A 44,612-nucleotide genomic window follows, 5' to 3' on the forward strand; every position below is an offset into this window, starting at 1 on the left:
ATCGCGGGCAGCCTGAATGGCCCGTGCTTTATTCCATTCAGCTCAAGGATTTCCGCGCCCGAGCCCACGAACGTGATACAGGCCGCTGCGCACGCCGCGACCAGGTCTGGGTTCTCCGACAGGAAACCGTAGCCGGGGTAGACGGTGCCGGCCCGCTGCGCGGTTTCAACGATCTCGTCGATGGACCGGTACGCCCGCACCGAATGACCGACCTCGCCGATCTGATAGGACTCGTCAGCCTTGAGGCGATGCTGGGAACTGCGGTCCTCGTAAGCATAGACCGCGACGGTGCCCACCCCAAGTTCGTAAGCCGCGCGGAAAGCACGAATCGCGATTTCACCGAGATTGGCCACCAGCACCTTGGAAATCACCCTTAGACTCCTCACAGCAGCGTCGACCAGTAGTCCCAGCACCGAACCATGATCAATAGAAACACCCCGGCAAACCAAAGCGTGGTGAGCGACCACCGCCATTGATGGAGCAGCCTGGCCGCGGTGCTGTCCCAGCTTTCCAGCACCGGTCGGAACGCAATCGACCCGACCACCACCAGCAGGGTAATCGTCATCGCCCAGACCACCATGCAGTAGGGGCACAGCACGCCGATTCGGTACAGGCTTTCGAAAATCAGCCAGTGCACGAACACCGCACCTACCAGCGTCCCGGCGGTCAGCGCCACCCAAAACCATTGGGGTAAAGGTACTTTCGCTACGGCCAGGACTCCGGAGACCAGCACCACGGTGAACGCCACGATACCCAGCAGCGGATTGGGGAAGCCAAGCAGCGACGCCTGCGGCGTCACCATCACCGAGCCGCACGAGATGATCGGGTTGAGGTTGCAGGACGGCACGTAGGACGGGGTGAGCAGGATGTCGATCTTCTCCACCGTCAAAGTCGCCGACGCGGCCAAACCGACCGCGCCGGCTATCAGCACCCACCAGGCGCTCAGCGGCGACACGGGTGCGCCACGCGTGGCAGCCGGTGCCGGATCTCCGGATGGTTCGGCGGGTTCGTCCGACACCGCAACGCCTACGCGGCCGCGGGGGCTACGGCCGTGTCGATGCCAGGGATGTCACCCACGATCGCCTTGATCTTGGCGACCAGCGCGTCCGGTGTCGACGGGTCGTAGTTCTCGCCGTTGATCTTGATCGTCGGGGTGGCGGTGATGCCCGCCGCCGAGGCTTCGCCGCTGACCTTGGCGAGGTACTTCCCGCTGTTGATGCAGTCGGGCACCTTGCCGACCACGCCGGCCTGGCGTGCGTATTCGATCAGCTTTGCGTTGTCCGGGAAGTTGGGGCCGCGTTCGTCGGGCTGGATGCCGGTGGAGAACAGCGCGGTATGGAATCGCCGGAACGCGTCCATGTTCTCGTCGGCGACACACAGCGCCGCCGCCCCCGCCCGCGACGAGTAGTTCTGGTTCTTGTTGCTGTCCAGGATGGCCGCCATCGCGTAGTCGGCCGCGATGGCACCGGTGTCGATCAGCCTGGACACCGTCGGCCCGAAGGTCCGTTCGAAATTGCCGCAGGCCGGGCACATGAAATCCTCGTAGAACGTGATCACGGCCTTGGGGTTGTTCGTGCCGGGCTGGGTGACCAGCTTGCTGGACGTGACCCGGACCGCGTCACCCCCACCGGAGGCAGCGCCCTTCTTGCCGTGATGCGACGTCACGATGTAGAAGACGAGCGACACCGCGAAGATGACGATGATGGCGGTACCGCCGATCTGGATGAGTCGGCCGGACTTGCCGTCGGAGGCCTTCAGGTCGAATCGGGGGGGACGTTTCGATTTGTCGGCCACGGTTCCGGAGGTCCTTTGCGTGCGTGAGTCGGCTTGCGAGCAGGTCCGTCGGTCGGGACGGCGCTTCTAGGTTACCGACGTGGGGCCGCAAGCGAATCAGGCGGCTCAGGTGCACGCGCAGCGACGAGATCAGATCGCTGGTCGCGGCCACGCTGCCACCGCCGAGCTGGAACAGACTGGCGAAACCGTGTGTCAACGCACCCAGGCAACCGCAGGTCCACCGGCGTCCTGGCGTCCTGCAGGGCCGCCGCGTAGCACTGTCCCTCGTCGCGCAACGGGTCGAACCCGGCGACGGCGATCAGCGCGGGCGCCAGCCCGGACAGCGACTCGGCGTGCGCCGCCGACACGCGCGGGTCCGCCAGGTCGATGCCGGTGCCCTTCAGGTACTGGTCAGCGAACCAGTCGACGTCGCGCTTGGTCAACAAGAAGCCACGGGCGAACAGGCTCAGCGACCGGTTGTACGCGGTGAAGTCGGTCCGCGGATAGAGCAGCCACTGCAGCAGCGGCGCCGGGCCACCCTCGTCGCCGGTCAGCCGACACACCATGGCGACCAGGTTGCCGCCGGCGCTGTCGCCGCCGACCGCGACCCGCCCGGGGGGACCGCGCCGAGTTCGGCGGCATGCTCACACGCACAGCGGAACGCCGCGTAGGCGTCGTCGACGGCGGCCGGCACCGGGTGCTCGGGGGCCAGCCGGTAATCGACGGACAGGACGTGCACCCCGGCGTCGCGGCCAGGTCAGCCGGCCCAGCGCGTCGACGGTATCCAGGTCGCCCAGGGCCCAGCCACCACCGTGGTAGAAGACCAGCAGGTCGGTGGCCGTGCCGCTGGCGGGACTGTAGTGCCGCGCCGGAATCGGGCCGGCGGGTCCGGGCAGCGTCAGGTCTTCGACCATGACGTGGATCTGCGGGCCGGGCAACAACTGCAGCGACTGGCGCATCTGCGCCCGCGACGCCACCGGGTCGCCGTTGACGACCAACCCGTCGATGCCGCCGAGTCGCAGCCCGGACAGCATCAGTTGCAGGGTGGGGTCCAGGGTGTTGACATCGATGATGATGGACCGGCCGGCGAACATGACCCGCCTTGCCGGGGGTTGGTATCCACGGAATCGACTTGACGCCGACGGTGGTGACGACGTCTTGCAGCCGGTCGGTACAGCGGGTCGATCCGCGTCGAGCTGACAAACCCACCTCCGGTGCGCCTGTCAGACTCTGTGTCATGTCCGGTCCCCTCGAACAAAACTCTGCGAAACACCCTGCCAAAAACGTAGTCACGCTCAACGACGGTCGTGCGATTCCCACCGTAGAGCTCGGCGTCTTTTAGGTTCCTCCGGGGGAGACCAGGGTTACGACAGCACGCTGGCCGCGTTCACGCCAGCATGGACCGGCTGGGGCTGGACTATCTCTACCTTATACCTCATCCATTGGCATACCTCATCCATTGGCCGCTTCCCGCTCTGGGAAAGTTCGTCGAGACGTTCAAGGTTTTCGCTCATCTGCGCGATCAGGACCGCATCTGTTCGATCGGAGTCAGCAACTTCGAGCCCGAGCACCTGATGGTGCTCATCGGTGCCGCCGGCATCGTCCCCGCGGTCAATCAGGTGGAGTTGCACTCGCGGTTCGCCCAGGCGGAATTGCGGAAAGTGCATACACAGAACGGAATTGCGACCGAGGCGTGGGCCCCACTGTGCCAGGGAGCGTTGCTGACGCACCCCCACGTCACCGCCGGTCGCCGACGGATGCGGGCGAACACCCGCCGTTGATTAGGTGGCATATCCAGCTCGGTAATATCGTGATCCCCAAGTCGGTAAACCCTGCACGGATTGCGAGTAACTTCGACGTGTTCGATTTCGAACTCAACGCCGATGAAATGGCGGCGATTTCCTCGCTCGACGACGGAACCCGGCTTGGCCCGGATCCGAAAACCTCCAGTTTCACAGGTAGGTGAGTGACGTTGGGCGACTCGAGCGCCGCCGTACCCTCGATTGCTCTCAATGACGAAAACACGATGCCGGTGCTCGGCCTCGGCGTCGCGGATCTGTCAAAGGACGAGACCGAGCGCGCCGTGACCGCGGCGCTAGAGGTCGGTTGCCGACTGATCGACACCGCCGCGGCGTACGGCAACGAGGCCGCCGTCGGCCGCGCCATCGCCGCCTCCGGGATCCCGCGCGCGGAGATCTTCGTGACCAGCAAGCTGGCCACCGCCGACCAAGGCTTCAAGGGTGCCGAGGACGCCTGCGTGGCCAGCGCGGAGCGGCTGGACCTGGACTACATCGACCTCTACCTGGTCCACTGGCCGGCCCCGGCGCTGGGCAAGTACGTGGATTCCTTCGGCGGGTTGTTGCAGGCCCGCGGTAAGGGACACACCCGCTCGATCGGTGTCTCCAACTTCACCCAGGAGTACCTGGAGATGGTCATCGACCTGGTCTTCACCACGCCGGCGGTCAACCAGATCGAGCTGCACCCCCTGCTCAACCAGGCCGACCTGCGCAAGGCGAACGCCCAACACAACGTCGTGACCCAGTCCTACACGCCGCTGGCGCTGGGCAAGCTGATGGACAATCCGACCATCACCTCAGTGGCCGGTGAATACGGCAAGACACCCGCTCAGGTGCTGCTGCGGTGGAACGTGCAGCTGGGCAACGCGGTCGTCTTCCGGTCCGCCTCGGCCGAGCACATTGCCAGCAACCTGGACGTGTTCGACTTCCAGTTGGCCGAGGAGCACATGGACGCGATCAACGCGCTCAACGACGGCACGCGGTTGCGCCCGGACCCGGACACCTACGAGGGTACTTGATCCGATCCGCGGGCCGTCACGAACCCGTCGGGCAGGTGGCCGCCGCCCCGCGCAACACGTCCGCCGACGCCTGGTCGACGGGTAGCTGGTAGCCGCGCAGCACCGCGATGAACTGCATCGCTTATTGGCAGGCGAACGCCTTGTTCGGCGGCATCCACAGCGCCGGCGGCTCGTCGCCACTGTCCTGATTGGCCTAGCCCTGGACCGCCGGCAGATTGGCTGGGTCGTTGCCGAAGCGCCGCCGCTGGGCATCGGGCCAGGCCGAACGCGCCAATGTCCCAGGCGTAGGCGAGCGGGACGATGTGGTCGATCTACACCGATTCGCCGACCTTGGCGCCACGCCGGAATGCGATAGTGGTGTTGGTGTACGGGTCGTGCAGGGTGCCGGTGGCCACGGCGGTGGGACACCGCTTGATCGACACGTAGGTCTTGTCGACCAGCTCGCGGTCGAGAATGTCGTCGCGGGTGTCGCAGCCGTTGTGTCCGCCCGGAGCGTCGGTGTCGTCGTCCCAGGCGTCGCCGAACGCCGCCTGGTGGTAGTCGTAGCGGTACGTGCGTTGCGGCAGCACGGCAATGCCGGCCAGCACGTCGACGCCCGGCGCCACTGTGGGGACGTCGGCGCGGGCGGTGACTTAGGCGTGCTTGGCCGAGGCGGAATCCAGCGTCTGATACGCGACCAGCACCGACAGCACGGCGGCCAGCGACAACCACAGCAGAACCTTGCGATTCACCAGCGCGGTTCTCCCTCGCCAGCGGGTGGTGCCCCCACCTCGTCGCTACGCACTGCATCGTCGCAGGCGGTCACGACTTGTCCAAATATTCAATGCGGTCGGTACCGGTGAATTGCGCTGCCAGCAAAGCTAATCCGGGCCGGTCACTGTCCTCTTGATAGGCCTGGGTGCAGTACTCGCGCGCCGCTTCTATGTAGGCCAGGTGGTCGGCCAGCGACAGCAGACGCAGCGCGATCGCCCGACCGGACTGGTTGCGGCCCAACACATCTCCCTCGCGGCGCTCCTTGAGGTCCAGCTCGGAGAGGGCGAAGCCGTCCAGGGTCTCGGCGACGGCGCGCAGTCGCCGCCCGGCGGGCGAGCCCGGCGAGCGCCAGGTCGTCAGCAGGCACAGGCTCGGATGCGCACCACGGCCGATACGGCCGCGGAGCTGATGCAGTTGGCTGATCCCGAACCGGTCGGCGTCCATCACCAGCATCACGGTGGCGTTGGGAACGTCGACGCCGACCTCGATGACAGTGGTGCACACCAGCACGTCGATCTCACCGGCCCGGAAAGCCGCCATCGCGGCGTCCTTCTCCTCGGCGGGCAGCCGGCCATGCATCAGCCCCAGTCGCAGCGCCGCCAGCTCGCCGGAGCGCAGCCGCGCGAACAGACCCTCGGCGGTTTCCGTCGGGCGCGCGTCGTCGCCGTTTTTCTTATCCTTGTCGTCGGACTCGTCGATGCGGGGCGCCACCACGTAGGCCTGCCGGCCGGCGGCGACCTCCTCGCGGATGCGCTGCCAGGCCCGGTCCAGCCAGGCGGGTTTCTCTTTGACGAAGATGACGTTACTGGTGATCGGCTGGCGCCCGAGCGGTAGTTCGCGCAGCGTCGAGGTTTCCAGATCGCCGTAGACGGTCAGTGCGACGGTGCGCGGGATCGGCGTCGCCGTCATCACCAGCAGGTGTGGTGTGATGCCGGCAGGAGCCTTGGCGCGTAACTGATCTCGCTGCTCCACCCCGAAGCGGTGCTGTTCGTCGACCACCACCATGCCGAGGTTGTGAAACTGCACCACGTCCTGCAGCAGCGTGTGCGTGCCGATGACAATACCGACCTCGCCGCTCGCGATCTGCCTGCGCACCTGATTCTTCTGCGCCGTCGACATCGACCCAGTCAGCAGTGCGGCGCGGGTGGCCACCCCGCCCTCGCTATCGGCGCCGCTCATCTGCCCGGCCATCGCCAACGGGCCGAGCACGTCGTTGATCGACCGCAGATGTTGCGCGGCAAGGACTTCGGTGGGGGCCAGCAGCGCGCACTGGTAGCCGGCATCGACCATCTGCAGCATCGCCAGCACCGCGATGATCGTCTTGCCGGACCCGACCTCGCCCTGCAACAGCCGGTTCATCGGCCGGGTCGCCGCGAGCCCTTCGGACAGCACCCCGAGCGTTTCGCGCTGCCCCGCTGTCAGCTCAAAGTGCAAGCGGCGCAACAGCTCTGCGACCAAGCCGTCCGGCCGGGGCGACGCCGACGGCCCCGATTGCGACAACTCGCCTTGCCGGCGCGCGACCAACGCCCACTGCAGGCCGACGGCCTCGTCGAAGGTCAGCCGTTCCCGCGCGCGGCGCCGGTCCCCTTCGTCCTCAGCCAGATGGATGGCGCGCAGCGCTTCGTCCTCGGAGATCAGGCCGTGCGCGGCGAGCAGCTCGGCGGGCAGCGGATCCTCGACGGGGTCGAGCACGTCGAGCACCTGGCGCACGCAGGCAAAGATGTTCCAGCTCTGCAGTTTGGTGCTGGCCGGATAGATCGGGAAGAAACGGCGTTCGAACTCCGACATCAACACCTCGCCGCCCACGGCCTGCGAGGCGTCGGCGATGGATTTGAGCGCCTTGCTGCCGCGGTTGCGCCGGCCCGGCGAGTCGAGGAGCAGAAAGTCCGGGTGCGTCAGCTGCATGACGTTTCGGAAATACCCGACCTCGCCGGAGAGCATCACCTTGGCGCCCTTGGTGAGGTCCGTGCTGAGGTAGTCCGCGTTGAAGAACGTCGCGGTCACCTTGTGGCGGCCGGAGCCCAGGGTGATGCGCAGGCATTTGCGCTTCGGGTTCTTCTTCATCGGGAACGTGTGGGTGTCGCTGATCGTGTCGACGAGGGTGATGTGCTGGCCCGTTTCGGGCCGTTCGTCGTCGCTGTCCCACCGGGCGGCGCCCTCGGAGTAGCTGCGCGGGTAATGGCGCAGCAGGTCGTCCACGGTGCGGATGCCGAACACTTCGTCGAGCGGGTCCGCGGCCTTGGCGCCCAGCACGTAGTCCAGCCGATTAGTCAGCGACACCACCGCTACTCGACCTCAATCAGTAGGGTGTCGCCGCGATGCCCGATGCGGTAGGTCAACAGCTCGGTGCCGGGGTGGTGATCGTGCACGTGCTGCTGCAGCACGTGCACGATCACCACCGCACCGCTCGAATTCGGCATGCCGGCACCGACCAGCACGGTCACCAGGTCACCACCCGAGGCCAACAGCAGGTCGAGCAGGCCGATCGCGGCCGCGGTCACGTCGTCCGCGACGATCAGCACCTCGTCGCCGGCGATGCCCAGGCCGTCACCGGGGTGGCAGTGGCCCACCCAGGTCAGCGCGCTCTCGGTGGCGACCCGCACCGAGCCGCAGCGGGCACCGCCGGCGGCCCGGGCCATCGTGTAGCCGTCGTCGACGGCCTGGCGGTCCGTTTCGTGCACGGCCAGCGCGGCGAGCCCCTGCACCATCGATCCCGTCGGTATCGGGACCACATCGATGCCCCAGCCGATGGCCGCGGTGCAGACGGCGACCAGCTCCTCGGCCGCGACATACCCGTTGGGCAGGACCCTCACATGCGCGGCCCCGGTGTCGACCACTGCCCGCATCAACTGGTGGGCGCTGGCGCTCGCCGCGTCCTGGTCGGTCGGCGACCGATCCCGTCGCAGCACGTGGGCGCCCTCGCCAGCGAACAGCGCGGCCGCACGGTCCCCGTCGACGACGGCCACCACCGCCCGCTCCCGGGTCCAGCTGCCCGCCGGCAGTCCGACCGCCCCGGAACTCAGCACGGAGATCACGATCCGGCTCAGCTGCCCAGCGGCCGACCCCGCTTCCACCGCGGTGTCGGCGTCGTCGATGTGCACGTGCACGGAGTAGCTGGACGAATCCGTGCCGATCGCCACCGATTCGCCCAGGTCCTCGAGTCGACGCCGCAGCCGGTCGGCGGCGCGCGCATCGCAGCCGGCCAGCGCGTACATCACCTCAACCTGCGGCGCGGGCCGTTCGGTGCCGGTGGGTGCCGGTTGCGCGCGCGGCGACAGCTCATAGACGGTGCGGACGGGCGCCAGCCCGGTGACCATCGAGCGCAACGCGCCCAGCAGCACCACCAAGCCCCGCCCACCGGCGTCCACCGCGCCCGTGTCGGCCAGCACTTCGAGCTGCTCGGGGGTCTTTTCCAGCGCGACCGCCGCGTCGCCGGCCGCGGTGACTGCCGCGGCCAACCCGTCGTTGGCGCAGTCGTCGACGGCCTGGGCGGCGGCCCGCAGCACCGTCACAATGGTACCAGGCACCTCCTGGCCACCCATCGAGGCGATCACCAACTCCACCCCGCGCTGCAACGCCGCGCCGAGCAGCGCCGCGTCCAGGTGCGGCAGTTCACCGCCGGCCTCGGCCGCCGCGGTCGCCGTGACCTCGGCGATGCCGCGCAGGATCTGCGACAAAATCACCCCGGAGTTGCCGCGGGCACCGTTGAGCGCGCCCACCGACAAGGCGGACCCGGTCCGGGCGACGCAGCCGGGGCCGCCGTCGGCGCCGATCCCCGCGTTCGCCTCGGCCAGCGCGGAACGCATCGTGAACAGCATGTTCGCCCCGGTGTCGGAGTTGGCGACCGGGAACACATTGAGACGGTTGATCTCGTCGATGTGCGTGATCAGGTCGCTGACGGCGGTGTGAGCCCAGTCCCGCAGCGCCGGCGCGTCGAGCAGACGATCCGGATTGCCCACGTGACCCACCTCCTGGCGCGATTCGAGCAGGCCGACCGATCTATTGAGCCTAGCCAGCGGCCGCGACAGTATAAGGGGTACAGCCGACGGTCGGTTGTACAACGTTTTGGCGGTTGCCCACCACTGTCGCTATTCTGGACCGGCCCGGGTAGCCTGGGCCGTTCCGGCTCGCGAAGCTGACAGTGCCGGATCCCCGAACATTTGAGGAGCTAAAACGATGGCCGCTGTGTGCGATATCTGCGGGAAAGGCCCCGGCTTCGGCAAGTCGGTGTCGCACTCCCACCGGCGCACCAGCCGGCGCTGGGACCCCAACGTTCAGGCCGTCCACGTGACCACTCGCCCGGGCGGCAACAAGAAGCACCTCAACGCGTGCACGTCGTGCATAAAGGCCGGCAAGGTCACCCGCGGCTAGCCTGAGCCGGCCGTCGCGCAGTCCCCTCCCCTACATCGCGATGTGCCCGGCATCGGCGAAGGCCACCAGCCGCCCGGCCGTGTCGTAGTCGCAGGCCAGTGCCGAACGCCCGGCCAGCACCGGGCCGCCGCGCAGGTCAGAACCGGCCGCTCACCCCGACGAAGCAGCCCGGCGGCACCGGCTCGCTGATACACGGTGGGCACCGCACCTTCGTCGATGTCGTTGGCGAACCGATCGGCCAACCACCTTGACGCCCCGGTGGGCCAGTGACAGCAGCGGTGTCTGCCCGATGTTCGACAGGTTCGAGGCCACCCACCCCAGGTGGGTGAGTTGACTGACGGTAGCCGACCCGCCCGCCCGCAGCCGGCGCGATCCAGTGCGAGCCCCCCACAACATGACCGCCAGCTTCGAGGACGCGTAGCTGCTCAGCCGGGTCCACTTGGTGCGGCGCAGGTGCATGTCGTCGAGGTGCAGGCTGGCCGACTTGTGCGCGTCGGAGCCGACGATGATGATCTGCGCGCGAACCCTCGGCAGCAGCAGATTGGTCAGCGCGAACGGCCCGAGCAGGTTCGTGCCCAGGGTCGTCTCGAAGCCGTCGACGGTCTCGGTGCGCCGGTCCGTGAGCGTGCCCGCATTGTTGAAACGCCCCCACCGACGCCAGATCCGAGAGGTCGAACTTGATCACCGAGGTGGGGCCGCGCATCTCGGCCGCGCACTGCTTACCTCTGTCGGCGTTGCGCACGGCCAGGATCACGTGTGCTCCGGCGGCGGCCAGCGCCCGGGCGGTGCCCAGCCCGACACCACTGGTCGTCCCCGTCACGACGATCTGTGTCCCGGTCAAGTTGCCGAGCCTGCTCGGCGTCCAAGGTAACGTCACGGCGACTAGGAGTAATAGTAGGTTCTATGTAAGTCGGGCCGGTTCTGCCAACATGGTTTGCGGCAGAGCGGACGAGTTCATCGGGGACGGCTTGGCATGAGTGACAGTGCACGCGAAATCACCAACCTGATCTACTCCTATACCGAGCTCCTCGACGGCGGCGACCTGGACGCGGTGGCCGCGCTTTTCACCCACGGGCCGCATCTGCGGCGTGGCGGACGGTCCGCCGGAAACGGTGTTCGAGGGGCCCGCCCGAGTGCGGCAGATGTACGAGATGGCCGTCCGGTTCTACGTACGACGGCACCCCAAGACCCTACACCACACCACCAATGTGCAACTGTTCCTCGACGATTACGCGGGCACCGCACGTAGCACATCGTATTATTGTGTCCCGCAAGCAACCCCGGACCTGCCCCTGCAGGTGATAGTCACCGGGCGCTACCGGGACACCTTCCACCGGGTGGGCGGCGCCTGGTGGTTCGACAGCCGCACCATGTTCATCGATCAGGTCGGCGACGTCAGCCCAGCACCTGAAGTTCTGACCGCCTGGCACCATCGAAAAGGTTGGGCCCAGAAGAATTCAGGATTACGGCAATCGCCAGTCGATCGGCTCGGCCCCCATCCCAGTGAGCAGTTCGTTAGCGCGGCTGAACGGACGCGAGCCGAAGAACCCGCGCGAGGCGGACAGCGGCGACGGGTGTGGCGACTCAATCACCACGCAATTCCGCTCGGCCAGAATAGGTTTGAGCGTCGACGCGTCGCGACCCCACAGGATCGCCACCAGGGGCCGCGACCGCGCCACCAGCGCGCGGATGGCGCACTCGGTGACCGCCTCCCACCCCTTGCCGCGATGCGACGCGGGATTGCTCGGCCGCACGGTGAGGACCCTGTTCAACAGCAGCACGCCGCGCTGCGCCCACGGCGTCAAATCGCCACACCCGGGTCGCGGGTGGCCCAGGTCGGTCGAGTACTCGTCGAAGATGTTGGCCAGGCTGCGCGGCAGCGGATGCACGTCGGGAGCCACCGAGAAGCTGAGACCCACCGCATGCCCCGGCGTCGGGTAGGGGTCCTGACCGACGATCAACACGCGCACCTGATCGAACGGAAAGGTGAAGGCGCGCAGCACGTTCGGTCCTGCGGGCAGGTACCGGCGGCCGGCCGCGATTTCCTCTCGCAGAAACTGCCCCATCCGAGTCACCTGCTCGGCGACCGGTTCTAACGCTTGCGCCCATCCTGGTTCCACGAGTTCGTTCAGCGGACGCGGAGTCATCGCAGCACCGGGACAGCGATCGCATAGACGGTCACGTTGCTATTAAAAGGCACCCTAATCCTGGAACGACTGCCAGCCCGGGTATCCCCGCCACTGGAAGCCGTCGACCAGCACCCGCGCCGGGCCGTCGAGCACGTGCCCGATGACGCGCCACCCGGGTGGCGGCGGGCCCGCGAAACACGCGGCCAGCGCGTGGTCTTCGCCGCCGCCGAGCACCCATCCGTGCGGATCCTCGTTCAGCACGGCCGCGGCCGCACCGAGCGCATCGCAGTCGGGGGTCAGTGCCGCGGTGGACAGGTCGATCCCCACCCCGGACGCCTCCGCGACGTGCCGGAGGTCGGCGACCAGGCCGTCGGAGACGTCGATCATCGCCTGCGCACCGTGGGCCGCAGCCACCGCGCCCTGACCGTAGGGCGGTTCGGGCACCAGGTGCCGGTACCGCATTTCGTCGAATCCGCTGATGCCCTTGTGCCACAACGCATATCCGGCGGCCGACCGGCCTAGCTCGCCGGCGACCGCGAGCACCGCCCCGGGCCGGGCACCGGATCGCAACACCGGGTACCGGCCGTTCAGGTCGCCGAGTACCGCGACCGAGACCACCCAATGCGGGGAACTGACCAGATCACCGCCGGCGATACCGGCACCGACCCGTGCCGCCTCGTCCCACATGCCGTCGACCATCGCTTCGACCTGCGCCGTCGGCGTCTCGGTGGGGGCGCCGAAGCCCACCACGAATGCCGTGGTGCGCCCGCCCATCGCCTCGATGTCGGCGGCGTTCTGCGCGATGGCCTTGCGGCCGACGTCGCGCGGGGTCGACCAGTCCAGCCGGAAATGCCGACCGGCCACCAGCATGTCGGTCGACACCAGCGTGCGGCCATCGCTCGCGGTCAGCACCGCCGCGTCGTCGCCGGGTCCGACCAGAACGGCTTCGGGTTGGCGGCGACCGCGCACCAGCCGATCGATGATGGCGAACTCACCGAGCCGCCCCAGCGTGGACGATCCATCCACGGCGTCGTCGGGCATGTCCACCTCCTCCACCGCGTTCGGTGCCATCAGCCCCTCGTCCAGCGGTCCGACCTGCGGTAAGTTTGGTCCCTGCCCGCGCGAGCGGACCGCGCCAGTGTAGAGCGCTGTGCCGATGCGGGCCGCGTGCGGCCCACCGAAATACGGATGCAACGACAAGCCAGTGAAATAGCGGAGATGGGAGGTGCCCGGTTTGCGACGCGCTGCCATCAGCGACCGGGCTGTGATGGCGACTTCGGACAACAACGCAGCGGACAACGACGTGGCGGCCACCGACGACCCGGGCGGACCGTCGCGGTCCCTACTGATTGCCGCGGTGGCGGTGGCGGTGGTGGCGGTCGGCGTCGTCCTGGGAATCGCGGCCACCCGCCAGGCGCCACCACAGCCGGTTGCCCTTCCCGCCGTGCCGGCGCCGCAGGCCGGCAGTCCCGCATGCCGGACGCTGGCGGCTGCGTTACCGGACCGGCTCGGGGACTTCCAACGGGCGCCGCTGGCGCAGCCGGCCCCCGAGGGCGCGACGGCCTGGCGCGCCAAACCCGACACCGAACCCGTGGTACTGCGCTGCGGGCTAGAGCGGCCGCTCGGGTTTGTGGTGGGGTCGGCGATCCAGGTCGTCGATCAGGTCCAGTGGTTCGAGGTGGCCGGGGAGCGTCAATCCACCGGTGACGCAGGCAGATCCACCTGGTATACTGTCGACCGGCCGGTCTATCTGGCGCTCACGCTGCCAATGGGGTCCGGGCCGACGCCGATTCAGCAGCTCTCCGAGGTGGTCGCGCGCACCATCACCGCCGTGCCCATCGAGCCCGGCCCCCCGGGCCAGCCTTAACGCAGCCCCACACCCCGCGCCAGCGCGGTCTGGACCATCGTCGCCAGCAGTGTGGGATAGTCCATGCCGCTGGCCGCCCACATCCGTGGAAACATCGAGATCGTGGTGAACCCGGGCATCGTGTTGACCTCATTGATCAACGGACCGTCGTCGGTCAAAAAGAAATCCACCCGGGCCAGACCCCGGCAATCGATGGCGTTGAACGCCTGGATCGCCAATTGCCCTACGGCATCAGCGATGTCGTCGTCGACTTTGGCCGGCACATCCAACTCAGCTGCGTCGTCAAGGTATTTCGTCGCGAAGTCGTAGAAGCCGTCCTCCCGTCCGCGCACCCCGGCCACCCGGATCTCGCCAACCGTACTGGCTTCGATTGTGCCGTCCGGCATTTCGAGCACACCGCATTCCAGCTCGCGTCCGTTGATCGCGGCCTCGACGATCACCTTCGGGTCATGCCGGCGGGCGTCGGCGATCGCGGCCGCCAGCTCTTCCCACTCGGTCACGCGGTTGACGCCGATCGAGGAACCACCGCGCGCGGGTTTGACGAACACGGGCAAGCCGAGCCGCTCACACTCCTCGGACGCCAAGGTCTGTTGCGACGGCCGCAGCACCGCGTGCGCCCCGACCGGAAGTACCGCCGCGGCAAGCAGCTTCTTGGTGAACTCCTTGTCCATCCCCACCGCGCTGGACAGCACCCCGGCACCGACGTAGGGCACGCCGGCGAGCTCGAGCAGTCCCTGGATGGTGCCGTCCTCGCCGTACGGGCCGTGCAGCACCGGGAACACCACGTCGACCGAACTCAGCACCTCACCGGCGCCGGTCGACAGGGACACCAACTGGCCGCTGCGTCGCGGATCGGCCAGCAACGCCAACTCGGTGCCCGACTCGACGGTCACCCCGGGCAGTTGCCGGTTGGTGATCGCCAACGCTTCCGGGTCGCCGTCGGTGAGCACCCACGAGCCCTCCGGAGTGATGCCGATCGCGACCACCTCGAATCGCCGCGGATCGAGGTTGCGCAGAATGCTTCCCGCGGACACACACGAGATCGCGTGCTCGTTGCTGCGTCCACCAAAGACGATCGCCACACGCACCCGCTCGGAGGGCACCGGGGACCCGCTCGTCCCATCGCTGGCGTTCACAACCTAAAGAGGCTACCGGTTGGCTCGCCGACGGGCCGGGGCCGCTGGTCGCCGGGCGGTGTTTCACCTGCGGCATCATTCCGGCCTGGTGGTGCGCCCCAACAGCAGCGCGATCGCCTCGTCGACCGAAAGGCCCTTGTAACAGACCCGGTGCACCGCGTCGGTCAACGGCATCTCGACGTCGTAGCTGGACGCCAGGGCGAGCACCGATTCCGATGACGTCACGCCCTCGACAACGTGTCCGTCCTTACCCTCGAACGCCGACTCCATTGTGGCGCCCCGGCCCAGTCGCTCCCCCAGCGAGCGGTTGCGCGAATGCGGCGACGAGCAGGTGGCCACCAGGTCACCCACCCCTGCCAGGCCGGCCAGGGTGGCGCCCTTGGCGCCCAGCGCGATGCCCAGCCGCATGATCTCCGCCAGACCGCGGGTGATGATCGCCGCGACCGTGTTCTCGCCCAGGCCGACGCCGACCGCCATGCCACACGCCAGCGCGATGACGTTCTTGCAGGCCCCGCCGATCTCGGTGCCGATGACGTCGCTGTTGGTGTACGGGCGGAAGTAGCCGGTGTTCAGCATTCGCTGCAAGGCGACGGCGCGGCCGGAGTCACTGCACGCCACGACGGTGGCGGCGGGATGGCCCTCGGCGATCCCGCTGGCCAGGTTCGGCCCAGAGATCACCGCGACCTGCGACGGCTCGACGCCGGTCACCGAGACGATGACCTGACTCATCCGCATCAGCGTGTTCAGCTCGATGCCCTTGGCGAGGCTGACCAGCGTCGCACCGTCGGCGATCAGTGGGGCCCACCGCTCGAGATTGCCGCGCAACATCTGCGCGGGCACGCCCAGCAGCACGGTCGTCACGCCGTCCAGCGCCTCAGCCGCATCGACGGTGGCGCGGATGCTCGGCGGCAGCAGGGTGCCGGGCAGATAGGCGGGGTTGTAGTGGGTGGTGTTGATCTGCTCCGCCAGATCGGAACGCCGGGCCCACAACCTGATCTCGGCGCCCGGCACTCTGGTCCCGTCGGGAGTCGCTTCGAGGACTTCGGCGAGCACCTTGGCCAGCGCCGTTCCCCATGCTCCGGCGCCCATCACCGCAACGGCGCCCATTGTGCTGGCCATGTCTCCCTCCCGATCTGTCCGTTACGCCGCATCTGTGGCCGCTACACCCTAGAACAAACAAGCCGCATGCCACCACGATTCTCGCGGCGGGGATGCTGGCGGCGGGTCCCCGGCCGCGGCGCTGGCAGGATTGACGCCATGAGCGGCACACAGGCCGACGGTGCCGGCGATATCGCGTTGATCATCGCCGTCAAGCGGCTAACCGCCGCCAAGACCAGACTGGCTCCGGTGTTCTCGGCGCGGACCCGGGAGACGGTGGTGCTGGCTATGCTGGTGGACACCGTGACGGCCGCGGCGCGGGTCGGGTCGGTGGGCTTGATCACTGTCATCACGCCGGACGAGGCGGCGGCTGCCGCGGTGGCAAAGCTCGGCGCGCGGGTGCTCGCCGACCCGGCACCCGAAGGCCATCCCGATCCGCTCAACCATGCGATCGCCGCCGCCGAGCGCTCTGTCGCCGAATCATTCGCCAATGTTATTGCGTTGCAGGGAGATTTGCCCGCGTTGCAGAGTCAGGAGCTGGACGAGGCGATCGCCGCAGCACGCCAGCATCAACGCAGCTTCGTCGCCGACCGGCTGGCGACCGGGACCGCCGCGCTGTGTGCATTTGGCACCGTGCTGGATCCACAGTTCGGCGCGGATTCCGCGGCGCGCCATCGTCGTTCGGGCGCCATCGAACTGACCGGGCCATGGCCGGGGCTGCGCTGCGACGTCGACACTCCCGCCGACCTCGCCGCCGCCCGCCGACTCGGCGTCGGATCGGCAACCGCACGCGCCATCGCGCACCACTGAGAGCGACGGTGTAGCAAACCTGTCCGGTCGATGAACGCAGCACCAACGACGGATGGATGTCTACCATGCGCTAGCAGCATCGGCGGGTGATGCGCCATGATTTCAGGGTGACCGAAACCGAAACGCAAGCACGTCTCGACGAAACCGTGTGGCAACCTTCCGATAGCGCCGTGGGAGCACCCCCCGCGACGACCCAGGCCACCATCGACGACGCACTGCCGGAGGATCGGTACCTCAACCGCGAGCTGAGCTGGCTGGACTTCAACGCACGAGTGCTGTCCCTAGCCGCTGACACGTCGTTGCCGTTGCTGGAACGAACAAAGTTTCTGGCCATCTTTGCGTCCAACCTCGACGAGTTCTACATGGTTCGGGTGGCGGGCCTCAAGCGCCGCGACGAAATGGGGCTGTCGGTCCGCTCGGCCGACGGCCTGACGCCGCGCGAACAACTGGCCCGCATCGGCGAGCAGACGCAGCGCATCGCGACGCGGCATGCCCGGGTGTTCCTCGACGAGGTGCGACCCGCACTGGCGCAAGAGGGCATTTATATAGTCACGTGGGCGGATTTGGATCAGGTTGAACGAGAACAACTCTCGGTCTACTTCAACGAGCAGGTCTTTCCGGTATTGACCCCACTGGCCGTCGACCCGGCGCACCCGTTCCCGTTCGTGAGTGGGTTGAGCCTCAACCTGGCGGTCACCGTCAAGGACGACGATGGCCAGCACTTCGCCCGGATCAAGGTGCCCGACAACGTCGATCGTTTCGTCGAACTCGGCAGGCGCGGTGACGCAGACGGCAGTGACGGACATGTCGTCATCCGTTACCTGCCGATGGAAGAGCTGATAGCCGCGTTCCTTCCAGTGCTGTTCCCGGGCATGGAAATCGTGGAGCACCATGCGTTCCGCATCACCCGTAATGCCGACTACGAGGTGGAAGAGGACCGCGACGAGGACTTGCTGCAGGCACTCGAGCGGGAACTGGCCCGCCGGCGCTTCGGTTCACCGGTCCGGCTGGAGATCGCCGACGACATGACCGAGGGCATGCTGGAGCTGCTGCTGCGGGAGCTCGACGTGAATCCCGGTGACGTCATTGAGGTTCCCGGCCTGCTTGATCTCTCGTCGCTGTGGCAGATCTACGGCGTCGACCGGCCCGCACTGAAAGACCGCACCTGGGTCCCGGCCACCAGCCCCGCCTTCGCGGATCGGGAGACACCGAAGAGCATCTTCGCGACGCTGCGGGAAGGCGATGTGCTGCTTCATCATCCGTATGAGTCGTTCTTCACGAGCGTGCAGCGTTTTATTGAGCAGGCTGCCGCCGACCCGAATGTGCTCGCCATCAAGCAGACGCTGTACCGCACCTCCGGTGACTCGCCGATCGTGCGGGCGCTGATCGCCGCGGCCGAGGCCGGCAAGCAAGTGGTGGCGCTCGTGGAGATCAAGGCGCGGTTCGACGAGCAGGCCAATATCCGCTGGGCGCGAACGCTGGAGCAGGCGGGCGTACACGTCGTTTACGGATACGTCGGGCTCAAGACGCACTGCAAGACCTGTCTGGTGGTGCGGCGCGAGGGTGCCACGATCCGGCGCTACTGCCACATCGGAACCGGCAATTACAACGGGAAGACGGCGCGGCTCTACGAGGACGTCGGCCTGCTCACCGCTGCACCGGACATAGGCGCCGACCTGACGGATCTGTTCAATTCGCTCACCGGATATTCGCGCAAGGTGTCCTATCGCAATCTCCTGGTGGCGCCGCACGGCATTCGGACCGGCATCATCGAACGGGTCAACCGCGAGATCGAGCTGCACAACGCCCGCGGTGGCGGCCGCATCCGGATGAAGATGAACGCGTTGGTCGACGAACAGGTCATCGACGCGCTATATCGCGCGTCGCGGGCCGGAGTGGGGGTAGAGGTCGTGGTGCGCGGCATCTGTGCGTTGCGGCCGGGCGTGGCAGGCTTCTCGGAGAACATTTCCGTGCGCTCGATTCTCGGCCGATTCCTCGAGCACTCGCGCATCATGCATTTCGGTGGCATCAACGAGTTCTGGATCGGCAGCGCGGACATGATGCACCGCAACCTCGACCGGCGCGTCGAGGTGCTGGTTCAGGCCAAGGACCCGAAGCTGACCGCCTACCTGAACGATCTGTTCGAGTCGGCGCTAGACCCGGCGACCCGGTGCTGGGAACTCGAGTCCAGCGGGCAGTGGATCGCGGCGCCCCGGGATGGCCACACCGTTCGCGATCACCAGGAGTCACTCATGGAGCGGCACCGCAGCGCCTGACGTCATGTGGTAATTGAGGTGTCGGACCAGAACTCGTCAACAGGCCAGCGCCCTGGCAAACGTATCGTCTACGCCGCGGGTGCGGTACTGTGGCGGCAGGCCTGTCACGATTCGGCCAACCGAGAGTTGGAGGTTGCCGTCATCCACCGTCCCCGCTACGACGATTGGTCGCTGCCGAAGGGCAAAGTCGACCCGGGCGAGACGGCACCCGTGGCCGCGGTCCGCGAGGTGTTCGAGGAGACCGGACACCGCTGCATCCTCGGCCGGCGGCTCAACAAGGTGAGCTACCCGATCGATCAGGGCGTCAAGAAAGTGTACTACTGGGCGGCCCGCAGCACCGGCGGTGAATTCACACCCGGGAAAGAGGTCAACGAACTGCTGTGGCTGCCAGTTGCCAAAGCGATGCAGAAACTCGACTACGCCCAAGATCTAAATGTGTTGCAGAGCTTCACAAAACACCCCGCAGACACGCATACGGTGTTGGTGGTCCGGCATGGCACGGCGGGCCGGAAGGCGCGCTTCTCCGGCGACGACACGAAGCGCCCGCTAGACAAGAGGGGCCGCGCCCAGGCGGAAGCGCTCGTCCCACAGCTGCTGGCGTTCGGCGCCACCGAGGTACATGCCGCCGACCGGGTGCGCTGCCACCAGACCGTGCAACCGCTCGCGGAGGAGCTGGGTGTCACGATCGAGAACGAGCCCAGCCTCACCGAAGAGTCGTATGCCAAGAATCCCAAACGCGGCCGGCATAGGCTGCTGCGTATCGCCGAACACCAGGGCAACCCGGTGATCTGCTCTCAGGGCAAGGTGATTCCGGATCTGGTCGGGTGGTGGTGCGACCGCGACGGGGTGCGCCCCGACAAATCCCGTAACCACAAAGGGAGCACCTGGGTGCTATCGCTGTGCGACGGCCGACTGGTGGGCGCCGACTACATCGGCGGTGCGCTGGCCGCGAACGTACGGGCCTGACACACGAATACCCTTCGGGGGCAGCGATGCCACCCGAAGTGTATTCGTGTCTGAACTTGTTTTACTTGCGACTACGCTTGGCGGCGGTCTTCTTGGCGGGCGCTTTTTTGGCGGTCGCCTTCTTGGCCGGAGCCTTGGTTGCGGCCTTCTTCACCGGCGCTTTTTTGGCGGTCGCCTTCTTGGCCGGAGCCTTGGTTGCGGCCTTCTTCACCGGCGCTTTTTTGGCGGTCGCCTTCTTGGCCGGAGCCTTGGTTGCAGCCTTCTTGGCTGCAGTCTTCTTGGCTGCAGTCTTCTTGGCTACAGTCTTCTTGGCTACAGTCTTCTTGGCTGCGCCTCCTACAACACCACGTTTCACGGCCGGTCCTTCCGACGGGAGGCGCTGTGCGCCAGCGACAACCGCTTTGAATTGGGCGCCCGGGCGGAATGCCGGGACAGACGTCGGCTTCACCTTCACCGTCTCACCGGTACGCGGGTTGCGGGCGACACGCGCTGCGCGGCGTCGTTGTTCAAACACACCGAACCCGGTGATCGTCACGCTGTCGCCCTTGTGCACTGCGCGCACAATGGTGTCGACAACATTCTCAACGGCGGCGGTCGCCTGCCGACGGTCCGATCCCAATTTCTGTGTGAGCACATCTATGAGCTCTGCTTTGTTCATCCAAACCCTCCGAAGCCAGTGGTTCCATTTTTGGCAACCGACTGCGAACACGGTAAACCCTCACCCAGCAAATTTCCAAGCGCCACGCGCAATTTCACGGACACTCGACAGGAAATTTTGGAATCCGGTTGCCGCCCTTGGGCGGTGACGCCGGCGAAAAATAAGTCTTTCTAGCTAAGCCGATCGGAGCGAAATCTCAGCCCGATCGGGGATTAACGGGGCGGGCAGCGTGCGCGGTTTCCAGTCCGGACGGGACGCCTCGAAGGACTCGACCTGGTCGAGTTTCCGCAGCGTAAGGCCTATGTCGTCGAGTCCTTCAAGCAGTCGCCAGGCGGTGTGGTCGTCAATCCTGAACGGCAGCACCGTCGTTCCAGCTGTGATATTTCGATCTTGAAGATTGGCAGTGATTTCCAGGCCCGGGCTCTGCTCGATGAGCTTCCAAAGCAGTTCGACACCGTCTTGGTCGACTTCGGCGGCCAGCAGCCCCGCCTTGCCCGCATTGCCCCGAAAAATGTCACCGAACCGAGACGAGATGACCACCCGGAACCCGTAGTCCATCAGTGCCCAGACGGCATGTTCGCGTGACGATCCGGTTCCGAAGTCAGGGCCGGCCACCAACACCGAGCCTCGGTCAAAGGGGCTGAGGTTGAGCACGAATGAAGGATCGGATCGCCATGAGGCGAACAAGCTGTCCTCAAATCCGGTTCGGGTGACACGCTTCAGATAGACAGCGGGAATGATCTGATCGGTGTCGACATTGGACCGGCGCAGCGGCACGCCAATCCCGGTGTGGGTCTGAAAGGGTTCCATCTTCGTCCTCGATTTCGTTTTCATTTCAAGTCGGCCGGAGCGGACAAGGTGCCACGGACCGCGGTTGCCGCGGCGACCGCCGGCGATACCAAATGCGTACGGCCGCCTTTACCCTGCCGCCCTTCGAAGTTGCGGTTAGACGTCGCAGCGCACCGCTCGCCGGATGCGAGCTGATCGGGGTTCATGCCCAGGCACATCGAGCAGCCCGCCTGGCGCCATTCGGCGCCGGCGGCGGTGAAAACCTCGCCCAATCCTTCGGCTTCGGCCTGCGCGCGCACCCGCATCGAGCCGGGTACCACCAACATCCGGACGCCCGGGGCCACCTTTCGACCGCGCAACACGTCGGCCACTACCCGCAGATCTTCGATACGACCGTTGGTACAAGAGCCGACGAACACCCTGTCGACGGAGATCTCCCGCATCGGCATACCCGGCCGAAGGTCCATATACGCCAACGCTTTCTCGGCCGACTGCCGTTCGGCGTCGTTGGTCATCAACTCGGGATCGGGCACCGCCGACCCCAGCGGCATCCCTTGGCCCGGGTTGGTTCCCCAGGTGACGAACGGAGTCAGCGACTGCGCATCCAGGTACACCTCGGTGTCGAAGACGGCGCCCTCATCGGTGCGCAGCTGTTGCCAGTACTGCACCGCGGCATCCCATTGCGCGCCCGTCGGCGCGTGCGGCCGGCCACGCAGGAATTCGAACGTGGTCTCGTCCGGTGCGACCATTCCGGCCCGGGCGCCGGCCTCGATGCTCATGTTGCAGACCGTCATGCGGCCCTCCATGGACAGCGATTCGATGGCGCTGCCCCGGTATTCGATGACGTGGCCCTGGCCGCCGCCGGTGCCGATCTTGGCGATCAGCGCGAGAATGATGTCCTTGGCCGTCACGCCGGCCGGCAACTCCCCGTCGACATTCACCGACATCGTCTTGAACGGCCGCAGCGGCAACGTCTGGGTGGCCAGCACATGCGCGACCTCCGAAGTGCCGATCCCCATTGCCAATGCGCCGAATGCGCCGTGCGTGGACGTGTGACTGTCCCCACAGACGATCGTCATGCCGGGCTGGGTGAGCCCCAATTGCGGCCCGACGACGTGCACGATGCCCTGCTCGATATCGCCCATGGGGTGCAGGCGCACACCGAATTCGGCGCAGTTTGCCCGCAAAGTCGCGACCTGGGTACGCGATACCGGGTCGGCGATCGGCTTGTCGATGTCGACGGTGGGCACGTTGTGGTCCTCGGTGGCCAACGTCAGGTCGGGCCGGCGCACGCCGCGACCGGCCAGGCGCAGAACGTCGAACGCCTGCGGGCTGGTAACCTCATGAACCAAATGCAGATCGGCGTAGATCAAGTCGGGCGCGCCGGCCCCCTCGGCTGAGGAGCCGGATACCACAACGTGGTCCTCCCAAACCTTTTCGGCCAAGGTGCGCCGCCGGCCGCCACCCGGCCGCTGGATTTCGCTTCCCACCATGAATCTCGCCTCGATTCGCCTCGTCTGCGGCTCGCCGATCAGCTGGGCTGTGATCTCATAATACGAGACGCTAATATCTCTTTATGAGACAGCATAGCGGCATCGGCGTCCTGGATAAAGCCGTGTATGTGCTGCACACGATCGCGGAATCGCCCTGCGGGTTGGCCGAACTGTGTGAGCGGACCAGGCTTCCGCGGGCCACAGCCTATCGGCTGGCGGCCGCGCTGGAGGTGCATCGCCTGGTTGCACGCGATGACGATGGGCGTTGGCAGCTCGGTCCCGCGCTGACCGAACTTGCGGCGCACGTTGATGATCCGTTGCTAGCAGCGGGCGCGGCGGTCCTGCCCCAATTGCGGGAGATGACCGGCGAGAGCGTGCAGCTGTATCGCCTCGAGGGCAACTCGCGGGTCTGCGTCGCGGCCCTAGAACCGGCTGCGGGTCTTCGCGATACGGTCCTGGTCGGCGCCCGGCTGCCGATGACGGCTGGTTCGGGAGCCAAAGTTCTGTTAGCCCACAGCGACGCCGCCACGCAGAAGGCAGTGCTGCCTACCGCGATGTTCACCGAACGGACGCTGGCTGAAGTGCGCCGGCGGGGTTGGGCGCAAAGCGTTGCCGAGCGTGAGCCGGGAGTCGCGAGCGTCTCGGCGCCGGTGCGCGACGGCCGCGGCACAGTCGTCGCGACCATCTCGGTATCGGGGCCGATCGACCGGATCGGGCGCCGCCCAGGTGTGCGCTGGGCGGCCGACCTGCTGGCCGCGGCCGAGGCGATGACGCGCCTGCTCTAAGTGGGCCCGCCTTCGAACGTGCGGCCGCGGCTTTGGGCGTGTAACTACGGCTTTGGGCGTGTAACTACGGCTTTGGGCGTGTAACTACGGCTTTGGGCGTGTAACCACGGCTTCGAGCGTGCAACCGCGGCGGGGTCGTCCGGCGTGTCGCCGCCGTGGCGGCACACCCACAGCAACCCCCCGTACGGTCGACACCGGGCGCCTGACAGACTGACCGCCATGGGAACCAACCAACGCGCGAGCATCGTCATGTCGAACGAGGAGATCGCCGATTTCGTCGAAAAGAGCCGCACCGGAACACTGGCCACCGTCGGTCCCGACGGCCAGCCGCACCTGACCGCCATGTGGTACGCCGTCGTCGACGGCGAAATCTGGCTGGAGACAAAAGCCAAGTCACAAAAGGCGGTGAACCTGACCCGGGATCAGCGAGTGAGCTTCCTGATCGAGGACGGCCACACCTACGACACGCTGCGCGGCGTCTCGTTCGAGGGTGTTGCGGAGATCGTCGACGATCCGGATGTCGCACACCGGGTCGGAGTCAGCGTCTGGGAGCGCTACACCGGGCCCTACACCGACGAGATGAAGCCGTTCGTCGAGCAGATGATGAACAAGCGGGTGTGCGTGCGCATCGTCGCCCGGCGGGCGCGCTCATGGGATCACCTCAAACTCGGCTTGGCTCCGATACCTGTGGGCGGTTCCACCGCACCGGCCGTGCCGGGGAGCGGCCAGTAACTGCGATCGCAGTGTTGTAGCCCCGATGGGATTCGAACCCACGCTACCGCCGTGAGAGGGCGGCGTCCTAGGCCGCTAGACGACGGGGCCAGAACCGATCCGAGCTGCCAGCATAGCTCACCCGACGGGGGCGACCTATTCGTTGGGCAACGGTGTGCAGCTTAACGGATTTGGCTGGGGTACCAGGATTCGAACCTAGAATGGCTGAACCAGAATCAGCTGTGTTGCCAATTACACCATACCCCATTGGCTGCCTAAACATGCTGTTCAGAGCGGTTTCTGCGAGCTAGTGCCCACCAGGAAAGGCCGCCGCTGCCAACCGTTGTCGGCCTTTGCAAACCGCAGTGCAGACTACCAAAGACTCACCGGTCCTTCCGAATGCAAGGTCGGCTTGCGCTTACGGCGCGGCGATCTGCGCGCGGGTGCCCGCAGGCGCGCCAGGCTGCGGTCACGACCGAGCAGCTCCAGCGACTCGAACAGTGGCGGGCTGATCGTCGTTCCGGTGGCCGCGACCCGGATGGGGCCGAACGCCTTGCGCGGTTTGAGGGCCAGACCGTCGATCAGCGCGGACTTGAGCGCCTCCTCGATATGGTCCGCGGTCCAGTCCGTCAGGCCGTCCAGCGCCGTCAGGGCGGCCTCCAGCACGGCGGCCCCGTCGGGTCCCAGCTTCTTGGCGGCGGCTTTGGGGTCGATCGCGTAGTCGTCGTTGAGGAACTTCAGCAGCTCCCATGCGTCGCCCAGCACCACGATGCGGGTCTGCACCAGCTCGGCCGCGGTCGCGAACGCCACCGCGTCCAGCGGCAGGTGATGCCCATGCACCTCGAAATAGTCACGCAATTGGGCGGTGAAGTCGTCGACGTCGAGCATCCGGATATGTTCGGCGTTGATTGCGTCGGCCTTCTTCTGGTCAAATCGAGCCGGGTTGGAATTGACATTGACCACGTCGAACGCGGCCACCATCTCGTCGAGGCTGAACACGTCGTGATCGTCGGCGATCGCCCAGCCCAGCAGCGCAAGGTAATTCAGCAGCCCTTCGGGGATGAATCCACGGTCGCGGTGGGCGAACAAGTTGGACTGCGGGTCACGCTTGGACAGCTTTTTGGTGCCCTCCCCAAAAACCGTTGGTAGGTGAGCGAATTGCGGCACACGCTCAGCCACCCCGATGCGGATCAACGCCTGGTACAACGCTAGCTGGCGCGGCGTGGAGGGCAGTATGTCCTCGCCGCGCAGCACGTGGGTGATCTTCATCAGCGCGTCGTCGCACGGGTTGACCAAAGTGTACAACGGATCTCCGCTGGCGCGGGTCAACGCGAAATCGGGTACTGAACCCGCCGCGAAGGTGGTGGTGCCGCGCACCAGGTCATCCCAGCTAAGGTCCTCGTCGGGCATCCGCAGGCGCACCACCGGTTTACGGCCTTCGGCCAGAAACGCGGCACGCTGGGCGTCGGTCAATTGGCGGTCGAAGTTGTCGTAACCCAGCTTCGGGTTGCGGCCGGCCGCGAGATGGCGAGCCTCAACCTCTTCCGGAGTGGAGAACGCGTAGTACGCCTCACCCGCCGCGAGCAGCTTGTCCACCACGTCGCGGTAGATGTCACGGCGCTGCGACTGCCGGTAGGGGGCGTAGGGTCCACCGACTTCCGGTCCCTCGTCCCAATCGAGGCCGAGCCAGCGCAACGCGTCGAGCAGAGCCGAATAGCTTTCCTCGCTGTCGCGCTCGGCGTCGGTGTCCTCGATCCGAAAGACGAAAGTGCCGCCGGTGTGCCGGGCGTAGGCCCAGTTGAACAGCGCGGTGCGGACCATCCCGACGTGCGGCGTGCCCGTCGGTGATGGACAGAACCGGACTCGCACCCCGCTCGATGCGGTCACGACTTCCCTTTTCGGACCACGGGATTGGACAAGGTCCCGATGCCCTCGATGGTGATGGCGACGGTGTCACCGTCCTCGATGGGGCCGACACCGGCTGGTGTCCCGGTCAGGATGAGGTCGCCGGGCAGCAAGGTCATGACCGCGGTGATCCACTCCACGATCGCGCCGACGTCGTGAATCAGCAACGAGGTGCGGCTGTCCTGTTTGACCTCGCCGTTGACTTCAGTGCGCAGCGCGAAGTCGGCCGGGTCGACATCGGTGACCATCCACGGGCCGACCGGGCAGAAGGTGTTGCGGGCCTTCGCGTGGGTCCACTGCCCGTCTGCCTTTGGTTGATCGCGCGCCGACACGTCGTTTGCGATGGTGTAACCGAGGATGCTCTCGGCGGCCTGGGCCGCGGGGGCGTCCTTGCACGGACGACCGATCACGATCGCCAGCTCGCCCTCGAAGTGCACGGGTGATGCGTTGGCCGGCAACCGAATCGGCACGTTCGGCCCTATGATGGCGGTGCTCTGCTTGAGGAAGATGATCGGATCTTCCGCGGCGAACCCGGTGGCGAATTTCTCCATCTCAGCAATGTGGTCGGCGTAGTTCTTGCCGATGCAGACCACCTTGCCCGCCAGCATCGAGGTTAGCAGGCGAACGTCTGCGACCGACCACGAGCGGCCGGTGAACGTCGGGGTGCCGAAGGGATGCTCGGCGATCTCACGGGCAACCATCGCAGCGGGATCCTCCAGCGGACCCTCGATGCTGACAAAGGAAACACCCTCCGGACTGGCGATTCGACCAAGGCGCATTTCGTCGAGCCTAGTGGCGGTCGCGAGACCGGCGGCAGCCGGGCGACGCGGGCCGTGAACAGAGGAACAGCGGCGCTCGAATCATGATGCGACACGCCGCATTGCCCGCGACCAGCGCTCACCCGATTCGAACAAACTTGTGGAAGCATGAACAAAACAAATAGCGAAGGAGCGGACCGTCTCGGAACCGGCGAACACCCACTCGCTGGTGTGGCTCGGCGTTTTCTGTTCCTCGGCGGGATGACCGCGGGCGGTTGCAACGCGACCGGCGGCCGGCTCGTCTTCGGGCTGGTTCCCGCCGCAGCAACGCGGCCTTGCGATGGGGATTCGCCAAACTGCGCAACTGTTGGGTATTGCCTTGGGCGCCTTGGTAATATCCGAGTTGGATGAGCACAGCCCGCACGCGGGCCTGATGTTTCCCGCGTTCGCGTGCACGCTGGCCGCCCTGGTCAGCCTGGCCAGCGTCACAACCCGCCGCGCAAATCCCGCGAATCGGCCACCAACGCGGAGCTGGCGAGCCCCTATCGCGGGTCGTGGGTGCTGTGGCGAATCCACGCGGCATCGGCCCTGCTGATGATGCCGCAGACGGTGACCGTCACGTTCATGTTGGTCTGGCTGATTCGCAACGACAGTTGGTCGATCGCATCCGCCGGCGCGGCGGTGACCGTCTCGCAACTGCTTGGCGCGCTGGGCCGCATCCTGGTGGGGCTATGGTCAGACCGAATCGGCTCGCGGATGCGGCCCGTCGCCCTGATCGCCGCCGCCGCGGCCGTCACCCTGTTCGCGCTGGCATACGCCGACGGCCGGACATCGCGTTACGAGGTACCGCTGATGATCTTCATCTCGGTACCCGCGGTGCTCGACAACGGATTGGAGGCGACCGCGATCACCGAATTCGCCGGGCCGTTCTAGACCGGGCGGGAGCTGGGCATCCAGAACACCACCCAGCGGCTGGTGGCCGGCCGCGGGTCCCTCGCTTTTCGGCGCCTTAATCAGCGCGGCACGGTATCCGGCGGCGTGGGCGTTGTGCGGGCTGTTCCCGCTGCTCGCGATCCCGCTGGTGCCAATCCGTTTGCTGCCACCGGGTTTGGAGACTACAGCGCGGACGCAATCCGTTCGCCGACTTCGCTGGTGGCGAGCTGCTCGTTGCCCCGCGACGCCAGATAGCTCTCGACGGCCCGCTCCACCCGACTAGCAGCCTCGACCTCACCCACGTGGGCGAGCAGCAACCCGACCGAGATGATCGCCGCGGTCGGATCTGCAACGCCCTTGCCGGCGGTATCGGGCGCGCTGCCGTGCACCGGCTCGAACATCGACGGATTGGTCCGGGTGGCATCAATGTTTCCACTGGCGGCCAACCCGATTCCGCCCGAGACCGCGGCGGCCAGGTCGGTGATGATGTCGCCGAACAGGTTGTCGGTGACGATCACGTCGAACTGCCCCGGGTCTGTCACCAGGAAGATGGTGGCGGCGTCGACATGCTGATAAGCCACCTCGACATCCGGATACTCCGCGGCGACCTCGTTGAACACTCGCGACCACAAGTTCCCGGCGAATGCCAGCACATTCGTCTTGTGCACCAACGTCACATGCTTGCGACGCTGTCGGGCCCGCTCGAACGCGTCCTTGACGACGCGGCGCACTCCGAACGCGGTGTTGACGCTGACCTCGGTGGCCACTTCGTTCGCGGTGCCCTTCCTGATCGCCCCGCCGTTGCCGGTGTAGGGACCTTCGGTTCCCTCGCGCACCACCACGAAATCGACGTCGGGGTTTCCCACGAGCGGGCTGTTCACGCCCTTGTAGAGCCGGGCCGGCCGCAGATTGACGTGATGGTCGAGCTCAAAGCGCAAGCGCAGCAACAGACCTCGCTCCAGCACACCGCTGGGCACCGACGGGTCACCGATCGCCCCAAGCAGAATCGCGTCGTGCTCGCGCAGCTCGGCCAGCGCCGACCCCGGCAGCAACTCGCCGGTGGCGTGGTACCGCCGCGCGCCCAGGTCGTACTCGGTCTTCTGCACGCCCGGCTTGACCGTATCGAGGACTTTGACCGCCTCAGCGACCACCTCCGGGCCGATACCGTCACCGCCAATGATCGCCAATTTCATGACAAGTCAACCACTTCCAGTTTGTTCGCGCCGACGGCGGCAGAGATCGCCGATCGGACATCGGTGGGCACATCCCGATCGAGCCGAAGCAGGATCGTCGCGCTCGGACCCTCGGCATCCTCGGACAGCTGCGCTGCGTGAATATTCACGCCAGCCTCGCCCAGGATAGTGCCGATCTTGCCGAGCGCGCCGGGTGCATCGGCGTAGTTGATCACCAGGTTGGTGCCCTGGGCGCGCAGGTCGAAGTTGCGGCCGTTGACCTGAACGATCTTCTCGACCAGCTGCGGCCCGGACAATGTGCCGGCGACATTGACGGTGGAGCCGTCGTGGCCCACCGCGCGCACATCGAGAACGCTGCGGTGGTTGGGACTTTCGGTGGCCGTGCTGATTTCGGCGGTCACGCCGCGTTCGTCGGCCAGCGCGGGCGCGTTGACGAACGTCACGGGATCTTCGATGACCGCCGAGAACAGTCCACGTAACGCCGAAAGTTTCAGCACCTCAACGTCTTCGGATGCCAGTTCGCCGCGCATCTGAACCGACAGCGAGACCGGCAAGCCGTCGGACAACGCGGCGGCCAGCACGCCGAGTTTGCGCGACAGATCCAGCCACGGCACCACCTCTTCGTTGACCACGCCGCCGCCGACGTTGACCGCGTCCGGCACGAATTCGCCGGCCAGCGCCAGCCGTACGCTCTCGGCAACATCGGTACCGGCGCGATCCTGTGCCTCGGCGGTCGACGCCCCCAGGTGTGGCGTCACCACTACTTGCGGCAAATCGAAAAGCGGGCTGTCCGTGCACGGCTCGGTGGAGAACACGTCGAGCCCGGCCGCGCGGACATGGCCACTGGTGATCGATTCAGCCAACGCCGCCTCGTCGACCAGGCCGCCGCGCGCCGCGTTGACGATGATGACGCCGGGCTTGGTCTTGGCCAGCGCCTCCTTGTCGATCAGGCCGGCCGTCTCCGGCGTCTTGGGCAGATGCACCGAGATGAAATCCGCACGCGCCAGCAGGTCGTCGAGTGGCAGCAGTTCGATGCCGAGCTGCGCGGCGCGCGCCGCCGAGACGTAGGGGTCATAGGCGATGATGTGGGCGCCGAACGCCGCGAGCCGCGCCGCGACCAATTGCCCGATCCGGCCCAGCCCGACGATGCCGACGGTCTTGTCGAAAAGCTCGGTGCCCGAGAACGACGAACGTTTCCAGGTGCGTTCGCGCAGCGTGGCGTCGGCCGCCGCGATCTGCCGAGACGCGGCGAGCAACAACGCGATCGCGTGCTCCGCGGCGCTGTGGATGTTCGAGGTGGGCGCGTTGACCACCAAGACACCACGCTCGGTGGCAGCGTCGACGTCGACGTTGTCCAGTCCGACGCCGGCGCGCGCCACGATCTTGAGCTTGGGCGCGGCCGCCAGCACTTCGGCGTCGACGGTGGTCGCCGACCGCACCAGCAGCGCGTCGGCCTCGGGCACCGCCGCCAACAGCTTCTGCCGGTCGGGACCGTCTACCCAGCGCACTTCGACCTGGTCGCCCAGGGCGGCGACGGTTGATGGAGCGAGTTTGTCGGCGATTAACACAACAGGCAAGTTCACCCGACCAGGCTATAGGGCCGGCGTCTGCGCTGTAATGGACCGGTGGACGTCACCGTCGTCGGCAGCGGACCCAACGGCTTGGCCACGGCCGTCATATGCGCCCGCGCAGGACTCAAAGTGCAGGTCATCGAGGCGCAGCCGACACCGGGCGGCGGGGCTCGCACAGCGGCCGACCCAGAATTCTCCGGAGTCGAACACGACATCTGCTCGGCGGTGCACCCGCTGGCGCTGGCGTCGCCGTTCTTCGCCGAGTTCGACCTGGCCGCGCGCGATGTGCGGCTGGGGGTGCCGGACATCGCCTACGCCAATCCGCTGCCGGGCCGGTCCGCGGCGATCGCTTACCGCGACCTCGACCGCACCTGCGCCGAACTGTCCGACGGTGCATCCTGGCGGCGGCTGCTCGGCCCACTGGTGACGGACTGGGCGTCGGTGGTGGACGTGCTGCTGGGCGACAAGCGTTCGTTGCCGGCGACGCTGCCCACGGCGCTGCGCCTCGGGATACGGATGGCAGCCCAGGGCACGCCGGCCTGGGGATCGCCGGCCGGCCTACTCAACGGCGCTGACGGCCGCGCCTTGTTCACCGGTGTTGCCGCCCATGTGCTTTCAAGGATGCCGTCGCTCGCCGCGGCCGGAGCCGGGTTGCTGCTGGCCGTGCTCGGACACGCGGTGGGCTGGCCGATTCCGGTGGGCGGCAGCCAGGTCATCACCGACGCGTTACTGGCCGACCTGCGCGCACACGGTGCCGAAGTGGCCGTCGGTGTCGAAATCACCGAGCCACCAACCGGAGTCGTGGCGTTCGACATGGCACCGACCACGCTGCTGCGGATCTACGGCCCGGCACTGCCGGATCGCTACGCGAAAGCGTTGCGCCGCTACCGCTTTGGGCCCGGCGTGGCCAAGGTCGATTTCGTTCTCAGTGACGAGATTCCGTGGTCGGATCCGCGCCTGCGGGCCGCCCCCACGCTGCATCTGGGCGGCACCCGCGAACAGATGGCGTTCGCCGAGAAGGAGATCGCGGCCGGCCGTCACGCGCAGTGGCCGATGGTGTTGGCCGCCGCGCCGCACGTCGTCGATCCGGGCCGCATCGACGCCGGGGGCCGTCGGCCGTTCTGGACGTATGCCCACGTCCCGGCGGGTTCCACCCTCGACGCGACCGAGGCCGTCACCGCGACCATCGAACGATTCGCCCCCGGCTTCCGCGACATCGTGCTCGCCGCCCGCGCGGTCCCCGCCGCGCACCTGGCCGACCACAACGCCAACTACGTCGGCGGCGACATCGGCGTGGGCGCAAACTCCGCGTGGCGCGCAATCGCAGGCCCCACACCGCGACTCGACCCCTGGCGCACGCCGATTCCGCGGGCGTATCTGTGTTCGGCGGCCACCCCGCCCGGCGGCGGCGTGCACGGCATGTCCGGGTATTACGCCGCGCGGAGCCTGCTGCGCCGCGAATTCGGTATCCGTCAGATGCCGGAGCTCGGGCCTACGCTGACCGTGTGACCAAACTTTCAGTCACCTAACTACTCGGCCACCGGCCATGGCACCACGATGGCCAAGCGCGTAGCCGCAGCGGCCGAGGCCGCTAGCGCCGAGGTTCGGGTGCGCCCCTTGGCCGAGACGCGGGACCCGACGTCCTTCGCACAGAACCCGGCCTGGACGGCGAACTACAACGCCACCAATGACCTGCCCGCCGCCACGGGTAAAGACATCGTGTGGGCCGACGCCGTCGTCTTCGGCTCCCTTACCCGCTTCGGCTCACCGGCGCCGCTCAGCTGCGCGACTTTCTCGACTCGCTGGGTGGGCTGCTGGCCTACAAGGTGTACGCCGGGTTCACGTAGTCGAACACCCTGGACGGCGGCCAAGAGGCCACGCTCGTCTCGCTCTACCTGACGCTGATGCACTTCGGCGGCATCCTCGTCCCGCTGGTACACCGATGCAGGCAAGTTCGTCGACGGCAACCCCTACGGCGCCGGCTTGGTCAGCACGCGCGACAACATCGAGGCCATCGGGGACGTCACCGCGACCGCGCTCGAGCACCTGGCGCGCCGGGTCGTGGCGATCGACCGCCTCGCGTCCTGACCATCCGCCGCGCCGAGCGTCGCGCTGGGGTGACGCTCGGCGACGGACGGATGAAAACTAGGCCGTCTCGGTGATCGGCCGGTCCACCCAGCTCATCAGGTCGCGCAGCTTCTTGCCGGTGACCTCGATCGGGTGCTCGGCGTTCTCCTTGCGCAGCGCCTCGAGCTGCTTGTTGCCGACCTCGACGTTGGCGACGAGTTTCTTGGTGAATTCGCCGCTTTGAATGTCGCGCAGGATCTCGCGCATCCGCTCCTTGGTGCCGGCATCGATGACACGCGGACCGGACAGGTAGCCGCCGAACTCCGCGGTGTCGGACACCGAGTAGTTCATCCGGGCGATGCCGCCCTCATACATCAGGTCGACGATCAGCTTCAGCTCGTGCAGCACCTCGAAGTAGGCCATCTCCGGCGGGTAGCCCGCCTCGACCATCACATCGAAGCCGATCTTCACCAATTCCTCTGTGCCACCGCACAAAACGGCCTGCTCACCGAACAGATCGGTTTCGGTTTCGTCTTTGAAGGTGGTCTTGATGACCCCGGCCCGGGTGCTGCCGATGGCCTTGGCGTAGGACAGCGCCAGCGCCTGACCGTTGCCGGTCGGGTCCTGGTCGATGGCGATTAGTGCGGGCACACCCTTGCCGTCGACGAACTGCCGGCGCACCAGGTGCCCCGGCCCCTTGGGGGCAACCATCGTGACGGTGACGTCGCCGGGTGGCTTGATCAGGCCGAAGTGGATGTTGAGCCCGTGACCGAAGAACAAGGCGTCGCCGGCCTGGAGGTTCGGCTCGATGTCGTTCTTGAAGATCTCGGCCTGGGCGGTGTCGGGGGCCAGCAGCATGATGACGTCGGCCCACTTGGCGACCTCGGCCGGGGTGTCGACCTCGAGGCCCTGCTCTTCGACCTTGGGCCGCGACTTCGAACCTTCCTTGAGCCCGACCCGTACCTGTACACCGGAGTCACGCAGGCTCAGCGAGTGCGCGTGCCCCTGGCTGCCGTATCCGATGATGCCGACCTTGCGGCCCTGGATGATCGACAGATCCGCATCGTCGTCATAAAACATCTCTAATGCCTCTGGCACGGTTAATTTCTCCTTCCCATTTGCTTTCTCTAAAGCCTTCTCGGGCAGCCTTTTCGGGTGCGCGGCGTTTACTTGGCGGTGCCGATGCCGCGTGAGCCGCGGGATAGCGACACCACACCCGATTGGACGATCTCGCGGATACCGAACGGTTCGAGCACGCGCAGCAGCGCCTCGAGCTTACCGCGAGTACCGGTCGCCTCCACGGTCAACGATTCGGGGGAGACATCGATGACCTTGGCACGGAACAAGTTTGCTGCCTCGACTACCTGCGCCCGGGTGGCCGCATCGGCGCGCACCTTGATGAGCGCCAATTCTCTTGCCACCGAATTATCCTCGTCCTGCTCGACGATCTTGATGACGTTGATAAGCTTGTTTAGCTGTTTGGTGACTTGTTCAAGCGCAGTCTCCTCGGCGGAAACGACGATTGTCATCCGCGACATGTCCTTTTGTTCGGTGGCACCCACCGCGAGGGACTCGATGTTGAAGCTACGCCTCGAGAACAGCGCCGCGACGCGCGCGAGCACACCGGGTGTGTCTTCCACCAACACCGACAGGGTGTGCGTCTTTGTGTACATCAGGCGTGTCCTTCGGATTCGTCGTCGAACAGCGGCCGGATGCCGCGGGCGTGCTGGATCTCGTCGTTGCTGGTGCCGGCGGCCACCATCGGCCACACCTGCGCGTCGGCGCCGACGATGAAGTCGATCACCACCGGGCAGTCGTTGATCGCGCGTGCCTGGTTTATCACGTCGACGACGTCTTCCTCACGCTCGCAACGCAGTCCGACGCAACCCAACGCCTCGGCCAGTTTCACGAAGTCCGGGATGCGGCGTGAATGCGTGGCCAGATCGGTCTGGGAGTAGCGCTCCTCGTAGAACAGGTTCTGCCACTGCCGCACCATGCCGAGGTTGCCGTTGTTGATCAACGCCACCTTGATCGGAATGCCCTCGACCGCACAGGTGGCCAGCTCCTGGTTGGTCATCTGGAAGCATCCGTCGCCGTCGATCGCCCAGACCTCCGCCTCGGGCCGAGCGACCTTGGCGCCCATCGCCGCCGGGATCGCGAAGCCCATCGTGCCCAAGCCGCCGGAGTTGAGCCAGGTGCGCGGATTCTCGTAAGAGATGAACTGTGCCGCCCACATCTGGTGTTGACCGACGCCGGCGACGTACACCGCGTCGGGCCCGGCGATCTTGCCGAGTTGCTCGATCACGTACTCCGGGCTCAGGCTGCCGCCGCTTTGCGGACCGTAGCTCAGCGGATAGGTGGATTGAACATCGTTCAGATAGGTCCACCAAGCGTCCATGTCGATCTTGCCTGGAGTCTCGTACTGGCGCAGCATCGCGATCAGGTCGCTGATGACGGCCTTGACGTCACCTACGATCGGCACGTCGGCCGCCCGGTTCTTGCCGATCTCGGCCGGGTCGATGTCGGCGTGGATCACCTTGGCTTCGGGAGCAAAGGAATCGAGCTTTCCCGTCACCCGGTCGTCGAAGCGGGTGCCCAGCGCGATCAACAGGTCGCTGCGCTGCAGGGCCGCCACCGCGGCGACCGTGCCGTGCATGCCCGGCATGCCCAGGTTCTGCCGGTTGCTGTCCGGGAACGCACCCCGCGCCATCAACGTGGTGACCACCGGAATCCCGGTCAGCTCTGCCAGATCCCGCAACTGCTCGGTCGCTTCGCCGCGGATGACGCCGCCACCGACGTACAGCACCGGTTTGTGCGACCGCGTGATCAGCTTGGCGGCCTCCCGGATCTGCCGGTTGTGCGGTTTGGTGTTCGGCTTGTAGCCCGGCAGGTCCATCCGCGGCGGCCAGCTGAACGTGCACTGGCCCTGTAGCACGTCCTTGGGGATGTCGACGAGCACCGCGCCCGGGCGTCCCGACGACGCGATGTGAAATGCCTCGGCCAGCACCCGGGGAATGTCATCGCCGGCGCGAACCAGGAAGTTGTGCTTGGTGATCGGCATGGTGATGCCCGAGATGTCGGCTTCCTGGAAGGCGTCGGTGCCGATCAGGCCGCGTCCGACCTGCCCGGTGACCGCGACGACGGGGATCGAGTCCATCTGCGCATCCGCCAGCGGGGTCACCAAATTGGTGGCGCCCGGGCCCGAGGTGGCCATCATGACGCCGACCTTGCCGGTGGCGTGCGCATAACCGCTCGCCGCGTGACCGGCGCCCTGCTCGTGGCGAACCAGCACGTGCCGCAACTTCTTCGAGTCGAACAGCGGGTCGTAGACGGGCAGCACCGCGCCGCCCGGGATCCCGAAAATGACCTCTACGCCGAGTTCCTCCAATGACCGGACCACCGACTGGGCACCAGTAAGTTGTTGCGGTGCAATATGTTTGGTTTGCGTGGCCCGGGGTTTTGCACCGGCGCCGGCAGCGTCGATTGCCCAGTCGTCGTTCGACCCGGCGCTCTGATGCCTGGTGGGTGCGCTCACTCTGGTCCTATCTCGTTGGTCTGGCTGTGGAAGTTTTGTTGATACGCAACAAAAAACCCCCGTCAGCTCTCGCTGATCGAGGGTTGCGCGTTGGTCTGGATCGCTTCACATGCTGAAGGAACTAGTCAGGCACCAACGCGCCGACTAATTACTACGAGCATCCCGGGCTTTCCGGCGGTATCCATAGCCCTCGACGGTAACCTTCGCACTGCTCAACAGTCAAATCCGCCCTCCCGGCACCCGATCGGCGCCGGGAGACGGTCAACTGGAGCCGGGGTGAAATGATGCTCGGGTGGCCTCCGGTTCTGCTCCCCGACTCCCGCGCCCCGCCGTCCTCCGGATTTCGCCGATGGCGCATCTGGCCGTGGGTTTTCTGACGCTCGGGCTGTTGATCCCGGTTTTGTACTGGCCGCTGTCGCTCCCGCTGCTCGGCCTGCCGGTGCTGTTGTCGGCGATGATCATTCGGCTGCGCACGGTGGCCGACACGCACGGTGTGACCGTGCGCAACCTACTGAACAACCATACCGTGGGGTGGGACGACATCGACGGGCTGCGCTTCCACCGCGGGTCGTGGGCCCGCGCCCAGCTCAAAAACGGGGCGGAGCTGCGCCTGCCGGCCGTCACGTTCGCGACGCTGCCGCAGCTGACGGCCGCCAGTTCGGGCCGAGTGCCCAACCCGTACCGCTGAGGCGAGTTCAGGCCACCGGGTTGACGCCGTTGAGCAGCACCCACACCGCGATTCCGGCGGCGATGCCAGCGAGCAGGGCCACAAACGACCCGATGAACGGCCGGTGCGCCCACCCGCGGTTGGTGTCCAGGCTGTAGCGGCCGGGTCCGGCCAGAATGATCGCGACCGCTAACACGATCAGCGAGATCTGGTATTCGTGGCCGTCTGGCAGGAAGTACGCGAACGTATGCGGGCGCGCCGCCGAGACGGCGGCCAGCATGCCGTTGATCAGGAAGGCCAGGGCACCCGCGGCGGCCAACGGGGTGAACAGACCCAGCACCAGCAGCGCCCCCGCGACGATCTCACCGCCGGCGCTCACGTAGGACAGGATGTCGGCGTGCTGGTAGCCGACGTCGGACAGCGAGTTCCGGAAACTGGCCATGCCGCCTCCACCCCACCAGCCGAACAACTTCTGCAGGCCGTGCGCGCCTAGAACCACCCCGAGGCCGACCCGCAACACCAGCAGGCCGAGATGCTGGGTGCCGCGCCGGCCGATGGCGTGCTGCCGCTCGTAGTCTTCGCTCGGGTCGATCTCGGTGGGTTCGGCGGCCAGATGCCGCGGCGACGCCGCCGCCACCGGCTGGGCTGGCGGCTGCGGCTGCACGTACGGCAGCGGCTCCTGCTGGTCAAGTACATGGTAGGTCGGCGCCGCGGGCGCCACAACCTGATTCGGGTCTTGGTAGGGGATGACGGTGGTGGTACCGAAGTCGCCCGTATACCCGACCGGGGTCAGGTCATCTTCGGGGTCGACCAAGCGCGCTGCGGCGGGGCGTACCGGGGCCGGCTCCGGTGCGTCGCCGGGCCGCTGCCAAGGTGCGTCATTAGATTGACCGGTCACGGGTGTCAGGGTAAGGGCATCGACGCCCGAATTGGGGATTTGAGCGGCGCTTTCGCCGGTTTATTAACGCATATGCCGCTAAATGGGCCCGGATTGACTCGAAATCGGCTCGACGGTGTTTCGAAACGGTAAACACGGGCCGCTCGCGCCGGGCCGGCAGTGCGCGCCCGCCCACGCCTGTGGCGCCGGTGCCGGCACTGTCCGTAGCCTGTCGGTCATGCATTTGAGGTGTTCGGTGCGGTGCGGGCTCGCCGCGCTTTGCGCGGTGATGTTGGTGACGACGGGTTGCACCCGATTCAACGATGCGGCATCTGCGCCGTTCACCACCGCCCCCGAACTCAAGCCGCAGCCGAGCTCGACGCCTCCCCCGCCGCCGCTGCTGCCCACGCCGTTTCCCAAGGCCTGCCCGGCCCCGGGGGTGATGCAGGGCTGCCTGGAGAGCACCAGCGGCCTGATCATGGGCCCCGACAGCAAGACGGCGCTGGTCGCCGAGCGCACCACCGGCGCGGTCAAGGAGATCTCCGTCAGCGCCGAGCCGAAGGTCAAGCTGGTCGTTCCGGTCGACCCGTCCGGCGACGGCGGCCTGATGGACATCGTGCTGTCGCCCACCTACACCCAGGACCGGCTGATGTACGCCTACATCAGCACGCCGACCGACAACCGGGTCATCCGGATCGCCGACGGTGACATACCCAAGGACATCCTGACCGGAATCCCCAAGGGCGCCATCGGAAACACCGGCGCGCTGCTGTTCAGCAGCCCCACCACGTTGCTGGTGCTGACCGGCGATGCCGGCAACCCTGCTTTGGCTGCCGACCCGAAATCGTTGGCCGGCAAGGTGTTACGCATCGAGCAGCCGACGACCGTCGGACAGGCGACGCCGACGACCGCGCTGTCCGGCGTCGGTTCGGGCGGCGGCATGTGCATCGACCCGGTGGACGGCTTGCTGTATGTGGCCGACCGCACCCCCACCGCGGACCGGTTGCAGCGCATCACCAAGGCCTCGGAGGTTTCCACGGTGTGGACCTGGCCAGACAAGCCGGGCGTGGCCGGCTGCGCGGCGATGGACGGGACCGTGATGATCAACCTGGTCAACACCAAAATGACGGTGGCGGTGCGGCTAGCGCCGAACACCGGCGCGGTGACCGGCGAACCCGATGTGGTCCGCAAGGACGCGCACGCTCACGCGTGGGCGTTGCGCTTGTCGCCGGACGGAAACGTATGGGGCGCGACCATCAACAAGACCGCCGGTGCCGCCGAGAAGCTGGACGACGTGGTGTTCCCGCTGTTCCCGCAGGGTGGCGGCTTCCCGCGCAACAACGACGACAAGGCCTGACGCGGGCGGTCGAGCGGCGTTAAGCCTGTCCGCAGGCGGCCAGCACCAGTTCGCGCACCCACGCCGCGTCGGCTTGCCCGCGGGTGGCCTTCATCACCGCGCCGACGATGACCCCGGCGGCTTGCACCTTTCCGCCGCGAATCTTCTCCGCCACATCGGGATTGGCGGCCAGCGCTTCGTCGACGGCGGCCTGGGTGACCGAGTGGCAGCGCACCAGCGCCAAACCGCGGGCGGTCATCACCTCTTCGGGCTCGCCCCCACCTGCCAGCACACCCTCCACGACCTGACGGGCCAGCTTGTTGGACAGCTTGCCCTCGTCGACCAGCGCGATGACCGCGGCGACCTGGGCGGGCGTGATGGGCAGCTCGTCCAGCTCGACGCCCGCCTCCTTGGCCTTCTGCACCAAAAAGTTTCCCCACCAGGCACGGGCCTGCTCGGCCGACGCCCCGTGTTCGATGGTCGCGGTTACCAATTCCACCGCCCCGGCGTTGACGAGGTCGCGCATCACCTTGTCGGAAACACCCCAGTCCTGCTGAATCCGCTTGCGGCTCAACCACGGAATCTCGGGGAGAGTCTGGCGTAGCTGCTCGACGAGTTCCCGGCTGGGCGCGACGGGTTCCAGGTCAGGCTCGGGGAAATAGCGGTAATCCTCCGCGGTTTCCTTGGTGCGTCCCGGGCTGGTGTATCCAGCCTCGTGAAAGTGCCTGGTTTCCTGCGTGATTCGGCCACCGGCCAGCAGAACCGCAGCCTGGCGCTGCATTTCGTAACGCACCGCGACCTCAACGGTTTTCAGCGAGTTGACGTTCTTGGTCTCGGTCCGGGTGCCGAACTCGGCGGAGCCGACCGGCTTCAGCGACACGTTGGAATCGCAACGCATCGAGCCCTGATCCATCCGGACGTCGGATACGTCCAACGCGCGCAACAGGTCTCGCAACGCCATCACGTATGCGCGGGCGATCTGCGGGGCCCGCGCCCCAGCGCCCACGATGGGCTTGGTGACGATTTCGATCAGCGGCACCCCGGCACGGTTGTAGTCGATCAGCGACGTCGTCGCGCCGTGGATGCGGCCCGTCTCACTGCCCAGATGGGTCAGCTTGCCGGTGTCCTCCTCCATATGGGCCCGTTCGATCTCGACACGCCACGTGGTGCCGTCGTCCAGCGGTGCGTCCAGGTAGCCGTTGACGGCGATCGGCTCGTCGTACTGGGAGATCTGGTAGTTCTTCGGCATGTCCGGGTAAAAGTAGTTCTTCCGGGCGAAGCGGCACCACGGCACGATGTCGCAGTTCAGCGCCAGCCCGATGCGGATCGCCGACTCCACCGCGGCCTGGTTGAGCACGGGCAGCGAGCCGGGCAGGCCCAGGCACACCGGGCACACCTGCGTGTTGGGCTCGGCGCCGAAAGCGGTGGAGCAGCCGCAGAACATCTTGGTGACGGTGGACAGCTCAACGTGAACCTCGAGGCCGAGCACCGGCTCGTAACGCGCGAGGACCTCGTCGTAATCCAGCAGATCGGCCCCGGACGTAACAGTCATGGGAAGATCCTAATGGGGACGCCGCGGGCCACCGGGCCGGGCGCGGCGGGCCGCGATCAGGGCATGCGGGCCGGCAGCGGCGGCCGGCGATCAGGGAGTGCGGGCCGTGCCGGGCGTCCGGCGGCCAGGTCGGCCAGCGCTGCCGCCAGCTCCAGGTAGCCGCGCCGGCTCTGCCTGCTCAACCGGTCCACGCCGAGCTCCCGGCCGTCGTGGACATGCCGATCGAAAGGCAGCACCACGCCAGCGCCGACGCGAGCGGCCATCGACTCGAACGCCTTGCTGACGACGCCGTCCGGCGTGGCCGGCTCGGTGTGGTTCATCACCAGCGCGGTTGAGCCCATCAGATGCCGATATCCGTACCTGCACAACCACTCCAGTGTGGTGTTGGTTTTGCGCACCGCGTCGATGGATGTACCGGTGACCACCACCAGGGCCCGCGCCTCGGACAGCACGGCTTCCATCACGGCAGAGTTGATCGCCTTGACGCAATCCACCAACACCACCGAATAGTAATTCCGCAGAATCGAAAACGCCTTGGCGAAGTCGCTGCACTCCAGCCGACAGCCGGTATGAGCGTAATCGGGCAGCCCGAGCACCTCCAGGCCGAAGCTGTTCATGTGGGTGTGCGACCGGATCGCGGAGTACTGCGTGACCGCGCTGCGCGCGACGAGATCCGCCAGGGTGAGCGGGTTGCGACAACCGTGACGTTCGGCCAGGTCGCCGGTGTCGATGTCGACGGCGATGACCTGGTCACCGCGCGCCTCGGCGAAGGTCGAGCCGAGCGCTTCGACCACCGCCGTATTGTCGACACCGTCTTTGAAGTTAAGCACCGCGATCGGGAACCCGCCGGCCAGCGGCACCGCGATCCGCTCCCGCAAGTCTTGCTCGTACAGCGCGTCCTTGCCGGGCCCCAAATCGATTCCGGTCACGCGATGGATCATCTGCCGCCAACCGAACGACCGGGCAGGGCTCCCCTGGTCGGCGTGGCCCCGGCCGTCCAGCGCGGTGCCGCCCAGCGTCAGATCGGGACGGTAGGTCACCGCACGCCCGGCCCGGGCTAGCCGATAGCGCCGTTCCGGCACCGTCGCCGCCGTCGGGTCTTCCCTGCGCCAGGAGTGCGGCCGGACTCCGCGAACGCCACCGGGGTTGCTCCTACCCGGGTATAACCGTTCCGACCTGGCAGTTAAACCCGAAAATATGAAATAATTCACTCTCTTGCGGGCGGGTCGGCAAAGTCGACGGCGACCGGGCTGCGACTCGCCGTTCGACTAATCTACCGGCCCGGCCATACCCACCCACAACGTCGCAACCGCGCCGGGGTGTTCGCCGGACAAGGCCCGGAAAGGGTGCTGTCAGCCGAAGAACGCGGCGGCCTCGTCGTAGCGGGTATCGGGCACCAGCTTGAGCTGGCGGGTCGCGTCGGCCAGCGACACCCGGCCGATGTCCTGCCCGCGCAGCGACACCATCTGGCCGTACTCACCGGCGTGCGCGGCGTCGGCGGCGTGCACCCCGAACCGGGTGGCCAGCACCCGGTCGTAGGCCGTCGGCGTACCGCCCCGTTGCACGTGGCCCAGCACCGTCACCCGGACGTCCTTGTTGATCCGCTTTTCCACCGCGACGGCCAGCTGCTGAGCCACGCCGGTGAAACGCTCGTGCCCGAAATCGTCGATCCCGCCCTCGCGCAACGGGATCGAACCAGGAATCGGCTTGGCGCCCTCGGCCACCACGCAGATGAAATGCGAATCCCCGCGCTGAAAGCGCCGTTTGACAAGACGGCACACGTCCCCGATATCGAAGGGCTGCTCGGGGATCAGCGTCATGTGGGCCCCGGACGCCAGGCCCGCGTTGAGCGCGATCCAGCCGGCGTGGCGCCCCATCACCTCGACCAGCATCACCCGCTGATGGGATTCGGCCGTGCTGTGCAGCCGGTCGATCGCGTCGGTGGCCACGGTCAGCGCAGTGTCGTGTCCGAAAGTCACGTCGGTGCAATCGATGTCGTTGTCGATCGTCTTGGGCACCCCCACCACGGGAACGTTCTCCTCCGACAGCCAGTGCGCCGCGGTCAAGGTGCCCTCCCCGCCGATCGGGATCAGCACGTCGATGCCGTTGTCGTCCAGGGTCTGCTTGATCCGGTCTAGGCCGGCTCGCAGCTTGTCAGGGTGCACCCGGGCGGTGCCCAGCACCGTTCCGCCCTTGGCCAGCAGCCGGTCGTTGCGATCGTCGTTCTGCAACTGGATGCGCCGGTTTTCCAGCAAACCGCGCCAGCCGTCCTGAAACCCGACCACCGACGAGCCGTACCGGGCGTCGCAGGTGCGCACCACCGCCCGAATGACAGCGTTGAGGCCGGGACAGTCGCCCCCTCCGGTGAGTACTCCGATACGCATGTTCTTATCTTGCCCGCACCGGCGGCCCGACGGGCAAGTCCACGGCTAAATGGTCGGCGCCGCGGGCAGCGGGCCGCGCGCGGCCTCGTAGGCGGCGCCCACCCGGTAGAGGCGATCGTCGGCCAGCGCGGGAGCCATGATCTGCAAGCCCACCGGCAACTGGTCGTCCGGGGACAACCCCGACGGCACCGACATGCCGCAGTGCCCGGCCAGGTTCAGCGGCAGCGTGCACAGGTCGAACAGATACATCGCCAGCGGATCGTCGATCTTCTCCCCCAAACCGAACGCCGTCGTCGGGGTCGCCGGCGAGATCAGCGCGTCGACGGATTGGTAGGCCGCGTCCAGATCGCGGGCGATCAGGGTACGGACCTTCTGCGCCTGGTTGTAGTAGGCGTCGTAATAGCCCGCGGACAGCGCGTAGGTACCAATCATGATGCGGCGCTTGACTTCCGGGCCGAATCCCGCGGCCCGCGTCATCGCCATCACTTCCTCGGCGCTGTGGTTGCCGTCGTCACCGACCCGCAGGCCGTAACGCATCGCATCGAAGCGCGCCAGGTTGCTCGACACCTCCGACGGCAGGATCAGGTAGTAGGCCGCCAACGCGTTATTGAAGTGCGGGCAATCGACCTCGCTGACCTCGGCGCCTAGCTCGGTCAGCTGCTCTACCGCCGCCTCGAACGACGCCAGCACACCCGGCTGGTAGCCCTCGCCACGCAACTGCTTGACCACACCGATCCGCACACCCTTGAGGTCGCCGTCCGCGCCGGCACGGGCGCCGGCGACCACGTCGGGCACTGCGACGTCCAGGGAGGTGGAATCCAGCGCGTCATGCCCGGCGATCACTTGGTGCAGCAGCGCGGTGTCCAGCACGGTGCGGCCGCACGGCCCGCCCTGATCCAGCGACGAGGCGCAGGCCACCAGGCCGTACCGGGACACCGTGCCGTAGGTGGGTTTGACCCCGACGGTCGCGGTCAGCGCGGCGGGCTGACGGATCGACCCGCCGGTGTCGGTCCCGATCGCCAGCGGCGCCTGGAAGGCGGCCAACGCCGCGGCGCTGCCACCGCCCGAGCCTCCGGGCACCCGGTCGAGGTCCCACGGGTTGCGGGTCGGGCCGTAGGCCGAGTTCTCCGTCGACGAGCCCATCGCGAACTCGTCCATGTTGGTCTTGCCCAGGATCGGGATGCCGGCGGCGCGCAACCGGGCGGTGACGGTGGCGTCGTACGGGGAACGCCAAGCCTCGAGGATTTTGGATCCGCAGGTGGTCGGCATGTCGACGGTGGTGAACACGTCCTTAAGGGCCAGCGGGACACCGGCCAGCGCCGAGGGCAGCTGATCCCCCGCCGACACCGCCGCATCGACCGCGGCCGCCGCCACCAGCGCCTCGTCGGCAGCGACATGCAGGAA

At 66.9% G+C, this 44,612-nt stretch carries 34 protein-coding genes, 2 tRNA genes and 8 pseudogenes; 15 read left to right on the forward strand and 29 right to left on the reverse strand.

Annotated elements, in window-relative coordinates:
• The 4 genes and pseudogenes from FQ389_RS11765 to FQ389_RS11780 all read right to left on the reverse strand — a co-directional run.
• Positions 1 to 371: pseudogene (locus FQ389_RS11765) on the reverse strand (biotin carboxylase N-terminal domain-containing protein); the annotation flags it as partial.
• A gap of 11 nt (positions 372 to 382) precedes the next feature.
• Entirely contained in the window at positions 383 to 1,018 is a 636-nt protein-coding gene (locus FQ389_RS11770) for a vitamin K epoxide reductase family protein (protein WP_144207843.1), read from the reverse strand.
• Positions 1,019 to 1,026: 8 nt separating this feature from the next.
• Positions 1,027 to 1,794 carry a DsbA family protein gene (locus FQ389_RS11775; protein ID WP_144207847.1) on the reverse strand — a complete coding sequence of 256 codons (768 nt, stop codon included), beginning with the start codon at positions 1,792 to 1,794 and terminating at the stop codon, positions 1,027 to 1,029.
• A gap of 97 nt (positions 1,795 to 1,891) precedes the next feature.
• Positions 1,892 to 3,012: pseudogene (locus FQ389_RS11780) on the reverse strand (alpha/beta hydrolase); the annotation flags it as partial.
• A 117-nt stretch (positions 3,013 to 3,129) separates the two neighbouring features.
• Between FQ389_RS11780 and FQ389_RS11785 the strand changes: the two are divergent.
• A pseudogene (locus FQ389_RS11785) lies at positions 3,130 to 3,739 on the forward strand (aldo/keto reductase); the annotation flags it as partial.
• Between the two features lie 60 nt (positions 3,740 to 3,799).
• Entirely contained in the window at positions 3,800 to 4,588 is a 789-nt protein-coding gene (locus FQ389_RS11790) for an aldo/keto reductase (protein ID WP_144207850.1), read from the forward strand.
• A gap of 16 nt (positions 4,589 to 4,604) precedes the next feature.
• Here FQ389_RS11790 and FQ389_RS11795 read toward each other — a convergent pair.
• The 3 genes and pseudogenes from FQ389_RS11795 to FQ389_RS11805 all read right to left on the reverse strand — a co-directional run bounded on the left by FQ389_RS11795 (position 4,605) and on the right by FQ389_RS11805 (position 9,300).
• A pseudogene (locus FQ389_RS11795) lies at positions 4,605 to 5,319 on the reverse strand (HNH endonuclease family protein).
• 70 nt (positions 5,320 to 5,389) lie between these two features.
• Positions 5,390 to 7,624, reverse strand: coding sequence for an ATP-dependent DNA helicase RecG (gene recG, locus FQ389_RS11800; protein WP_144207852.1), 2,235 nt, complete (start codon positions 7,622 to 7,624; stop codon positions 5,390 to 5,392).
• Between the two features lie 2 nt (positions 7,625 to 7,626).
• The gene (locus tag FQ389_RS11805; RefSeq protein WP_144207855.1) at positions 7,627 to 9,300 is read right to left on the reverse strand and encodes a DAK2 domain-containing protein; all 1,674 of its coding nucleotides are present in this window, start codon (positions 9,298 to 9,300) and stop codon (positions 7,627 to 7,629) included.
• A 217-nt stretch (positions 9,301 to 9,517) separates the two neighbouring features.
• Here FQ389_RS11805 and rpmB point away from each other — a divergent pair, with 217 nt between their 5' ends.
• Positions 9,518 to 9,712 (forward strand): 50S ribosomal protein L28, encoded by a 195-nt coding sequence (gene rpmB, locus FQ389_RS11810; protein ID WP_144207858.1) that lies wholly within the window; start codon positions 9,518 to 9,520, stop codon positions 9,710 to 9,712.
• 30 nt (positions 9,713 to 9,742) lie between these two features.
• Here the strand turns inward: rpmB and FQ389_RS11815 are convergent.
• Positions 9,743 to 10,589 (reverse strand): annotated as a pseudogene (locus tag FQ389_RS11815) (SDR family NAD(P)-dependent oxidoreductase).
• A 96-nt stretch (positions 10,590 to 10,685) separates the two neighbouring features.
• On the opposite strand from FQ389_RS11815, the pseudogene FQ389_RS11820 reads away from it, so the two are divergent.
• A pseudogene (locus tag FQ389_RS11820) lies at positions 10,686 to 11,131 on the forward strand (nuclear transport factor 2 family protein).
• A gap of 44 nt (positions 11,132 to 11,175) precedes the next feature.
• Here FQ389_RS11820 and FQ389_RS11825 read toward each other — a convergent pair.
• Positions 11,176 to 11,859: a uracil-DNA glycosylase gene (locus FQ389_RS11825; protein WP_144207861.1), complete on the reverse strand. Its 684-nt coding sequence runs from the start codon at positions 11,857 to 11,859 to the stop codon at positions 11,176 to 11,178.
• Between the two features lie 54 nt (positions 11,860 to 11,913).
• Positions 11,914 to 12,882, reverse strand: coding sequence for a thiamine-phosphate kinase (locus FQ389_RS11830; RefSeq protein WP_144207934.1), 969 nt, complete (start codon positions 12,880 to 12,882; stop codon positions 11,914 to 11,916).
• 226 nt (positions 12,883 to 13,108) lie between these two features.
• Here FQ389_RS11830 and FQ389_RS11835 point away from each other — a divergent pair, with 226 nt between their 5' ends.
• Positions 13,109 to 13,708: a DUF3515 domain-containing protein gene (locus FQ389_RS11835; RefSeq protein WP_144207865.1), complete on the forward strand. Its 600-nt coding sequence runs from the start codon at positions 13,109 to 13,111 to the stop codon at positions 13,706 to 13,708.
• Here the strand turns inward: FQ389_RS11835 and FQ389_RS11840 are convergent.
• On the reverse strand, positions 13,705 to 14,811 hold the full coding sequence (locus FQ389_RS11840; RefSeq protein WP_144207938.1) for a D-alanine--D-alanine ligase family protein: 1,107 nt from the start codon (positions 14,809 to 14,811) through the stop codon (positions 13,705 to 13,707). The two genes, FQ389_RS11835 and FQ389_RS11840, sit on opposite strands and share 4 nt — an antisense overlap.
• Before the next feature lie 108 nt (positions 14,812 to 14,919).
• Entirely contained in the window at positions 14,920 to 15,963 is a 1,044-nt protein-coding gene (locus FQ389_RS11845; protein WP_144207867.1) for an NAD(P)H-dependent glycerol-3-phosphate dehydrogenase, read from the reverse strand.
• Positions 15,964 to 16,101: 138 nt separating this feature from the next.
• Between FQ389_RS11845 and cofC the strand changes: the two genes are divergently transcribed.
• From cofC to mutT1, 3 genes are all read left to right on the forward strand, one after another.
• Complete coding sequence (gene cofC, locus FQ389_RS11850; protein WP_144207870.1) at positions 16,102 to 16,752, forward strand: 2-phospho-L-lactate guanylyltransferase; 651 nt, start codon at positions 16,102 to 16,104, stop codon at positions 16,750 to 16,752.
• An 89-nt stretch (positions 16,753 to 16,841) separates the two neighbouring features.
• Positions 16,842 to 19,028 carry an RNA degradosome polyphosphate kinase gene (locus FQ389_RS11855; protein WP_407662863.1) on the forward strand — a complete coding sequence of 729 codons (2,187 nt, stop codon included), beginning with the start codon at positions 16,842 to 16,844 and terminating at the stop codon, positions 19,026 to 19,028.
• An 18-nt stretch (positions 19,029 to 19,046) separates the two neighbouring features.
• Entirely contained in the window at positions 19,047 to 19,994 is a 948-nt protein-coding gene (mutT1, locus tag FQ389_RS11860; protein ID WP_144207875.1) for an 8-oxo-(d)GTP phosphatase MutT1, read from the forward strand.
• Between the two features lie 61 nt (positions 19,995 to 20,055).
• Here the strand turns inward: mutT1 and FQ389_RS11865 are convergent, their stop codons facing one another.
• From FQ389_RS11865 to leuC, 3 genes are all read right to left on the reverse strand, one after another.
• Positions 20,056 to 20,652 (reverse strand): HU family DNA-binding protein, encoded by a 597-nt coding sequence (locus FQ389_RS11865; RefSeq protein ID WP_144207878.1) that lies wholly within the window; start codon positions 20,650 to 20,652, stop codon positions 20,056 to 20,058.
• A gap of 174 nt (positions 20,653 to 20,826) precedes the next feature.
• On the reverse strand, positions 20,827 to 21,462 hold the full coding sequence (gene leuD, locus FQ389_RS11870; RefSeq protein WP_144207881.1) for a 3-isopropylmalate dehydratase small subunit: 636 nt from the start codon (positions 21,460 to 21,462) through the stop codon (positions 20,827 to 20,829).
• A 20-nt stretch (positions 21,463 to 21,482) separates the two neighbouring features.
• The gene (gene leuC / locus FQ389_RS11875; RefSeq protein WP_144207884.1) at positions 21,483 to 22,934 is read right to left on the reverse strand and encodes a 3-isopropylmalate dehydratase large subunit; all 1,452 of its coding nucleotides are present in this window, start codon (positions 22,932 to 22,934) and stop codon (positions 21,483 to 21,485) included.
• 83 nt (positions 22,935 to 23,017) lie between these two features.
• Between leuC and FQ389_RS11880 the strand changes: the two genes are divergently transcribed.
• On the forward strand, positions 23,018 to 23,719 hold the full coding sequence (locus FQ389_RS11880) for an IclR family transcriptional regulator (protein WP_144207887.1): 702 nt from the start codon (positions 23,018 to 23,020) through the stop codon (positions 23,717 to 23,719).
• A 219-nt stretch (positions 23,720 to 23,938) separates the two neighbouring features.
• Entirely contained in the window at positions 23,939 to 24,451 is a 513-nt protein-coding gene (locus FQ389_RS11885) for a pyridoxamine 5'-phosphate oxidase family protein (RefSeq protein ID WP_144207890.1), read from the forward strand.
• Positions 24,452 to 24,468: 17 nt separating this feature from the next.
• Here FQ389_RS11885 and FQ389_RS11890 read toward each other — a convergent pair.
• From FQ389_RS11890 to FQ389_RS11905, 4 genes are all read right to left on the reverse strand, one after another.
• Positions 24,469 to 24,541, reverse strand: a tRNA-Glu gene (locus FQ389_RS11890).
• An 81-nt stretch (positions 24,542 to 24,622) separates the two neighbouring features.
• Positions 24,623 to 24,697, reverse strand: a tRNA-Gln gene (locus FQ389_RS11895).
• A gap of 105 nt (positions 24,698 to 24,802) precedes the next feature.
• The gene (gene gltX, locus FQ389_RS11900; protein WP_144207893.1) at positions 24,803 to 26,317 is read right to left on the reverse strand and encodes a glutamate--tRNA ligase; all 1,515 of its coding nucleotides are present in this window, start codon (positions 26,315 to 26,317) and stop codon (positions 24,803 to 24,805) included.
• Positions 26,314 to 27,114 carry a fumarylacetoacetate hydrolase family protein gene (locus tag FQ389_RS11905; protein ID WP_144207897.1) on the reverse strand — a complete coding sequence of 267 codons (801 nt, stop codon included), beginning with the start codon at positions 27,112 to 27,114 and terminating at the stop codon, positions 26,314 to 26,316. The genes gltX and FQ389_RS11905 overlap by 4 nt, the downstream gene beginning before the upstream one ends.
• A 190-nt stretch (positions 27,115 to 27,304) precedes the next feature.
• On the opposite strand from FQ389_RS11905, the pseudogene FQ389_RS11910 reads away from it, so the two are divergent.
• Positions 27,305 to 28,309 (forward strand): annotated as a pseudogene (locus FQ389_RS11910) (MFS transporter); the annotation flags it as partial.
• Here FQ389_RS11910 and FQ389_RS11915 read toward each other — a convergent pair.
• Positions 28,209 to 29,219, reverse strand: coding sequence for a 3-isopropylmalate dehydrogenase (locus tag FQ389_RS11915; protein ID WP_144207900.1), 1,011 nt, complete (start codon positions 29,217 to 29,219; stop codon positions 28,209 to 28,211). The pseudogene FQ389_RS11910 and the gene FQ389_RS11915 sit on opposite strands and share 101 nt — an antisense overlap.
• On the reverse strand, positions 29,216 to 30,802 hold the full coding sequence (serA, locus tag FQ389_RS11920; RefSeq protein ID WP_144207903.1) for a phosphoglycerate dehydrogenase: 1,587 nt from the start codon (positions 30,800 to 30,802) through the stop codon (positions 29,216 to 29,218). Before serA ends, FQ389_RS11915 begins: the two co-directional genes overlap by 4 nt.
• A gap of 42 nt (positions 30,803 to 30,844) precedes the next feature.
• Between serA and FQ389_RS11925 the strand changes: the two genes are divergently transcribed.
• Positions 30,845 to 32,299: a phytoene desaturase family protein gene (locus FQ389_RS11925; protein WP_144207906.1), complete on the forward strand. Its 1,455-nt coding sequence runs from the start codon at positions 30,845 to 30,847 to the stop codon at positions 32,297 to 32,299.
• 48 nt (positions 32,300 to 32,347) lie between these two features.
• Positions 32,348 to 32,878, forward strand: a pseudogene (locus tag FQ389_RS11930) (NAD(P)H-dependent oxidoreductase).
• Positions 32,879 to 32,935: 57 nt separating this feature from the next.
• Here the strand turns inward: FQ389_RS11930 and ilvC are convergent.
• From ilvC to FQ389_RS11945, 3 genes are all read right to left on the reverse strand, one after another.
• A complete protein-coding gene (ilvC, locus tag FQ389_RS11935; protein ID WP_144207908.1) occupies positions 32,936 to 33,937 on the reverse strand; it encodes a ketol-acid reductoisomerase in 1,002 nt (333 codons plus the stop codon).
• Between the two features lie 86 nt (positions 33,938 to 34,023).
• Positions 34,024 to 34,530: an acetolactate synthase small subunit gene (gene ilvN / locus FQ389_RS11940; protein WP_144207910.1), complete on the reverse strand. Its 507-nt coding sequence runs from the start codon at positions 34,528 to 34,530 to the stop codon at positions 34,024 to 34,026.
• Positions 34,530 to 36,341, reverse strand: coding sequence for an acetolactate synthase large subunit (locus FQ389_RS11945; RefSeq protein ID WP_260860697.1), 1,812 nt, complete (start codon positions 36,339 to 36,341; stop codon positions 34,530 to 34,532). The genes ilvN and FQ389_RS11945 overlap by 1 nt, the downstream gene beginning before the upstream one ends.
• A 400-nt stretch (positions 36,342 to 36,741) precedes the next feature.
• On the opposite strand from FQ389_RS11945, the gene FQ389_RS11950 reads away from it, so the two are divergent.
• Positions 36,742 to 37,080, forward strand: coding sequence for a PH domain-containing protein (locus FQ389_RS11950; RefSeq protein WP_144207916.1), 339 nt, complete (start codon positions 36,742 to 36,744; stop codon positions 37,078 to 37,080).
• A 7-nt stretch (positions 37,081 to 37,087) separates the two neighbouring features.
• Here the strand turns inward: FQ389_RS11950 and FQ389_RS11955 are convergent, their stop codons facing one another.
• Entirely contained in the window at positions 37,088 to 37,957 is an 870-nt protein-coding gene (locus tag FQ389_RS11955) for a DoxX family protein (RefSeq protein WP_144207920.1), read from the reverse strand.
• Positions 37,958 to 38,174: 217 nt separating this feature from the next.
• On the opposite strand from FQ389_RS11955, the gene FQ389_RS11960 reads away from it, so the two are divergent.
• Positions 38,175 to 39,293, forward strand: coding sequence for a PQQ-dependent sugar dehydrogenase (locus FQ389_RS11960; RefSeq protein ID WP_186296385.1), 1,119 nt, complete (start codon positions 38,175 to 38,177; stop codon positions 39,291 to 39,293).
• Positions 39,294 to 39,312: 19 nt separating this feature from the next.
• Here FQ389_RS11960 and gatB read toward each other — a convergent pair whose 3' ends face one another.
• The 4 genes from gatB to gatA all read right to left on the reverse strand — a co-directional run.
• A complete protein-coding gene (gatB, locus tag FQ389_RS11965; protein ID WP_144207925.1) occupies positions 39,313 to 40,824 on the reverse strand; it encodes an Asp-tRNA(Asn)/Glu-tRNA(Gln) amidotransferase subunit GatB in 1,512 nt (503 codons plus the stop codon).
• Positions 40,825 to 40,880: 56 nt separating this feature from the next.
• Complete coding sequence (locus FQ389_RS11970) at positions 40,881 to 41,906, reverse strand: MinD/ParA family ATP-binding protein (protein ID WP_260860696.1); 1,026 nt, start codon at positions 41,904 to 41,906, stop codon at positions 40,881 to 40,883.
• Positions 41,907 to 42,176: 270 nt separating this feature from the next.
• Positions 42,177 to 43,208, reverse strand: coding sequence for an ATP-dependent 6-phosphofructokinase (locus FQ389_RS11975; protein WP_144207929.1), 1,032 nt, complete (start codon positions 43,206 to 43,208; stop codon positions 42,177 to 42,179).
• Positions 43,209 to 43,253: 45 nt separating this feature from the next.
• On the reverse strand, positions 43,254 to 44,612 hold a 1,359-nt coding region (gene gatA, locus FQ389_RS11980), incomplete at its 5' end, for an Asp-tRNA(Asn)/Glu-tRNA(Gln) amidotransferase subunit GatA (protein WP_144207932.1).

It is taken from the genome of Mycobacterium tilburgii (genome assembly GCF_902168065.1).
Classification (GTDB): Bacteria; Actinomycetota; Actinomycetes; order Mycobacteriales; family Mycobacteriaceae; genus Mycobacterium; species Mycobacterium tilburgii.

Bases quoted from the DNA above. Each gene is read 5' to 3' on its own strand.
- FQ389_RS11835 (WP_144207865.1), top strand. From the start codon at position 13,109: ATGGCGACTTCGGACAACAACGCAGCGGACAACGACGTGGCGGCCACC.
- FQ389_RS11825 (WP_144207861.1), bottom strand. From the start codon at position 11,859: ATGACTCCGCGTCCGCTGAACGAACTCGTGGAACCAGGATGGGCGCAA.
- FQ389_RS11865 (WP_144207878.1), bottom strand. From the start codon at position 20,652: ATGAACAAAGCAGAGCTCATAGATGTGCTCACACAGAAATTGGGATCG.
- gatB (WP_144207925.1), bottom strand. From the start codon at position 40,824: ATGACTGTTACGTCCGGGGCCGATCTGCTGGATTACGACGAGGTCCTC.
- FQ389_RS11790 (WP_144207850.1), top strand. From the start codon at position 3,800: ATGCCGGTGCTCGGCCTCGGCGTCGCGGATCTGTCAAAGGACGAGACC.
- FQ389_RS11880 (WP_144207887.1), top strand. From the start codon at position 23,018: ATGAGACAGCATAGCGGCATCGGCGTCCTGGATAAAGCCGTGTATGTG.
- ilvC (WP_144207908.1), bottom strand. From the start codon at position 33,937: ATGTTTTATGACGACGATGCGGATCTGTCGATCATCCAGGGCCGCAAG.
- cofC (WP_144207870.1), top strand. From the start codon at position 16,102: ATGAGCGGCACACAGGCCGACGGTGCCGGCGATATCGCGTTGATCATC.
- FQ389_RS11975 (WP_144207929.1), bottom strand. From the start codon at position 43,208: ATGCGTATCGGAGTACTCACCGGAGGGGGCGACTGTCCCGGCCTCAAC.
- FQ389_RS11855 (WP_407662863.1), top strand. From the start codon at position 16,842: ATGCGCCATGATTTCAGGGTGACCGAAACCGAAACGCAAGCACGTCTC.
- FQ389_RS11845 (WP_144207867.1), bottom strand. From the start codon at position 15,963: ATGGCCAGCACAATGGGCGCCGTTGCGGTGATGGGCGCCGGAGCATGG.
- rpmB (WP_144207858.1), top strand. From the start codon at position 9,518: ATGGCCGCTGTGTGCGATATCTGCGGGAAAGGCCCCGGCTTCGGCAAG.
- FQ389_RS11905 (WP_144207897.1), bottom strand. From the start codon at position 27,114: ATGCGCCTTGGTCGAATCGCCAGTCCGGAGGGTGTTTCCTTTGTCAGC.
- FQ389_RS11950 (WP_144207916.1), top strand. From the start codon at position 36,742: ATGGCGCATCTGGCCGTGGGTTTTCTGACGCTCGGGCTGTTGATCCCG.
- FQ389_RS11960 (WP_186296385.1), top strand. From the start codon at position 38,175: ATGCATTTGAGGTGTTCGGTGCGGTGCGGGCTCGCCGCGCTTTGCGCG.
- ilvN (WP_144207910.1), bottom strand. From the start codon at position 34,530: ATGTACACAAAGACGCACACCCTGTCGGTGTTGGTGGAAGACACACCC.
- leuC (WP_144207884.1), bottom strand. From the start codon at position 22,934: ATGGTGGGAAGCGAAATCCAGCGGCCGGGTGGCGGCCGGCGGCGCACC.
- FQ389_RS11885 (WP_144207890.1), top strand. From the start codon at position 23,939: ATGGGAACCAACCAACGCGCGAGCATCGTCATGTCGAACGAGGAGATC.
- leuD (WP_144207881.1), bottom strand. From the start codon at position 21,462: ATGGAACCCTTTCAGACCCACACCGGGATTGGCGTGCCGCTGCGCCGG.
- FQ389_RS11830 (WP_144207934.1), bottom strand. From the start codon at position 12,882: ATGCCCGACGACGCCGTGGATGGATCGTCCACGCTGGGGCGGCTCGGT.
- FQ389_RS11915 (WP_144207900.1), bottom strand. From the start codon at position 29,219: ATGAAATTGGCGATCATTGGCGGTGACGGTATCGGCCCGGAGGTGGTC.